Annotated in this window: 41 protein-coding genes; 7 read left to right on the top strand and 34 right to left on the bottom strand. The window is 56.3% G+C overall.

Annotated elements, in window-relative coordinates; all coding sequences use genetic code 11:
- A partial coding sequence (gene recA / locus VGC62_RS21460) for a recombinase RecA (protein ID WP_331189085.1) occupies positions 1–892 on the bottom strand: 892 nt, incomplete at its 3' end.
- Between the two features lie 85 nt (positions 893–977).
- A complete protein-coding gene (locus tag VGC62_RS21455) occupies positions 978–1,478 on the bottom strand; it encodes a CinA family protein (protein ID WP_331189084.1) in 501 nt (166 codons plus the stop codon).
- Between the two features lie 518 nt (positions 1,479–1,996).
- Between VGC62_RS21455 and mutS the strand changes: the two genes are divergently transcribed.
- Complete coding sequence (gene mutS, locus VGC62_RS21450) at positions 1,997–4,564, top strand: DNA mismatch repair protein MutS (RefSeq protein ID WP_331189087.1); 2,568 nt, start codon at positions 1,997–1,999, stop codon at positions 4,562–4,564.
- Positions 4,565–4,806: 242 nt separating this feature from the next.
- Complete coding sequence (gene fdxA / locus VGC62_RS21445; RefSeq protein ID WP_331189083.1) at positions 4,807–5,130, top strand: ferredoxin FdxA; 324 nt, start codon at positions 4,807–4,809, stop codon at positions 5,128–5,130.
- Between the two features lie 609 nt (positions 5,131–5,739).
- On the opposite strand, the gene rpoS is transcribed toward fdxA, so the two are convergent.
- From rpoS to VGC62_RS21405, 8 genes are all read right to left on the bottom strand, one after another.
- On the bottom strand, positions 5,740–6,744 hold the full coding sequence (rpoS, locus tag VGC62_RS21440) for an RNA polymerase sigma factor RpoS (RefSeq protein WP_331189082.1): 1,005 nt from the start codon (positions 6,742–6,744) through the stop codon (positions 5,740–5,742).
- 106 nt (positions 6,745–6,850) lie between these two features.
- Positions 6,851–7,723: a peptidoglycan DD-metalloendopeptidase family protein gene (locus tag VGC62_RS21435; RefSeq protein WP_331189081.1), complete on the bottom strand. Its 873-nt coding sequence runs from the start codon at positions 7,721–7,723 to the stop codon at positions 6,851–6,853.
- A gap of 190 nt (positions 7,724–7,913) precedes the next feature.
- Positions 7,914–8,549 (bottom strand): protein-L-isoaspartate(D-aspartate) O-methyltransferase, encoded by a 636-nt coding sequence (locus VGC62_RS21430; RefSeq protein ID WP_331189086.1) that lies wholly within the window; start codon positions 8,547–8,549, stop codon positions 7,914–7,916.
- Between the two features lie 41 nt (positions 8,550–8,590).
- The gene (surE, locus tag VGC62_RS21425) at positions 8,591–9,340 is read right to left on the bottom strand and encodes a 5'/3'-nucleotidase SurE (protein ID WP_331189080.1); all 750 of its coding nucleotides are present in this window, start codon (positions 9,338–9,340) and stop codon (positions 8,591–8,593) included.
- On the bottom strand, positions 9,328–10,386 hold the full coding sequence (truD, locus tag VGC62_RS21420; protein WP_331189079.1) for a tRNA pseudouridine(13) synthase TruD: 1,059 nt from the start codon (positions 10,384–10,386) through the stop codon (positions 9,328–9,330). Before truD ends, surE begins: the two co-directional genes overlap by 13 nt.
- Positions 10,383–10,856 (bottom strand): 2-C-methyl-D-erythritol 2,4-cyclodiphosphate synthase, encoded by a 474-nt coding sequence (gene ispF / locus VGC62_RS21415; protein ID WP_331189078.1) that lies wholly within the window; start codon positions 10,854–10,856, stop codon positions 10,383–10,385. The genes truD and ispF overlap by 4 nt, the downstream gene beginning before the upstream one ends.
- A gap of 52 nt (positions 10,857–10,908) precedes the next feature.
- Positions 10,909–11,754: an S-formylglutathione hydrolase gene (gene fghA / locus VGC62_RS21410; RefSeq protein ID WP_331189077.1), complete on the bottom strand. Its 846-nt coding sequence runs from the start codon at positions 11,752–11,754 to the stop codon at positions 10,909–10,911.
- Between the two features lie 110 nt (positions 11,755–11,864).
- Positions 11,865–12,977 carry an S-(hydroxymethyl)glutathione dehydrogenase/class III alcohol dehydrogenase gene (locus VGC62_RS21405; protein WP_331189076.1) on the bottom strand — a complete coding sequence of 371 codons (1,113 nt, stop codon included), beginning with the start codon at positions 12,975–12,977 and terminating at the stop codon, positions 11,865–11,867.
- Between the two features lie 105 nt (positions 12,978–13,082).
- Between VGC62_RS21405 and VGC62_RS21400 the strand changes: the two genes are divergently transcribed.
- Positions 13,083–13,976, top strand: a complete 894-nt coding sequence (locus VGC62_RS21400; RefSeq protein WP_331189075.1) for a LysR substrate-binding domain-containing protein — start codon at positions 13,083–13,085, stop codon at positions 13,974–13,976.
- A gap of 68 nt (positions 13,977–14,044) precedes the next feature.
- On the opposite strand, the gene ispD is transcribed toward VGC62_RS21400, so the two are convergent.
- The 23 genes from ispD to rpsB form a co-directional block, all read right to left on the bottom strand.
- Positions 14,045–14,755 (bottom strand): 2-C-methyl-D-erythritol 4-phosphate cytidylyltransferase, encoded by a 711-nt coding sequence (ispD, locus tag VGC62_RS21395; RefSeq protein ID WP_331189074.1) that lies wholly within the window; start codon positions 14,753–14,755, stop codon positions 14,045–14,047.
- 10 nt (positions 14,756–14,765) lie between these two features.
- Entirely contained in the window at positions 14,766–15,044 is a 279-nt protein-coding gene (gene ftsB, locus VGC62_RS21390; protein WP_331189073.1) for a cell division protein FtsB, read from the bottom strand.
- 157 nt (positions 15,045–15,201) lie between these two features.
- Positions 15,202–16,488, bottom strand: a complete 1,287-nt coding sequence (eno, locus tag VGC62_RS21385; protein WP_331189072.1) for a phosphopyruvate hydratase — start codon at positions 16,486–16,488, stop codon at positions 15,202–15,204.
- A gap of 169 nt (positions 16,489–16,657) precedes the next feature.
- Positions 16,658–17,503 (bottom strand): 3-deoxy-8-phosphooctulonate synthase, encoded by an 846-nt coding sequence (kdsA, locus tag VGC62_RS21380; RefSeq protein ID WP_331189071.1) that lies wholly within the window; start codon positions 17,501–17,503, stop codon positions 16,658–16,660.
- 15 nt (positions 17,504–17,518) lie between these two features.
- Positions 17,519–19,150, bottom strand: a complete 1,632-nt coding sequence (locus VGC62_RS21375) for a CTP synthase (protein ID WP_331189070.1) — start codon at positions 19,148–19,150, stop codon at positions 17,519–17,521.
- 266 nt (positions 19,151–19,416) lie between these two features.
- Positions 19,417–20,754, bottom strand: a complete 1,338-nt coding sequence (tilS, locus tag VGC62_RS21370; protein ID WP_331189069.1) for a tRNA lysidine(34) synthetase TilS — start codon at positions 20,752–20,754, stop codon at positions 19,417–19,419.
- A 54-nt stretch (positions 20,755–20,808) separates the two neighbouring features.
- Complete coding sequence (gene accA, locus VGC62_RS21365; RefSeq protein WP_331189068.1) at positions 20,809–21,756, bottom strand: acetyl-CoA carboxylase carboxyl transferase subunit alpha; 948 nt, start codon at positions 21,754–21,756, stop codon at positions 20,809–20,811.
- Positions 21,757–21,922: 166 nt separating this feature from the next.
- Complete coding sequence (gene dnaE, locus VGC62_RS21360; protein WP_331189067.1) at positions 21,923–25,444, bottom strand: DNA polymerase III subunit alpha; 3,522 nt, start codon at positions 25,442–25,444, stop codon at positions 21,923–21,925.
- A gap of 71 nt (positions 25,445–25,515) precedes the next feature.
- Entirely contained in the window at positions 25,516–26,157 is a 642-nt protein-coding gene (rnhB, locus tag VGC62_RS21355) for a ribonuclease HII (protein ID WP_331189066.1), read from the bottom strand.
- 14 nt (positions 26,158–26,171) lie between these two features.
- Positions 26,172–27,305 (bottom strand): lipid-A-disaccharide synthase, encoded by a 1,134-nt coding sequence (lpxB, locus tag VGC62_RS21350; RefSeq protein ID WP_331189065.1) that lies wholly within the window; start codon positions 27,303–27,305, stop codon positions 26,172–26,174.
- A gap of 2 nt (positions 27,306–27,307) precedes the next feature.
- Positions 27,308–28,084, bottom strand: a complete 777-nt coding sequence (lpxA, locus tag VGC62_RS21345; RefSeq protein ID WP_331189064.1) for an acyl-ACP--UDP-N-acetylglucosamine O-acyltransferase — start codon at positions 28,082–28,084, stop codon at positions 27,308–27,310.
- On the bottom strand, positions 28,081–28,521 hold the full coding sequence (gene fabZ, locus VGC62_RS21340; RefSeq protein WP_331189063.1) for a 3-hydroxyacyl-ACP dehydratase FabZ: 441 nt from the start codon (positions 28,519–28,521) through the stop codon (positions 28,081–28,083). Before fabZ ends, lpxA begins: the two co-directional genes overlap by 4 nt.
- Before the next feature lie 112 nt (positions 28,522–28,633).
- On the bottom strand, positions 28,634–29,689 hold the full coding sequence (gene lpxD / locus VGC62_RS21335; protein ID WP_331189062.1) for a UDP-3-O-(3-hydroxymyristoyl)glucosamine N-acyltransferase: 1,056 nt from the start codon (positions 29,687–29,689) through the stop codon (positions 28,634–28,636).
- A 4-nt stretch (positions 29,690–29,693) separates the two neighbouring features.
- The gene (locus VGC62_RS21330) at positions 29,694–30,197 is read right to left on the bottom strand and encodes an OmpH family outer membrane protein (protein WP_331189061.1); all 504 of its coding nucleotides are present in this window, start codon (positions 30,195–30,197) and stop codon (positions 29,694–29,696) included.
- A 45-nt stretch (positions 30,198–30,242) separates the two neighbouring features.
- Entirely contained in the window at positions 30,243–32,633 is a 2,391-nt protein-coding gene (gene bamA, locus VGC62_RS21325; protein WP_331189060.1) for an outer membrane protein assembly factor BamA, read from the bottom strand.
- A gap of 75 nt (positions 32,634–32,708) precedes the next feature.
- Positions 32,709–34,061, bottom strand: a complete 1,353-nt coding sequence (rseP, locus tag VGC62_RS21320; RefSeq protein ID WP_331189059.1) for a sigma E protease regulator RseP — start codon at positions 34,059–34,061, stop codon at positions 32,709–32,711.
- Between the two features lie 108 nt (positions 34,062–34,169).
- On the bottom strand, positions 34,170–35,360 hold the full coding sequence (gene ispC, locus VGC62_RS21315; RefSeq protein WP_331189058.1) for a 1-deoxy-D-xylulose-5-phosphate reductoisomerase: 1,191 nt from the start codon (positions 35,358–35,360) through the stop codon (positions 34,170–34,172).
- Positions 35,357–36,172 carry a phosphatidate cytidylyltransferase gene (locus VGC62_RS21310; RefSeq protein WP_331189057.1) on the bottom strand — a complete coding sequence of 272 codons (816 nt, stop codon included), beginning with the start codon at positions 36,170–36,172 and terminating at the stop codon, positions 35,357–35,359. Before VGC62_RS21310 ends, ispC begins: the two co-directional genes overlap by 4 nt.
- On the bottom strand, positions 36,172–36,927 hold the full coding sequence (gene uppS / locus VGC62_RS21305) for a polyprenyl diphosphate synthase (protein WP_331189056.1): 756 nt from the start codon (positions 36,925–36,927) through the stop codon (positions 36,172–36,174). The genes VGC62_RS21310 and uppS overlap by 1 nt, the downstream gene beginning before the upstream one ends.
- Positions 36,928–36,942: 15 nt before the next feature.
- A complete protein-coding gene (gene frr, locus VGC62_RS21300) occupies positions 36,943–37,500 on the bottom strand; it encodes a ribosome recycling factor (protein WP_331189055.1) in 558 nt (185 codons plus the stop codon).
- Positions 37,497–38,240 carry a UMP kinase gene (gene pyrH / locus VGC62_RS21295; protein WP_331189054.1) on the bottom strand — a complete coding sequence of 248 codons (744 nt, stop codon included), beginning with the start codon at positions 38,238–38,240 and terminating at the stop codon, positions 37,497–37,499. The genes frr and pyrH overlap by 4 nt, the downstream gene beginning before the upstream one ends.
- Positions 38,241–38,437: 197 nt before the next feature.
- Positions 38,438–39,307: a translation elongation factor Ts gene (gene tsf / locus VGC62_RS21290; protein WP_331189053.1), complete on the bottom strand. Its 870-nt coding sequence runs from the start codon at positions 39,305–39,307 to the stop codon at positions 38,438–38,440.
- Positions 39,308–39,496: 189 nt separating this feature from the next.
- Positions 39,497–40,237 carry a 30S ribosomal protein S2 gene (rpsB, locus tag VGC62_RS21285; protein ID WP_268799910.1) on the bottom strand — a complete coding sequence of 247 codons (741 nt, stop codon included), beginning with the start codon at positions 40,235–40,237 and terminating at the stop codon, positions 39,497–39,499.
- Positions 40,238–40,575: 338 nt separating this feature from the next.
- Between rpsB and map the strand changes: the two genes are divergently transcribed.
- The 4 genes from map to VGC62_RS21265 all read left to right on the top strand — a co-directional run bounded on the left by map (position 40,576) and on the right by VGC62_RS21265 (position 46,548).
- Entirely contained in the window at positions 40,576–41,358 is a 783-nt protein-coding gene (gene map / locus VGC62_RS21280; protein WP_331189052.1) for a type I methionyl aminopeptidase, read from the top strand.
- 56 nt (positions 41,359–41,414) lie between these two features.
- Positions 41,415–44,114 (top strand): [protein-PII] uridylyltransferase, encoded by a 2,700-nt coding sequence (locus VGC62_RS21275; protein WP_331189051.1) that lies wholly within the window; start codon positions 41,415–41,417, stop codon positions 44,112–44,114.
- Between the two features lie 84 nt (positions 44,115–44,198).
- Complete coding sequence (gene dapC / locus VGC62_RS21270; protein WP_331189050.1) at positions 44,199–45,395, top strand: succinyldiaminopimelate transaminase; 1,197 nt, start codon at positions 44,199–44,201, stop codon at positions 45,393–45,395.
- 316 nt (positions 45,396–45,711) lie between these two features.
- Positions 45,712–46,548, top strand: coding sequence for a matrixin family metalloprotease (locus VGC62_RS21265; RefSeq protein WP_331189049.1), 837 nt, complete (start codon positions 45,712–45,714; stop codon positions 46,546–46,548).
- 62 nt (positions 46,549–46,610) lie between these two features.
- Here the strand turns inward: VGC62_RS21265 and VGC62_RS21260 are convergent, their stop codons facing one another.
- Positions 46,611–48,248: a Na+/H+ antiporter gene (locus tag VGC62_RS21260; protein ID WP_331189048.1), complete on the bottom strand. Its 1,638-nt coding sequence runs from the start codon at positions 48,246–48,248 to the stop codon at positions 46,611–46,613.
- Positions 48,249–48,798: the final 550 nt, after the last annotated feature.

Here is a 48,798-nt window from a genome sequence, read left to right as displayed (position 1 = left end):
CGATCTTGCTGCCTTGGTAACTGTACCAGGCACCCGATTTCTCGATGAAGCCATGGAGAACGCCCAGATCAATGATCTCGCCGTTACGATAGATACCTTTGCCGTAGAGAATCTGAAACTCAGCCTGACGGAACGGCGGAGCCACTTTGTTCTTCACGACTTTAACGCGGGTTTCGCTACCCACGACCTCATCACCTTCTTTCACCGCGCCAGTGCGACGGATGTCCAGACGGACTGAAGCGTAGAACTTAAGCGCATTACCACCCGTCGTGGTTTCTGGGCTACCGAACATCACACCGATCTTCATACGGATCTGGTTGATGAAGATGACCAGGCAATTGGCGTTCTTGATGTTACCGGTGATCTTACGAAGAGCCTGAGACATCAGACGAGCTTGCAGACCAACGTGCATATCGCCCATTTCGCCTTCGATTTCAGCCTTTGGCACGAGCGCCGCCACGGAGTCGACGACAATGACGTCGATGGCATTGGAACGCACCAGCATATCGGTGATTTCCAGCGCTTGTTCGCCGGTATCCGGCTGGGAGACCAGCAGGTCGTCAACGTTGACGCCCAACTTGAGCGCGTATTCAGGATCGAGTGCGTGTTCCGCATCGACGAACGCACAAGTAGCACCCATTTTTTGGGCTTCTGCGATCACCGACAGGGTCAATGTGGTTTTACCGGAAGACTCAGGACCGTAGATTTCGACGATCCGGCCTTTTGGCAAGCCGCCAATACCCAGTGCGATATCGAGGCCCAGCGAACCGGTAGAGATAGAAGGAATAGCCTGGCGGTCATGGTCACCCATGCGCATTACGGCACCTTTGCCGAACTGACGCTCGATCTGACCCAAGGCCGCAGCCAAGGCTTTCTTCTTGTTGTCGTCCATTGAAGTCCTCACGTAATCAATTGGGCCTCACGGCCGATATACCTGTATAAGTAGACAGTATTATTCCACAGGGTTGAGCGCACGCCTACCCCCGATATGGTATTTCTCCAGAAGCAAGTTGTATCAACCCCTCTAAAGCAGCCTTCACCGTTTGTCGGCGAACAGCATCCCGGTCGCCGTCGAACTGCCAGCGCCTGGAAACCACTTGTTTGCCCGAACCCCAGCAAATCCATACGGTGCCGACGGGTTTGTCTTGCGAGCCACCATCAGGTCCGGCAACACCACTAACCGCCACCGCGAACTGTGCAGCACTTTTTTCCAATGCGCCAAGAACCATGGCTTCCACCACTTCCCGACTGACGGCACCCACCGCCGTAAACAAATCGCTCGGCACATTCAATTGGCGAGTCTTCTGAGCATTGGAGTAAGTCACGTAACCGGCTTCGAACCACGCAGAGCTGCCAGGAATCCGAGTAATCGCTTCGGCGATGCCACCGCCGGTACAGGACTCGGCGGTCGTCACTTGGGCGCCCGACCGCTGAAGGGATTTACCCAAGGCGGCCGCCAACTGAGTAATCTCATCCACAACGCTTCTCCCTTAAAGGCCAAACAAAAAACAATACCGTACACCAGGCAGATCCTCGTGCAAGATCAGGAGCGGCCGCCGAAGCAGCCGCTCGCCGAATACACACTTATGCTGGCTCCTTTTCGTCCATACGCGTTTTCTGATGGCACGGTTTTTTAACCGTTTCAATTGTCGTTTCACTGGGGCGACGCTTGGCCTCCTCAAGCGCAATGAAACGCCCGCTGACCGAATCCCTTCCACGCTTTCTCTTCATATATGAAATCCCTTTTCTGATATGAGCCGCACAATATTGGACGGCGACTTCGATAGCCTAGACAGCTCAGAGCGGAAAATATCGATTTGAAATGAAGCGTGACGATTGAGCCGACTCCACGGCTCCAGAGCGTGCGTGGTAACCTTGCGCCCATCGCAAAAGTAATCGGACATGTCGACGGCCCACGTAGGTGGTAGTGCGTCTATCGCTCCTTCTTTGCCCCAATCTCCTAACGAACTTGCCTAAATAACTGATGAATAAAGCAATTTCCGACCTCTCCGCGCACACCCCAATGATGCAACAGTACTGGAAGCTGAAAAACCAGCATCCAGACCAACTGATGTTCTATCGCATGGGGGACTTCTACGAAATCTTCTACGAGGATGCCAAAAAAGCCGCCAAGCTTCTGGACATCACCTTGACCGCCCGTGGCCAGTCGGCAGGCCAGAGCATTCCCATGTGTGGCATCCCGTATCACGCGGCGGAAGGCTATCTGGCTAAGCTGGTAAAGCTCGGCGAATCAGTGGTGATCTGCGAACAGATCGGCGATCCGGCGACCAGCAAAGGCCCGGTAGACCGGCAAGTGGTGCGAATCATCACGCCTGGTACAGTCAGTGACGAAGCCCTGCTCGACGAGCGTCGTGACAACCTCATTGCTGCGGTGCTGGGCGACGAGCGCCTGTTCGGGCTGGCTGTGCTGGACATCACCAGCGGCAACTTCAGCGTGATGGAGATCAAGGGTTGGGAGAACTTGCTGGCGGAGCTTGAGCGCGTCAATCCGGTGGAGCTGTTGATTCCGGATGATTGGCCGCAAGGATTGCCGGCAGAAAAGCGTCGCGGCTCGCGGCGGCGAGCGCCCTGGGACTTCGAGCGCGACTCGGCGCATAAAAGCCTGTGCCAACAGTTCTCGACTCAGGACCTGAAAGGCTTCGGTTGTGAAAATCTCACGTTGGCGATCGGCGCAGCAGGCTGTCTGTTGAGTTACGCCAAAGAAACCCAGCGCACCGCCCTGCCGCATTTGCGCAGTCTGCGCCACGAGCGTATTGACGATACCGTGGTGCTGGACGGCGCAAGCCGACGCAATCTGGAGCTGGACACCAACCTGTCTGGCGGTCGCGACAATACCTTGCAATCGGTCATGGATCGCTGCCAGACCGCCATGGGTACACGCCTGCTGACACGCTGGCTTAATCGTCCACTGCGCGATCTAGCTGTACTGCAGGCGCGCCAGCAATCCATCACCTGCTTGCTCGAACGTTATCGCTTTGAAAACCTGCAGCCACAGTTGAAGGAAATCGGCGACATCGAGCGAATTCTTGCGCGCATCGGCCTGCGTAACGCTCGCCCTCGCGACCTGGCACGCCTGCGCGATGCACTCAGTGCGCTGCCAGAATTGCAACTGGCCATGGCCGATCTTGATACACCACACCTGCAACGATTAGCACAAACTACCAGCACCTATCCCGAACTGGCCGACCTGCTGCAGCGGGCGATCAACGACAACCCGCCTGCCGTCATCCGCGACGGCGGCGTGTTGAAAACCGGCTATGACGCTGAACTCGACGAACTGCAATCGTTGAGCGAAAACGCCGGCCAGTTCCTGATCGATCTCGAAACCCGGGAGAAGGCCCGCACTGGCCTCACCCACCTCAAGGTCGGTTACAACCGCGTTCACGGCTACTTTATAGAGCTGCCGAGCAAGCAAGCCGAGCAGGCGCCAGCGGACTACATCCGACGGCAGACACTCAAGGGCGCCGAGCGCTTTATCACGCCGGAGCTAAAAGAGTTCGAAGACAAAGCGCTCTCGGCGAAGAGCCGTGCGCTGGCACGCGAGAAAATGCTCTACGAGGCACTGCTTGAAGACCTCATCGGGCATCTTGCTCCACTGCAAGACACCGCCGCTGCATTGGCAGAACTGGACGTGCTGAGCAACCTGGCAGAGCGCGCGCTCAACCTGGACCTCAATTGCCCACGCTTTGTCACTGAACCGTGCATGCGTATCGAGCAAGGTCGCCACCCAGTGGTTGAGCAAGTGCTTTCGTCCCCCTTCGTCGCCAACGATCTTGCGCTTGATGACAACACGCGCATGTTGATCATCACCGGCCCGAACATGGGCGGTAAATCGACCTACATGCGCCAGACAGCGCTGATTGTTTTGCTCGCGCACATCGGCAGTTATGTGCCTGCCGCCAGTTGCGAACTGTCGCTGGTCGACCGTATCTTCACCCGTATCGGCTCCAGTGACGACCTCGCGGGCGGGCGTTCGACGTTCATGGTAGAAATGAGCGAAACCGCGAACATCCTGCACAACGCGACCGACAAAAGCCTGGTGCTGATGGACGAGGTTGGCCGTGGCACCAGCACATTCGACGGCCTATCCCTGGCGTGGGCCGCAGCGGAGTGTCTGGCACAACTGCGTGCCTACACGCTTTTCGCGACACACTACTTTGAGTTGACAGTGCTGCCTGAAAGCGAGCCACTGGTCGCCAATGTGCATCTCAATGCAACCGAGCATAACGAGCGAATAGTGTTTCTCCATCGCGTCTTGCCCGGTCCGGCCAGCCAGAGTTATGGCCTTGCCGTGGCGCAGTTGGCGGGGGTTCCCGGCAATGTGATTAGCCGTGCCAAGGAGCATTTACAGCGCCTGGAGACCACCAGCCTGCCCCACGAGCAGCCTAAGGCCAAGCGGGGCAAGCCGCCGCTTCCAATGCAGAGCGACCTGTTCGCAAGTTTGCCGCATCCGGTTCTGGAAGAACTGTCAAAAGTAAAAGTCGATGACATGACGCCGCGCCAAGCGCTGGAGTTGTTGTACTCATTGCAAACACGACTCTAACGGGAAACGTAACAAGCTGTTAGAATCCCGCGCGGTTTGGGATGCTGTGAGCTTTTGCCTGACTTAACAGAAAATCCGAGCCGCGTTTAAACGCAGCGAACCAGGGTTGAGTAGCGCATGCGGGGTAAATCTACCAGCAGCGCTGCTCAGCAAAAGCTGAGTTTTAACAGCCGGGGGACTTCCCGAACCTAGCAGCCCCGTGTGTAGGGCTTTGCTGCCGCCGCCTGAGGAGAGAACTAGAAATGACCTTCGTCGTCACCGACAACTGCATCAAGTGCAAGTACACCGACTGCGTAGAAGTGTGTCCGGTGGACTGCTTTTACGAAGGCCCGAATTTCCTGGTGATTCACCCGGATGAGTGCATCGATTGTGCACTGTGCGAGCCTGAGTGCCCAGCCATCGCGATCTTCTCGGAAGACGAAGTACCTGCGGGCATGGAAAACTTTATCGAACTGAACGCTGAACTCGCGGACATCTGGCCGAACATCACCGAGCGGAAAAGTCCGCTTCCTGATGCTCAAGAGTGGGATGGTCAGACCGGCAAGATTGCCGAGCTGGAACGCTGATTGGGCGACGATACCCACAAAGGGTCTTCCAAGCAGGGCCCTTTGTGCTTTCAGCGGAATACTTTTCTGCAGACGAAAAAAGGGGCGGTATGACCCGCCCACATTTTTTCCTTAATCCCTTTATTCCTTTTCATCATCCTGATGAATCGCATCCTGCGATGTCCTTGAAATAGCCATCCTTGACTACTTGCGCCGATCCCTCGGCACAGTTCTGATATTAGAGATTTAAGCGCTGCAGGCAACTCCCCAAACCTTTCAAAAAAATACGTTACGGCAACATCCATCAAAAAAATAAACTTATAAATCAATTAGATAGGATTGTTCCTACGCAAGAATAGACTTAAGCTCGCCTGCCAATATCGCAATAACTTACAACACAAGTAAGAGATAACTTACAGGTTAGGTACGAACTCTTGCTATTGATGATCCATATGAGAAACGCAATCCAACACGCACGTCTTTAACACGGCTCTTCGCGGGTATAGAAACTCCACGTCAGCCGACTCATACGTCCAGGGGATGGGATGGCGCTACGCTTAATGCACCTGTAAAAAAACCCCGAAATCGGGGTTTAGTTAGTGACACAGTGTCACGGTCAACAGCCAGCACTCACTGGAACAACGACTCACTCGACAGTCCGTTCTTTTCAAGAATCTCTCGTAGACGCTTGAGGCCTTCGACTTGAATCTGTCTGACACGTTCGCGGGTTAGACCAATCTCCAGACCGACATCCTCCAGGGTGCTGCTTTCATGCCCTCTTAGCCCGAAACGGCGCACCACGACCTCACGCTGCTTATCAGTCAGTTCGGACAACCATTGATCGATGCTCTGAGAGAGGTCATCGTCCTGCAGCAACTCACACGGATCGGTTGGACGATCGTCTGTCAGGGTATCGAGGAGGGTTTTATCCGAATCAGGACCCAGGGAGACATCGACCGACGACACACGCTCGTTCAGACCTAGCATGCGCTTGACTTCACCAACGGGTTTTTCCAGCAGGTTGGCGATTTCTTCGGGAGAGGGTTCGTGATCAAGCTTTTGAGTCAACTCGCGCGCTGCACGCAAGTAGACATTAAGCTCTTTGACCACATGAATCGGCAACCGGATGGTCCGAGTCTGATTCATGATGGCGCGCTCAATGGTCTGACGAATCCACCACGTCGCGTAGGTTGAGAACCGAAAACCACGCTCAGGATCGAATTTTTCGACCGCTCGAATCAGACCAAGGTTGCCCTCTTCGATCAGATCCAGCAATGACAGACCACGATTGACGTAACGCCTGGCGATTTTCACCACCAGCCGTAGATTGCTTTCAATCATGCGTTTGCGCCCGGCCGGACATCCACTCTGCGACAATCGCGCAAAATGGACTTCTTCTTCCGGCGACAGCAAAGGGGAGAAACCTATTTCATTGAGATACAACTGCGTGGCGTCGAGCGCCCGCGTGTAGTCGATGTATTTGTGTTGTTTGAGCGCACTGGAGTGTTTGGTCTTTGCCCGGACAGAAGGTGTAGCTGGCTTCTCGTCCGATGCAGAATCCAGGACGATCCCGTGCTCCATAAGGAGAACTTCGTCGTCTATGTCAAACTCCGGCGCTTCTTTGCTGAGAGCCATTGTTATAGTCCTTTGGTGAGTTCGACCTCAAGCCCTAGCGACGCCTTTGCTTTCCTTGGCAACGCTTGAGCCTGTCCCTCTACGACAGGAACAGGCTGACAACTGATCAACGACGCGGCAAAAATTCCAGAGGATCTACAGGTTTACCCTGTCGGCGAATCTCAAAATGCAGTTTCACCCGGTCAGTACCCGTCGAACCCATCTCGGCAATTGTTTGCCCGACCTTGACCTGCTGCCCCTCCCGAACCAACAGCCTACGGTTGTGGCCGTAAGCACTGACGTAGGTATCGCTGTGTTTGATGATGACTAACTCGCCGTAGCCCCGCAAGCCACTCCCGGCGTACACCACCGATCCATCAGACGCAGCCAAAACAGGCTGTCCCAAATCTCCAGCGATATCAATTCCTTTATTCAAACTACCGTTTGAAGAAAATTTACCGATCAAAACGCCATTAGTCGGCCATGCCCAACCACTCGCCGAGCGCGCTCCAGCGATGACTGGCGTGGTTGCAGGTGTCGTTGCAACCGGAGGTATAACCACCGGAGTGACGCCGATCGGCCTAGAAATTACGGTGGTTTTCAGGGAGCCAGAGGGGGAGGTCGAACTGTTTGTGGTCGTCTGTTGGACTGCAACAGGCGACGAAACAATGCTGCCAGAGGAGCGCCCGTCAAAACGAATCGTCTGGCCGACGTGAATGGTATAGGGCTCAGGAATGCTGTTTCGGGCGGCCAGTGCCTTCCAGTCCCAACCGTAACGAAATGCGATAGAAAACAGTGTGTCGCCCCGTTTGACCACATATTGCCCAGTGGTCACCGGTTGGCGTTGCGGTGCCGCAGGTTTACCGCCATTACGATCAACAACACGAACACCCCCTGACGGAGTGCTGGAACAACCGACCAGGACACTGAGGGCAATACCAGTCACCAGCCGCTGAAAACCTGTGAAAAACGTACGCTGCCGAATGACTGTGAGACTCACCCGCCACTCCCTTTACTGGTGACTAATAGAAGCTGCCTATTGTGCCGTACTAACGACGCTGGCAGCTAAACGAAAACTGGTGCTGATACATGTTGTAGCCACTTCAAGCGCCGCCAACTCACGGCACGTCAAAATGCCAGCTATAGACAGACAGCCTCAGCGAGAATTCAGTGCTGCGCTGAAACGAACGCTACGCCAGAGGCCCATTGAGCAATGGCACGAATCGCACTGCGCCAAGAGTATGACGAGAGAAGCCGTTTTCCTCACGAATGATCAGCATCAACTGCTGGACCTCTCCGGAACCCACCGGAATGACCAAACGCCCCCCCGGCGCCAACTGATCAAGCAATGCCTGCGGAACATCGGTGGCTACCGCCGTGACGATAATGCCGTTATAAGGCGCCAGCGCTGGCCAACCTTCCCATCCGTCTCCCCAACGAAAAACCATGTTTCGCAGGTTCAACTCGACCAGACGTTCTTTCGCCCGGTCCTGGAGCACCTTGATCCGCTCGACCGAAAACACACGCTCGACCAACTGTGCCAGCACGGCGGTCTGATACCCCGACCCCGTACCAATCTCCAGCACCTTGTCCAGCGGACCGGCCGCCAACAGCAACTCGCTCATGCGCGCAACCATATAAGGCTGGGAAATGGTCTGGTTATGGCCAATCGGCAACGCCGTATCTTCATAAGCGCGATGTGCAAGCGCTTCGTCGACAAACAGATGCCGAGGAGTCTTGCGGATGACGTCCAGCACCTGCGTGTTGGACACACCTTCTTCATATAAACGTTGTATCAAACGCTCACGTGTACGCTGGGAAGTCATCCCCACGCCACGACGCAGCAGATCATCTTGTTCACGCGACATCAGGCCATTCCCTCCAGCCAAGCGTTCAGGCTGTTGAAACCGCTCTGATAGGTCCGATCCAGCTGCAGTGGTGTAATCGAAACGTAACCTTGGATGACCGCGTGAAAATCAGTGCCCGGGCCGCCGTCTTCTGCGTCACCCGCCGCTGCGATCCAATACCCGGCCTTGCCGCGCGGGTCGACTACACGGATGGGTGCTGCCGCGCGAGTACGATGCCCCAGACGAGTTAATTGAATACCGCGTATGTGTTCAAGCGGCAGATTCGGAATATTGACGTTCAACACGGTGCGCGGTGGCAGATCGAGTTGCTCATGCGCCTCGACCAACAATCGCGCGTAGTAAGCGGCGGTTGCAAGGTTATCGACCTGGCGCGACAAAAATGAAAAAGCAAATGAAGGCCGTTGTAGAAAACGTCCTTCCAGCGCAGCCGCGACAGTCCCCGAATACAGCACGTCGTCGCCCAGATTGGCGCCCAGGTTAATCCCGGAGACAACCATGTCCGGCTCGATCTCCAACAGACCATTAAGCCCCAGGTGGACGCAATCGGTGGGGGTGCCGTTGACGCTGATAAAGCCGTTATCCAGCGTATGGGGGTGCAGCGGGCGGTCGAGCGTCAGCGAACTGCTCGCGCCGCTTTTGTCTTGATCGGGAGCAATGACCACACACTCGGCATAATCAGCCAGCGCACCATGGAGCGCGGCGATACCGGGCGCAGTGACCCCATCGTCATTTGAAATCAGAATACGCATGAGCTATCCGTCTGTCCTACCGGCACCAGATCGACAAGTTCGCGCACTAAAACCGTGGCGAAGCATCCGGCCGGCAGAACGAATTCCAGTTGCAGAATATCAGGCTCGGGATAATGCCACGTCAACTGTCCAATGGGCAGTCGCAGGATGCGCCGTTCGTGCTCCATTGCAGCGTTTATCAGCCAGTCACGCAACGCAGCCTCTTTGCCAGCAATGCCGTTTTCAAGCTCGGCGGTAACACCTGACGCGGGCGATGGGCCTTTACCCCACTGGGGCCCGGTAGGGTGTAGATCAAGAATCGCCAAACGCGGATCGTTACACTCAGCTTCACCGGCGGGAAAAAAGCTTCGGCTGTCGGTAAACGCAAGCAGATCGCCCACTTGCGCACGCTGCCAACTGCCATCGCTAACGCGCACCGCTAACACCTGATTGAACAGGTAGCTACGCGCCGTCGACAGCAGTCGCGAACGCACGTTGCGTTGTTCGGGCAAGGCCTGGCGTTCGGCGTATTGACGCGCCTCACCGAGGTTGCCGCCTTCGTAACCGAAGCGCTGGGCCCCAAAGTAATTAGGAACACCGCGTTGCCTGATTGACTCAAGCCGGGCGTCCAGCGCCGTTTTGTCGGCCTGCAATTGGGTCAGGCGCAGCGTGAACCCATTGGCCGCATGGGCGCCACGCTGCAATTTACGTTTGTGTCGCATGCTTTTGAGGATCTTCAGCGTGTCGCTTTCAGCGCCAGACAGATCAGGGTCGGCCTTGCCCGGCAATTGAATGCTAAACCACTGACGGGTCAGCGCTTGGCGATCCTTCAATCCGGCATAACTGACCGTTCGCAATTGCACGCCAGCCGCCTTGGCCAATCGGCGAGCAGCCTCTTCGGTGTTCAGTCCACGTTTTTCGACCCACAGCCAAAGGTGTTCTCCATCACCGGACAGCGGGATATCCAGCACTTCATCGACTTGAAAGTCTTCAGCGATGGCTTTCAATACGGCGCTGCCCAAGGCGTCGCCATAGGCACGAGGACCTAACAATTGGAGTTCGGTCATGCGGCAATCAACAGCGCAACGGCATGAACCGCGATGCCTTCTTCACGGCCCGTAAAGCCGAGCTTTTCGGTAGTGGTAGCCTTGACGTTGACTTGATCGAGTTCGACCTGCAGGTCCGCCGCAATCAATGTGCGCATCGCCTCGATATGCGGGGCCATTTTTGGCGCCTGGGCAACAATTGTCGCGTCGACATTACCGACTTTCCAACCTTTGGCCTGCACTTGCTTCAGGACGTGACGCAACAACACACGACTGTCCGCGCCCTTGAACTGCGGGTCGGTGTCGGGGAAATGTTTGCCAATGTCTCCCAGCGCGGCCGCGCCCAGCAACGCGTCGCTCAAGGCATGCAGCAGCACGTCGCCATCGGAATGAGCAAGCAGACCGGACTTGTGCGCGATCCGCACCCCACCCAAGGTAATGAAATCGCCTTCAGCGAAACGGTGCACATCGTAGCCGTGGCCAATACGCATAAAAAAACGCCCTGAAAAAGTCAGGGCGTGATTCTACCTACTTTGTCGAGCATTAGCGCATCAAGGCGCGTGCATGATGTCGCAGATGATCCTCAATGAAGCTTGCGATGAAGAAATAACTGTGGTCATAACCCGGTTGCAGCCGCAGTTCGAGGGGATGATCGGCGGATTTCGCTGCCTGAACCAACGCTTCGGGTTTGAGCTGAGCGGCGAGAAAATCATCACGATCACCCTGATCCACAAGGAGCGGCAGCTTCTCGGTCGCTTCAGCAATCAGGGCGCAGCTGTCCCATTCACGCCAGCGCGAGCGGTCTTCACCCAGATAACGAGAGAAGGCCTTCTGCCCCCAAGGGCAATCCATCGGATTGGTGATCGGCGAAAAAGCCGACACTGATTTGTAACGCCCCGGATTGCGCAACGCACAGACCAGCGCCCCATGACCGCCCATTGAATGACCGCTGACACCCCGAAGATCCGACGCAGGAAAATGCGCCTCGACCAACGCCGGTAACTCGTTCACCACGTAATCATGCATGTGGTAATGCCGAGCCCAGGGTTGCTGGGTGGCGTTCAGGTAAAAACCGGCGCCCAGTCCGAAGTCCCAGGCATTATCTGGATCACCCGGAACGTCTGGCCCACGCGGGCTGGTGTCAGGCGCAACGATGATCAGTCCAAGCTCGGCGGCAACACGGTGCGCGCCAGCCTTCTGCATGAAGTTTTCGTCGGTACAGGTCAGGCCAGACAACCAATACACCACCGGCAATTTGCCGCCCTGCTCCGCTTGTGGCGGCAAATAAACAGCAAACGTCATGTCACAGCCGAGCACATCGGAATGATGCTTATAGCGTTTATGCCAGCCACCGAAGCTTTTCTGGCAGGAAATGTTTTCCAAAGTCATAGTCGTAGCCTCCCAGCTACAAGCCGCAAACTTCAAGCCTCAAGCAAAAGCAGATGAACGTCATACGCCTCTCCTCTTACAGCTTGAAACTTGCAGCTTGAGGCTGCGGTTTAGAAATGAATGACGGTACGAATGCTCTTGCCTTCATGCATCAAGTCGAACGCTTCATTGATGCCTTCCAGGCCCATGGTGTGGGTAATGAAGGTGTCCAGCGGGATCTCGCCGGTCTGCGATTTCTCCACGTAGCTTGGCAGTTCGGTGCGCCCTTTCACGCCACCGAATGCCGAGCCACGCCAAACGCGGCCGGTCACCAATTGGAACGGCCGAGTGGAAATTTCCTGCCCGGCAGCCGCCACACCGATGATCACCGATTCACCCCACCCTTTATGGCAGCATTCCAGCGCGGCGCGCATCAGCTGCACGTTGCCAATGCATTCAAAGCTGTAGTCCACGCCGCCATCGGTCAAATCGACGATAACGTCCTGAATAGGCTTGTCGTAGTCCTTCGGATTGATGAAGTCGGTCGCACCCAGTTCACGCGCCACGTCGAACTTGGACGGATTGATATCGATGGCGATGATGCGCGAGGCCTTGGCCATCTTCGCACCGATGATCGCTGCCAGACCGATGCCTCCCAGGCCGAAAACAGCGACGGTCGCGCCTTCTTCCACTTTGGCAGTGTTCAACACCGCGCCGATCCCCGTCGTGACGCCGCAACCGAGCAGGCAGACCTTCTCCAGCGGCGCCTCCTTGGGAATTTTTGCCAGGGAGATTTCCGGCAGTACGGTGTACTCGGAAAAAGTGGAACAGCCCATGTAATGGTAGATCGGCTGACCTTTATAGCTGAAACGGCTGGTGCCATCGGGCATCAGGCCTTTGCCTTGGGTTGCGCGCACTTTCTGACACAAGTTGGTTTTACCGGACAGACAGAATTTGCACTCGCGACATTCAGCGGTATAGAGCGGAATCACGTGGTCGCCTACGGCCAGGGAAGTCACGCCCTCGCCAACCGCCTCGACGATGCCGCCACCTTCGTGACCGAGGATGCAAGGAAATACGCCTTCGGAGTCCGCACCGGACAGCGTGTAGGCATCGGTATGGCACACGCCGGTGGCCACGATGCGTACCAGCACCTCACCTGCCTTCGGCGCCTCGACGTCTACTTCCACGATTTGCAAAGGTTTGTTGGGTTCAAAGGCAACGGCAGCACGTGACTTAATCATCAATCTTCTCCAGCGAAGTAAATACAAGCCACGGAGTGTAATACATGACTGATTGATGAATAATCCGACCAAAAGCAAAACATTAATGCTGCACAGGGATAATCGATGTACACCAATCGCTGGGAAGGGCTGGATGAGTTCGTTGCAGTCGCTGAGTGCGGCCAGTTCACAGCAGCCGCTGAGCGCCTGGGTGTTTCGTCATCGCACATCAGTCGGCAGATCGCCCGCCTGGAAGAGCGGCTACAAACGCGGCTGCTGTATCGCAGCACCCGGCGCGTCGCCTTAACTGAGGCTGGCCAGACGTTCCTGCATCACTGCCAACGCTTGCAGGACGGGCGCGAAGAAGCATTGCGCGCGGTAGGCGATCTCACCAGCGAACCCAAGGGCTTATTGCGCATGACTTGCGCTGTTGCTTACGGCGAACGGTTTATCGCGCCTCTGGTGACGCGCTTCATGGATGAATACCCGCAACTGCGAATTGACATCGAATTGACCAACAACACGCTGGACCTTGTACATGAAGGCATGGACCTGGCGATCAGGCTGGGCCGTTTGCAGGAGTCTCGCCTGGTGGCAACGCGCCTGGCGCCACGCAGGATGTACCTGTGCGCCGCGCCCTCTTACCTGGAGCGTTACGGCCGTCCTCATAGTGTGTCGGAGCTAAGCCGGCATAACTGCCTGATTGGCAGTTCCGACACTTGGCTGCTCCAGCAAAACGGTAAGGAATTTTCCCAGCGAGTTCATGGAAACTGGCGCTGCAACAGCGGACAGGCGGTGCTCGATGCAGCGCTGCACGGCGTCGGCCTCTGTCAGTTACCGGATTATTACGTGCTGGGCTATCTAAAAAGTGGCGCATTGGTCTCGCTACTTGAGGCGCATCAGCCGCCCAATACCGCCGTTTGGGGGCTCTATCCACAGCAACGACATTTGTCGCCGAAAGTGAGGAAGCTGGTGGATTATTTGAAAGAGGGACTGGCGATGCGGGAGGAGTATCTGTAGGAGCCAACTTGTTGGCGAGGCGGCTTCACAGTTAGAACCAGATCCATCCGCTCCAGGACACCGCTTCATTAGCGAGCGAAATCGCCGCGTCGCTGCCGCAGCCATTCTAGGTCCTCAGGTCGCGTCACTTTGATGTTGTCAGCGCGCCCTTCGATCAGACGTGGCGACTGGCCCGCCCATTCGATAGCCGATGCTTCGTCGGTGATCGCGACATTCGACACCAAACTGTCAGCCAACGCCCGGTGCAACGCGCCCAGACGAAACATCTGTGGCGTGTAGGCTTGCCAAATCAGGCTGCGGTCGACGGTTTCAGTCACCCGCCCATTGTTGTCAGCGCGCTTGAGCGTGTCTTTTGCTGGCACCGCGAGCAGCCCGCCGACAGGATCGTCAGCCAATTCACGGAGCAGGTTATCCAGATCGCTACGGGCGAGGTTCGGGCGCGCGGCATCGTGTACCAGCACCCAATCGTTATCGTCTGCGCCTTGCGCATGCAAATGCACAAGTGCATTGAGCACTGAATCCGAACGCTCCTTGCCACCGTCCACACGCTGAATTCTTGAATCCAGAGCGCAAGGCAATGTCGGCCAATAAGGGTCGTCCACCGCCAGACTAATCACCAACCCCTTGAGCCGGGGGTGATCGAGAAAACAAAGCAGGCTGTGTTCCAGAATGGTGAGACCGCCCAGTTGCAGATACTGCTTGGGACGATCCGCCGCCATGCGAGCACCCACACCCGCTGCGGGAATCACTGCCCAAAAGGCAGGAAGATAATGGTTCATTGCACCAACGTCATTGCGCCAACTGGTAGAGAGTCTCGCCGTCCTTGACCATGCCCAACTCATGACGGGCGCGCTCCTCGACAGTCTCCAGGCCTTTTTTCAGCTCCAGTACTTCGGCGTCGAGCACTCGGTTGCGCTCCAGCAACACGTCGTTTTCAGCATGCTGATCGGCGATTTGTTGAGTCAAGCTGGCCACCTGCGCCAAGCTACCGTTACCGACCCACAGACGGTATTGCAAGCCAGCGAGCAGCAAGAGCAGAACGAGGAACAACCAGTTAGGACTGCGCATTGGAAATATCAGTTACCCGGTGGAGAAAGACAGCAGAGCCGACCATTTGAAGCGAACTTGAGCCCGGGGTTTACCGGACTCAGGGTTCAGAACGTCAGGAAAAATCGTTTATAGCGAATTTTCCTACAGCGCCTGCTGCCTTTTTACCATCTCCGACTCAGCCGCGAAACTCACCGCGACCATTGTATTTCGCCTTGCTGCCCAATTGCTCTTCAATACGCAGCAGTTGGTTGTACTTGGCCATACGGTCGGAACGGCTCAAAGAACCGGTTTTGATCTGACCAGCGGCGGTACCCACGGCCAGATCGGCAATGGTGGAGTCTTCGGTTTCACCCGAACGGTGCGAAATGACTGCGGTATAGCCCGCGGCCTTGGCCATCTGGATAGCTTCCAGGGTTTCGGTCAGGGTACCGATCTGGTTGAACTTGATCAGGATCGAGTTAGCGATCTTCTTGTCGATACCTTCTTTCAGGATCTTGGTATTGGTCACGAACAGGTCATCGCCGACCAGTTGGATCTTGTCGCCGATCTTGTCGGTGAGAACTTTCCAGCCGGCCCAGTCGGACTCGTCCAGACCGTCTTCGATGGAGATGATCGGGTGCTTACTGACCAGTTCAGCCAGGTAGTCGGCGAAACCAGCAGAGTCGTACTCGCCTTCTTCGCTCAGCGTGTACTTGCCGTTCTTGTAGAACTCGCTAGCCGCACAGTCCAGGGCCAGGGTCACGTCTGTGCCCAGCTTGTAACCGGCATTGGCGACCGCTTCGGCAATCGCGTCCAGTGCGTCTGCGTTTGAATTGAGGTTCGGTGCGAAACCGCCTTCGTCACCCACAGCAGTGTTCAAGCCACGGGCTTTGAGCACAGCCTTAAGGTGATGGAAGATTTCAGTGCCCCAGCGCAGACCTTCAGAGAACGTTTTAGCGCCCACCGGCTGAATCATGAATTCCTGAATATCGATGTTGTTATCGGCATGCTCGCCACCGTTGATGATGTTCATCATCGGGACCGGCATCGAGTACACACCCGGAGTGCCATTCAGGTTAGCGATGTGCGCGTACAGCGGCAGATCCTGATCCTGAGCAGCCGCTTTGGCAGCAGCCAGAGACACAGCGAGGATTGCATTGGCGCCCAGGCTGGCTTTGTTTTCGGTGCCATCGAGCTTGATCATTGCCTGATCCAGCGCTTTTTGGTCGACCGGGTCTGTACCCAGCAGCAAGTCGCGAATCGGGCCATTGATGTTGGCCACAGCTTTGAGCACGCCTTTGCCCAGATAACGGCTCTTGTCGCCATCACGCAGCTCAAGTGCTTCACGCGAGCCGGTGGAAGCACCGGACGGCGCGCATGCACTGCCGATGATGCCGTTGTCGAGGAGCACATCTGCTTCCACGGTGGGATTGCCACGGGAGTCGAGAACTTCACGACCTTTGATGTCGACGATTCTTGCCATTGTTGTAAACACTCCAAGATTGACGAAAACGACGCAGCTGGAAAAACGACCTGGTATCTCAAGGCTCCGGGAAAGCGGGCAGGCCTTGAAACGACAAAATTCCCGACCCATCGGTCGGGAAAAGAACGAGCGCACTTTACCGGAGGGTGCCGTGCCGGAGAAGCATGTCTTACGCGGTTTCGACTGGCGGGAAGCTTTTGATCAGCTCATCCAGCGCCTTGAGCTGGGTCAGGAACGGCTCCAGCTTGTTCAGACGCAACGCGCAAGGACCGTCGCACTTGGCGTTGTCCGGATCGGGATGCGCCTCAAGGAACAGGCCCGCCAACCCCTGGCTCATGCCGGCCTTGGCCAGATCGGTAACCTGGGCTCGACGACCACCCGCCGAGTCGGAGCGACCGCCCGGCATTTGCAATGCATGGGTCACGTCAAAGAACACCGGGTATTCGAACGACTTCATGATGCCAAAGCCGAGCATGTCCACAACCAGGTTGTTGTAGCCGAAGCTGGAACCGCGCTCGCACAGAATCAGCTGATCATTACCTGCCTCTTCGCACTTGCTCAGGATGTGCTTCATTTCCTGGGGCGCGAGAAACTGGGCTTTCTTGATGTTGATCACTGCGCCAGTCTTGGCCATGGCGACCACAAGGTCAGTCTGACGCGACAAAAAGGCTGGCAACTGAATGATGTCGCAGACTTCAGCCACGGCAGCGGCCTGATACGGTTCATGCACATCGGTGATCACCGGCACATTAAAAGTGCTTTTGATCTCTTCGAAAATGCGCATGCCTGCTTCCAGGCCAGGACCGCGATAAGAGTTCACCGAAGACCGATTGGCCTTGTCAAAGCTCGCCTTGAACACGTATGGGATGCCAAGCTTCTCGGTAACCCGCACGTACTCTTCACAGACCTGCATGGCCATATCACGTGATTCCAGAACATTCATGCCACCGAACAAGACCATTGGTTTGTCGTTGGCAATGTCGATGGAACCGACGCGGATGGTTTTCTGTGCCATGTAATAAGTTCCCTATCAGGCCGTTTTCTGGTGTTGAACAAGCGCTGCCTTGACGAAACCGCTGAATAGCGGATGACCGTCGCGTGGCGTCGAGGTGAACTCGGGGTGGAACTGGCAAGCGACGAACCATGGATGATCCGGCGCTTCAACCACCTCAACCAACGCACCATCACCAGAACGGCCGGAAATCTTCAGGCCAGCGTCGATCAACTGAGGCAACAGGTTGTTGTTCACCTCATAACGATGACGGTGACGCTCGACAATCACGTCCTTGGCGTAGCAGTCATGCACCAGCGAACCGATTTCAAGTTGGCACTCCTGTGCGCCCAAACGCATGGTGCCGCCCAGATCGGAGGTTTCGGTACGGGTTTCGACCGCGCCGGTGGCATCTTCCCACTCGGTGATCAGGCCAACGACCGGGTGCGGACTGCTGCGATCGAACTCGGTGGAGTTAGCATCTTTCCAGCCCAGCACGTTGCGGGCGAATTCGATGACCGCCACTTGCATGCCCAGGCAAATCCCCAGATACGGCACTTTGTTTTCGCGAGCAAACTGAACCGCGGTGATCTTGCCTTCCACGCCGCGCAGACCGAAGCCACCGGGTACCAGAATCGCATCCACGCCTTCAAGCAGGCCGGTACCCTGGTTCTCGATGTCTTCGGAGTCGATATAGCGCAAATTGACTTTGGTGCGGTTGGTGATGCCAGCGTGACTCATCGCTTCGATCAGCGATTTGTAGGCGTCCAGCAGCTCCATGTACTTACCGACCATGGCGATGGTGACTTCATGCTCAGGATTGAGCTTGGCGTCGACCACAGCTTCCCATTCGGACAGATCGGCACTGGAGCATTCCAACCCGAAGCGCTCGACGACGAAGTCATCCAACCCTTGCGAATGCAGGATGCCCGGGATCTTGTAGATGGTGTCGGCGTCTTCGAGCGCAATGACCGCACGCTCTTCGACGTTGGTGAACTGAGCGATCTTGCGACGTGACGAGATGTCGATTGGGTGATCGGAACGGCAGACCAGTACGTCAGGCTGCAAGCCGATGGAGCGCAATTCCTTGACCGAGTGCTGAGTCGGTTTGGTCTTGGTTTCGCCAGCGGTAGCAATATAGGGCACCAGTGTCAGGTGCATCAGCATTGCGCGGCGGGCGCCGACTTCAAAGCGCAGTTGGCGGATCGCTTCAAGGAACGGTTGTGACTCGATATCACCCACGGTGCCGCCGATTTCGACCAGTGCGACATCGGCGTCACCCGCGCCCTTGATGATGCGGCGCTTGATTTCGTCGGTGATGTGCGGAATGACCTGAATGGTCGCGCCCAGATAATCACCACGGCGCTCCTTGCGCAGGACGTGTTCGTACACACGGCCCGTGGTGAAGTTGTTGTTCTGGGTCATGGTGGTGCGAATGAAGCGCTCGTAGTGACCCAGGTCCAGGTCGGTTTCGGCGCCGTCATGGGTAACGAACACTTCACCGTGCTGGAATGGGCTCATGGTGCCCGGATCGACGTTAATGTACGGATCCAGTTTAAGCATGGTGACCTTAAGTCCCCTCGCCTCCAGGATGGCCGCCAATGAAGCCGAGGCGATGCCTTTCCCCAATGAAGAAACAACACCGCCCGTGACGAAGATGTAGCGCGTCATGAAAAACCCTAGAAGTCTGCGTTAAAGCGGTCAGAGCCGCCGGGGAAAGCGAAGGAAGGCCGAAGCCCCCGATGACCTGCATATCTCACAGTGCGCTTCCGAAATTGTTGCGCCGGGACCATTGACCCAAAAAGGTCTGTCCATGGCTCGCCACATTTTGAGAATCGCCCAGTAAAGACTGGCTGGTAACCGGCAACTTTCGTCGATCCAAAAGCATCGACAGAAGTTGTATCAAGAAGGGAGCGTAGTCTACCGGAAACGGCCTTTCAGCTCAAACTTTGGTCATTCGTCGGTGGTTTCCAATGCAATCGCCAGTCGCCACGGGGGTCAGAGTCCAACCCAGGCAGGTTAGCGACGGCCAATAAGGTCTCTCCCTGGTACAGCAGCGGCAGTCGGCCACGCAAAAACACAGGTACACCGCGCTCATTAAGTAGCCTTTTGAGATCACGGCGCCCACGCTCGGGTAGATTCATCACCTCCCCCCCTTGCCGATAGTGCATGTGCAAGCCGCCTTTAGGGGCCCGGCCGACAAACTCCAGTTGCCCATTGCTCGGCAAGACCAACGGATCCTCAGGGATCGACCAGGCGTGGGAACCGCTGACATTGCGCATCCAGACACCTGCCAGCCACCATATCCGGCCCTCTGCACGATGTAGCTGTCCATCGGCCAGACGCCAGATCGGCCGTCCGTCGGGCCCTGCGTCTCGCAGGCTGTCCCAGCCCGCCCAATGATCGCTGTCGGGCAGGCGCGTTCGCGATCCGAGCCAATGCCGCAGTGCGTTGCGTTGCCGCGCCGGGGACAGCGCCTCAAGTGGCGCGAGTTCCAATGAAGGAATGTTCAGCCAGTCGAAGGGCGATGCCGTGGCCGCCTGAGCCAGATCTTGCTCAGCCATTTCGGTCAACAAGGTTTGCGCTTCAGCCAAATGACTGGCGGTGCGCGCCATACTGGCGACCGCTTGCGGCCAGCGCGAGACTAATAACGGCATGACCCGATGGCGCAAATAATTGCGCGAGAAACGGCCATTTTCATTGCTCGGGTCCTCCACCCAGCTCAACCCCTGCTGGCGCGCGTACGCCTCAAGCCGCTCACGCGACTCATCCAGCAAGGGCCGCAGTAATCGGCCCAGACCAAGCTCGCGCTCAAAGGGCATCGCCGCCAGCCCGCGAACACCCGCGCCACGCAAAAGACGAAACAGCAAGGTTTCGGCCTGATCATCCCGGTGCTGCGCCGTCAACAAGACCTCATCCTCTAACAGCACCTCGCTGAACGCCGCGTAACGCGCTTCACGGGCGGCTTGTTCAAGACTTGGCCCGGACTGGACCTGGACCGAAACGACCTGCAACGGAACATCCAGAATCTGACACACGCGGCGGCAATGCGCCGGCCAGTTCTGGGCCGCAACTTGAAGACCGTGATGGATATGCAGGGCGTACAGGGGCGGAAGAGACTCGTGCTGGGAGAGATCGGCGAGCAAATGCAGAAGGACAGTGGAGTCGAGACCGCCCGAAAAAGCAATTCGCCAACCGCTTGCCTCACGCCAAGGGGAAAGGCGCGAGAGCAAACGGGCACAAAGTTCTTTTTTGATGGAGTCCGGCTTGCTCATGCTGAAAAGACCCTGCGTAACGCTGGCCGGACGATAGAAGACAATGACGCTGGATTAAATGCCGTAGCTCATCAAACGATCATAGCGGCGAGCCAGCAGCTCGGTGGTATTAAAACCTTTGAGCATCGCAAGCTGACTGCTCAGTTCTTCACGGATCGAAGCCGCAGCACGCGCAGGATCACGGTGCGCGCCACCGAGTGGCTCACCGATGACTTTATCGACAATACCCAAGCCTTTCAGGCGATCAGCCGTGATACCCATGGCTTCGGCAGCCTCCGGTGCTTTTTCGGCAGTTTTCCACAAAATGGAAGCACAGCCTTCCGGCGAGATCACCGCGTAGGTGGAGTACTGCAGCATATTCAACTGATCGCATACGCCAATAGCCAACGCGCCACCCGAACCACCTTCACCAATGACGGTCGCGATGATCGGGGTTTTCAAACGGGCCATCACGCGCAGGTTCCAGGCGATTGCCTCACTCTGGTTGCGCTCTTCAGCGTCGATACCTGGGTAGGCCCCTGGCGTGTCGATAAAGGTCAGGATCGGCATTTTGAAGCGCTCGGCCATTTCCATCAAACGGCAAGCCTTGCGGTAGCCTTCAGGACGCGGCATGCCAAAGTTGCGACGAACCTTTTCGCGTACTTCGCGGCCCTTCTGGTGACCGATGACCATCACCGGCTGACCGTCCAGACGGGCTATACCGCCAACAATCGCTGCGTCGTCGGAGAAGTGCCGATCACCGTGCAGTTCATCGAACTCGGTGAAGATATGCCCGATGTAGTCCAGGGTGTATGGGCGACGCGGATGACGCGCCATGCGCGCGATCTGCCAACTGGTCAGGTTGCCGAAAATGCTTTCGGTGAGCGTATTGCTCTTCTCTTGCAGTCGAGAGATTTCGTCGCCAATGTTCAGCGAGTTGTCATTACCAACCAGACGCAGCTCTTCGATTTTGGCTTGCAGGTCAGCGATCGGCTGTTCGAAATCCAGAAAATTCGGGTTCATAGGCATCCGTCTTGGGTCGACGGCCAAGCGGCCGGCCGGTTGTTCCGTAAGCGCCATACCATAAGGGAGATGACGCATTCAGGTCGAGATTAAAAATTCAGGGCTGAGAATAGAGGCTGGATGCAACCTGCCTTGGCGGCAAGCTGTCGTACCAACCTCTATGCGTTCAACGATACTGCAGGAAGACGTTCTCTCGTCCGAACTGGTCACGCAGTGCTTGAATCAAGCTATCTGCGGGATCGATTCGCCACGCTTCGCCAAACTGCAATAACGCCTTGGCATCCAGCCCGGTGTAATCGAGTGTAATCGGGCATGCACCGCGATGCTTCTTGCACAATTCACCCAGCCAGCGCAACCGATCGCCTTTGAGCGCGTCGCTATGCACTGAAAGGCGCAAGCTTTCGGCCAATCCGGTGCGAGCCTCTTCCAGACTCATCACCCGCTTGGCTCGCAAGCGCAGGCCACCCGAGAAGTCGTCCGAGCTGACCTCCCCTTCCACCACCACCATCGCGTCGGTTTGCAACAACGACTGCGCCGAGTGAAACGCTTCAGCGAACAGCGACGCCTCGATACGTCCGGAGCGGTCATCAAGGGTGATGAAGCCCATTTTGTCGCCCTTTTTGTTCTTCATGACCCGCAGGTTGATGATCAAGCCGGCAACGGTCTGGGTGTCGCGTGCGGGTTTCAGATCGACGATGCGCTGACGAGCAAACCGCCTGATCTCGCCTTCGTATTCATCAATTGGGTGACCCGTCAGATAAAGCCCCAGCGTTTCTTTCTCACCACGAAGCCGCTCTTTAAGAGTGACCTCCTTGGCGTTGCGGTGGTTCGCATAGACATCGGCGTCAGCTTCAACGAACAGACCGCCAAACAAGTCGGCGTGGCCGCTGTCGTGGCTGCGCGCAGTTTGCTCAGCGGCTTGAATCGCTTCTTCCAACGCGGTCAGCAATACCGCACGGTTGCGGTCGATGTTGGCCTGATACGGCTTGGGTTCATCGTAGAAATACGGCCCCAGACGGTCCAGCGCACCGCTGCGAATCAATCCGTCGAGGGTGCGTTTGTTGACGCGTTTAAGGTCAACCCGTGCGCAGAAGTCAAACAGGTCCGAAAAAGGCCCGGCCATCCGCGCTTCAGTAATGGCCTCGACCGGCCCCTCGCCCACGCCTTTAATCGCACCCAGGCCATAAACGATGCGGCCTTCGTCATTCACCGTGAACTTGAATTCGGAGGTGTTCACGTCCGGCGCATCGAGACGCAGCTTCATCGTGCGCACTTCTTCGATCAAGGTCACGACCTTGTCGGTGTTGTGCATATCTGCCGACAACACTGCGGCCATGAACGGCGCGGGGTAATGCTTTTTCAGCCAGGCGGTCTGATACGACACCAATCCATAAGCAGCCGAGTGAGACTTGTTAAAGCCGTAACCGGCGAACTTTTCCACCAGATCGAAAATGTTACCTGCCAGGTCAGGGTCAATATTGTTGGTCTTGCAACCATCAATAAAGCCGCCACGCTGCTTGGCCATTTCCTCGGGTTTCTTTTTACCCATCGCGCGACGCAGCATGTCCGCACCACCGAGGGTATAACCCGCCATCACCTGTGCGATCTGCATCACCTGTTCCTGATACAGAATGATGCCGTAGGTCGGCGCGAGAACCGGTTTCAGGCCCTCGTATTGATAATCGACGTGAGGGTACGACAGCTCGGCGCGCCCGTGCTTACGATTGATGAAGTCATCCACCATGCCAGATTGCAGCGGCCCCGGACGAAACAACGCTACCAGTGCGATCAAGTCTTCCAGGCAGTCGGGCTTGAGCTTTTTGATCAGCTCTTTCATGCCGCGCGATTCAAGCTGGAACACGGCCGTGGTCTCGGCTTTTTGCAGCAGTTCGTAAGTCGGCGCGTCGTCCAGTGGAATGAAAGCGATGTCCAGCGGCGGCTCGTTGACCTTGGCGCGGTCGCGGTTAATGGTCTTAAGCGCCCAATCGATGATGGTCAACGTACGCAGACCAAGGAAGTCGAACTTCACCAAGCCAGCGGCTTCGACGTCATCCTTGTCGAACTGGGTAACCAGCCCACCGCCCTCTTCGTCGCAATAAATCGCCGAAAAGTCCGTCAGTTTGGTCGGCGCGATCACCACGCCACCGGCGTGCTTGCCGACGTTACGTACAACGCCCTCGAGCTTGCGCGCCATCTCCCAGATTTCCGCCGCTTCCTCGTCAACCTTGAGGAAGTCACGGAGGATTTCTTCCTGCTCGTAGGCTTTTTCCAGGGTCATGCCGACTTCGAACGGGATCATCTTGGACAAACGATCCGCCAGGCCGTAGGACTTGCCCTGCACCCGCGCCACGTCACGCACCACAGCCTTTGCCGCCATGGAACCAAAGGTGATGATCTGGCTTACTGCGTTGCGACCGTATTTTTCGGCCACGTAATCGATTACCCGATCACGACCGTCCATGCAAAAGTCGACGTCAAAGTCGGGCATGGAAACCCGCTCGGGGTTCAGGAAGCGTTCGAACAGCAGGTCGTATTGCAGCGGATCAAGGTCGGTGATCTTTTGCACATAGGCCACCAGAGATCCAGCACCTGACCCCCGGCCAGGCCCAACCGGGACGCCGTTGCTCTTGGCCCATTGGATAAAGTCCATCACGATCAGGAAGTAACCGGGGAAACCCATCTGAATGATGATATCCAGCTCGAAATTCAACCGGTCGATGTAAACCTGACGCTTGTCTTCATAGTTGGGAGTGGTCTCTCTGGGCCACAGCACCGCAAGACGCTCCTCAAGGCCCTCAAAGGAGACCTTGCGGAAATACTCATCAATGGTCATGCCATCGGGGATCGGGAAGTTGGGCAGAAAGTGCGTGCCCAGCTTTACATCGATGTTGCAGCGCTTGGCAATTTCGACGGTATTTTCAATCGCATCCGGCAGATCACTGAACAGCTCGGCCATTTGCGCGGCGCTTTTCAGGTACTGCTGATCGCTGTAGTTGTGCGACCGACGCGGATCGTCGAGGGCGCGGCCCTCGCCAATACACACGCGGGTTTCGTGGGCTTCGAAGTCTTCCTGCTTGATGAAGCGCACATCGTTGGTCGCCACCAGTGGCGCACCATGGCGCTCGGCCAGGGCCACAGCGGCGTGCAAATGCTCTTCATCGTTGATGCGGTTGGTGCGCTGTACTTCAATGTAAAAACGGTCCGGGAAAACGCTCATCCACTCTTTGAGCAGTTGATCGGCTTCGCCCGGATTGCCACCGAGCAATGCCATGCCAATCTCGCCTTCTTTGGCCGCAGACAGGGCGATCAGGCCCTCATTGGCCTCGGCTACCCACTCACGCTCGATAATCACCATGCCATTACGCTGACCGTCGATGAAACCTCGAGAAATCAACTCAGTGAGATTGCGATAGCCTTTGGGATTCATCACCAGCAGGCTGATACGGCTGAGCGGCGCATCCTTGTCTCTGCCCGCCAGCCACAGGTCGGCGCCGCAAATAGGCTTTATGCCGGCGCCCATCGCGGCCTTGTAGAACTTAACCAGCGAGCACATGTTGTTCTGATCGGTCACCGCCACCGCAGGCATGCTCATACCAGCCAAGGCCTTGACCAACGGCTTGACCCGGACCAGGCCATCAACAAGGGAGTATTCGGTGTGCAGGCGCAGATGAACGAAAGAAGCCGGCATGGGTGATCCTATAAAGCACAGAAAACGAAGGCCGGATTGTAACGGCCTCTTATGAAAACATCAGCACGCGATCAATTGAACGGTAGCGGCGTGAAGGACGTGGCGATCATCAGATCACGCGCTTCATAGGCCGCACGCACCGGGGCAAACGAACGCCGGTGAATCGGCGTTGGACCCAATCGAGCCAGGGCTTCAAGGTGAAATGGGGTAGGGTAACCTTTGTGTCCGCCAATCCCGTAGCCGGGGTAAATCAGCTCCATGGCCGCCATTTCACGGTCTCGGCTTACTTTTGCCAGGATCGACGCCGCAGCAATAGCCGGGACCAGTGCATCACCCTGAATCACCGGGGCGCTGGGCACCGACAATTGTGGGCAACGATTGCCGTCGATCAGCGCCAGTTTCGGCGTAATCAGCAAACCTTCCACAGCACGCTTCATCGCCAGCATCGTGGCATGGAGAATATTGAGTTCATCGATTTCTTCGACTTCGGCGCGACCAATATGCCAACACAGTGCTTTCTCGCAGATCTCATCGAACAACTTTTCGCGCTTGGCTTCGGTGAGCTTTTTCGAATCATTGAGCCCCAGAATGGGACGCTCCGGGTCAAGAATCACCGCAGCGGTCACGACGGCACCACACAGCGGTCCACGGCCCACTTCATCGACACCCGCGACCAGCGCCTCAACCAAATTGAAATCCAAACCCATTTGCATTGTTTGCGCACTCATCATGAAGGCGAATGCCCAATCAGACTCAACACCGCATCGGCGGCCTGATTGGAAGCATCGCGACGCAAGGTCCGGTGAATCTCGTCGAAACCAGCCGTCTGCGCTGCGCCGTTGTCCAGTAACGGCAGCAACGTCTGTGCCAGCGAGTCGGCGGTCGCCGCATCCTGCAACAGCTCAGGCACCAGCAAACGCTGCGCCAGCAGATTGGGCAGGGATATGTACGGACTTTTCACCAGACGCTTGAGTATCCAAAAGGTCAGCGGCGCCAGGCGATAGGCAACCACCATCGGTCGTTTATACAGCAGCGCTTCCAGCGTCGCGGTGCCTGACGCGATCAGCACCGCGTCACAGGCGGCCAACGCCAGGTGCGACTGACCATCAAGCAGTGTCAGCGGCAGGTCGCGCCCGTGAAGCAATTGTTCGATCTGCGCCCGCCGCTGCGAACTGGCGCAAGGAAGTACAAAACGTATGCCGGGACGCGCCGCCAGCAGTCGCTCGGCCGCATCGAAGAACAGCGCGCCCAACCGCCCGACTTCGCTGCCGCGGCTGCCGGGCATGAGCGCCACCACCGGACCGTCGCCGAAACCCAACTCAGTGCGCGCGGCGTAACGATCAGCTTGCAGTGGGATAGTGTCCGCCAGCGGATGGCCAACAAATCGCACCGGCACGCCTTTCTCTTCGTAGAACCGCGCCTCAAAAGGCAGCAGCGTCAGCATCAAATCGCAGCCTTCACGGATTTTCAAGACTCGCTTCTGTCGCCACGCCCACACCGACGGGCTGACGTAATGCACGGTCTTGATACCGGCCTGATGCAATTTGAGTTCGATATTGAGGGTGAAATCCGGCGCATCGATACCGATAAAGACATCTGGTTTCTCACCGATGAGCGTTTGAATCAGCGCTTTGCGACGGGCCAACAGCTCTTGCAGGCGACCCAGCACCTCCACCAGCCCCATGACCGACAAGCGCTCCATCGGGAAGTAGGAGATCAACCCTTCAGCTTCCATGAGCGGACCGCCAACGCCGATGAACTGGGCCTCTGGATGACGAGTTTTAATGGCGCGCATCAACCCCGAGCCCAGAATGTCACCGGAGGCTTCACCGGCAACCAGCGCGATACGCAAGGTAGCCATGGTTAACGTGTGATGCCGCGGGTCGAAGTCTGGATGGACTCAAGGAACAAAGCCACTTCAGGGAATTGTGCTGAGGCTTCGGCCAACTCAGCGACAGCCTGATCAACCGTCAGCCCTTTGCGGTATACAACCTTGTAGGCGTTGCGCAATGCATGGATCGTGTCTTCGCTGAAACCACGACGGCGCATGCCTTCGAAGTTCATGCTGCGCGCTTGGGCAGGGTTGCCAAACACGGTGACGAATGCCGGGACATCCTTGCCAATGGCGGTCCCCATGCCAGAAAAACTATGGGCGCCGATATGACAATACTGATGCACCAGGGTGAAGCCTGAGAGTATCGCCCAGTCGTCAACATGCACATGGCCGGCCAACGCCGTGTTGTTCACCAGGATGCAGTTATTACCGATGACGCTGTCATGGCCGATGTGAGCATAGGCCATGACCAGGTTGTGATCACCCAGGGTGGTTTCCGAGCGGTCCTGAATCGTACCGCGATGAATCGTCACACCCTCACGAATCACGTTGTGATCGCCGATGACCAGGCGGGTAGCCTCACCCTTGTACTTCAGGTCAGGCGTGTCCTCACCCACCGACGAAAACTGGTAGATGTGGTTGTGCTTACCGATTTTGGTCGGTCCCCGGAGGATCACATGTGGACCAATCACGGTACCCTCGCCAATTTCCACACCGGCCCCGACGATCGACCAAGGGCCGACCTCCACATTGTCGGCCAGAATGGCCGTCGGATCGATGATTGCGCGAGGGTCAATCAAACTCATAGTTTACGTTCCGCACAGATAATTTCTGCGGAGCATACAGGCTTGCCATCAACCGACGCCTGGCACTCGAACTTCCAGATCTGACGCTTGCAGCTGATGAACTTCGCTTCAAGGATCAGTTGATCGCCTGGCAGCACAGGCTGACGGAAACGCAGCTTGTCAGAGCCCACGAAATAATAAAGAGTGCCGTCGGCAGGTTTTACGTCAAGCATTTTGAAACCCAGGATGCCCGCAGCCTGAGCCATGGCCTCAATGATCAGCACGCCCGGCATGATTGGATGCTGTGGGAAGTGACCGTTGAAAAAGGGCTCATTGATGCTGACATTCTTATAGGCACGAATGCTTTTACTCTCAACATCCAGATCCACCACTCGATCCACCAACAGGAACGGGTAACGGTGTGGCAGATATTCGCGAATTTCGTTGATGTCCATCATTTCGAGAGCAAGCCTGTAGTAAAGATTGGGAGTGCGCGACGGTTGCGCAGCACGCCTCTAGCAAATCAAGGAGGCAGTTTATCGGCTGTGCACACTTGATAAGAAAAAGGTATCAGCCATCAGATGATGCTTTACCGCCTGAGGTCACTGCCTCGACAATCTTTTCCAGATGCTGAAGGCGTCGCGCCATTTCATCCAGGTGGCGCATCCGCGCGGCACTCTTGCGCCATTCTGCGGCCGGCTGCATCGCAGTACCCGATGAATAGGAGCCAGGCTCGGTAATCGAACGGGTGACCATGGTCATTCCCGTGATGAAAACCCCATCGCAAATCTCGATGTGCCCCACCAGACCGACGCCACCAGCAAGCATGCAATGCTTGCCAATTCTGGCACTGCCGGAAATCCCTACACAGGCGGCCATCGCGGTGTGATCACCCACCTGGACGTTGTGAGCGATCTGGATCTGGTTGTCCAGTTTCACGCCGTTACCGATCCGGGTGTCGTCCATGGCGCCGCGGTCGATAGCGGTATTCACGCCGATCTCCACGTCATCACCAACAGTGACACCGCCAATCTGCGCGATCTTTTGCCAGACACCTTTCTCGTTGGCGAAACCAAAGCCTTCACCCCCAAGTACAGCTCCCGACTGAATGACCACACGCTGCCCGATACGCACATCGTGATAAAGCGTAACTCGAGGGGCAAGCCAGCCGCCCTCACCGATGACGCTGCGCGCGCCGATGAAGCAATGAGCACCAACAGTCACCCCCGCACCAATCCGCGCAGCGCTTTCGATGACAGCAAAGGCACCGATACTGGCGGTAGGATCAATCAGGGCATCATCGGCAACCACGGCAGTCGGGTGGATACCTGCCGAAGCCTTGGGCTTGGGATCGAACAAGTGGGAAATTCGTGCATAAGCCAAATACGGATCGGCAATCAGCAGCGCATCCCCGGCAAAATGTTCGGCGTCTGTCGGCTTAAGCAGCACCGCAGAGGCGTGGGTCGTGGCGAGGAATTTACGATATTGTGGATTGGCCAGAAAGCTGACCTGCCCAGAACCGGCCTCTTGCAAAGTGGCCAGTCCGGTAATTTCCTTGTCCGCAGGACCACGCAGCGTGGCTCCGAGGAACTCGGCCAACTGACCGAGTTTGATGGTCGCGGTCATGAAATTACTTCAGCTGATTCATGCGCTCGATGACTTGGCGAGTGACGTCGTACTGAGGCTTGACGTCAATCACAGCACCGCGCTCGAACACCAGATCAAAAGCACCTTTCTTGATCACTTCTTCCACTGCCTGGTCCAGCTTTGGCTTCAACTGCTTGAGCATTTCGCGGTCAGCAACAGCCTTGGCTTCGTTCAGCTCTTTGGACTGGAACTGGAAATCACGGGCCTTTTGCTTGAATTCAAGCTCAAGACGCTCACGTTCAGGCTGAGCCATCTTGTCGCCACCAGCGACCAAACGGTCCTGAATGCCTTTGGCACTGCTTTCCAGTGTTTTCAGCTTGGCCAGTTGTGGACCAAATTTTTTCTCTGCATCAACGGCGTATTTCTTGGCTGCATCAGATTCCAGCAGCGCCATTTGATAGTTCAGTACCGCTATTTTCATGTCGGCAAATACTGGAGTGGCAATCAAAACCGTTGCCAGCAATGCCAATTGGGTCAACTTACGCACGATGTACTCCTACAGAATCCGTTGTCGTTATCGAAGGGCAGACGATTAGAAGGTCTGACCGAGAGAAAATTGGAAGATCTGGGTTTCGGTGCTGTCGTCCGGCTTCTTGATCGGCATAGCCAGAGCGAAGCTCAACGGGCCCAGCGCAGTGATCCAGGTCACCCCGACACCGACGGAGCTGGCCAGTCCGGAAAGGTCAGGACCGTTGCACTCGACCTTATCGCCATCATTCGTGAACTTGGTCGAACCACAGTTGGTGTTGAAGACGTTACCAACATCCCAGAACAGCGAGGTCCGCAGCGAGCGCTGATCCTTGATGAACGGTAGCGGGAACAGAATTTCCGCCCCCCCCGAAATCAAGACGTTGCCGCCGAACGGCAGTGCATCCTGATCCGGATCCAGCGTCGTTCCAGGCTTGCCGCCAGTGTTTCCCTCACCCTTACTAGGCGTGCTGCGTGGACCCAGGGTGCTGTCTTTGAAACCGCGCACGGAGTTGAAGCCACCTGCGTAATAGTTCTCATAGAACGGCAGGCCGGAGGTCGAACCGTAGCCGTCACCGTAACCCAGCTCCGAGTGCAAACGCAGGGTGTAGTTGGTGGTGATCGGGTGGAACAACTGGCCGCGATAATCGATTTTGTAGAACGACAGGTCACTGCCCGGCAGGGTGGTTTCCAGTGTCAGGCTCTGGGAAGAACCGCGGGTCGGCAAGGTGCCCTTGTTCAAAGTCGACTCAGACCAGCCGATGGAGCCTTTGAAGTTGGTGAAGTTGTCGCCTTCCTTCTCGATGAAGTCGAAGATTTCGTCGACGGTGTAGCGACCGGTGCTCAGTTCATCGTTCTGCACGGACAGGCCGAAGTTCAGACGCGACGTTTCATTGATCGGGTAGCCCATGTTGATACCGGCACCCAGGCTGTTCACCGAGTAGCTCGCCACGTCGACGTCGAGGTCATCGTAGTCGGTTTTACGGTAGAAGGCGCTGTAACCCAGGCTCACACCGTCCGGCGTAAAGTACGGATCAACATAGCTGAAGTTGTAGCGGGTCTGGTATTCACTGCGGGTCAAACCGATGCTGACCTTGTTACCCGTACCCAGGAAGTTGTTCTGGCTGATCGAGCCACCGAGGATCAGACCGGCGCTCTGCGCGAAACCAACACTGGCGGTGATCGAGCCGGATGCTTGCTCTTCTACGGCATAGTTCACATCGACCTGATCATCGGTGCCTGGCACCGGCGGGGTTTCGACGTTCACTTCCTTGAAGAAGCCCAGACGATCAAGACGGGTTTTGGATTGGTCGATCAGGTAGGTAGATGCCCAGCCGCCTTCCATCTGACGCATTTCACGGCGTAGTACTTCGTCGGCGGTCTTGGTGTTGCCACGGAAGTTGATACGGTTGACATAGGCACGTTTGCCCGGGTCTACCACAAAGGTGATATCGACCGTGTGATCTTCATCATGCGGGGTCGGCACGCCATTGACGTTGGCGAAGGTGTAGCCCTCGTTGCCGAGACGACGAGTAATCAGTTCAGACGTGGTAGTCATGACCTTGCGCGAGAAAACCTGACCCGGCTTGACCAGCAGCAATGATTTGACCTGATCTTCAGGAACCTTAAGGTCACCGCTCAGCTTGACCGACTTGACGCTGTATTTTTCACCTTCATTGATGTTGACGGTGATAAAGACGCTTTTCTTGTCAGGCGTGATGGAAACCTGAGTCGAGGCGATATCCATGTTGATATAGCCGCGATCGAGGTAGTACGAACGCAGACGTTCCAGGTCGCCAGAGAGCTTTTCCCGGGCGTACTTGTCGTCGTTCTTGAAGAAGGAGAGCCAATTGGTGGTTTTCAGCTCGAAAAGATCGATCAGGTCCTCATCAGGGAAAACGTTGTTACCCACCACATTGATGTGCTGAATGGCAGCAACGGCGCCTTCATTGATGTTGATCTTCAGACCCACACGGTTACGCGGCTGAGGTACGACCTCGGTCGCGACTTCGGCGGAATAACGACCCTGCGCAACGTACTGGCGCTGGAGTTCGTTACGTACGCCCTCAAGCGTCGCACGCTGGAAGATTTCGCCTTCGGCCAGGCCTGACTGCTTGAGGCCCTTCATCAGGTCCTCGGTGGTGATTGCCTTGTTGCCGTCGATTTCAATACTCGCAACAGAGGGGCGTTCGACGACAGTGATGACCAGGACGTCGCCGTCGCGGCCCAACTGAATATCCTGGAAGAATCCGGTCTTGAACAGCGCCCGAGTAGCGTCAACCAGACGCGCATCATCCGCCTGCTCACCCACGTTCAGCGGCAACGCACCAAAGACGCTGCCAGCGGACACGCGCTGCAGGCCGTTGACACGGATATCGGAGATAGTGAAGGACTCGGCGTGAACTTCGGCGATCATCAGTACGGCAAGAACCGCAGTTAGCAGCAGACGTTTCATGAAGTCCTTTCTTATTCCAACTGGCAATAAACAAACTGCCGCAAAATGCGGCAGATTCACAATTCGGTGTAGCTTTTACAGTCGTCCCAGATCGTTGACCAGTGCGAGCAACATCACTCCGACCACCAGACTGATACCGATCTGAACCCCCCAGCCCTGTACCTTTTCCGACAAGGGACGACCACGCGCCCACTCGATCAGATAAAACAGCAAATGCCCCCCGTCCAACACTGGAATGGGCAGCAAATTGAGAACTCCCAGGCTTATGCTCAGATAAGCAAGGAAATTCAAGAAGTCACCGACACCTGACTGGGCCGAAGCGCCCGCCACTTTAGCAATGGTTATCGGTCCGCTCAAGTTTTTTACGGACAGCTCGCCGAACAACATTTTCCTGAGCGAATCCAAGGTCAGGACACTCATGGTCCAAGTACGACGCGCACCCTCCGCAACGGCGGCCACGGGACCGTAACTCACCTCGCGAAGCATTTCGGGCGGCCAATCGACACCCTTGACCCCAGCCCCGAGATAACCGGTAGCAGATTTGCCTTCGCCACGTGTCGCCAAGGTCACGGGAACGTCAATTTGCGCACCGTCACGCTCGACACGCAATGAGATTTTGGTCTCAGGACGGACACGAACCCAGTCGACAACTTGTTGCCATTCGTTGAGCGGCTGACCATCAAGCGCCAGCAAGCGATCACCTGTTTTCAATCCAGCGGCCTGTGCGGGCCCTTTTGCGTCGAGTTCAGCGAGAATAGGCGGCAGCGCAGGACGCCATGGACGGATACCGAGCGAGCGAATCGGGTCAGGCTCGTCAGCGCCCTTGAGCCAGTCTCTCAGGGCCAATTGATGCGCAGACTCCGCAGCAGAGTCCTGATCACGCACATGCAGCGCAATCGTGCCGCTTTCACCGAGACGACGGACCAACTGAAGATTGACTGCGGCCCAGCCGGAAGTCGCTTCTCCATCGACCGAGACGATTTCCTGCCCCGACGTCAGACCTGCCTTTTCGGCGAGACTCCCCGCCTCGACCGCGCCGATGACCGGACGCACCTGCTGGCTGCCCAGCATTGCGAGGCCCCAGAAAAACACAATTGCCAACAAAAAGTTGGCAACCGGACCCGCGATGACAATAGCAATGCGCTGATAGACGGACTTGCGATTGAACGATTGATCGGCGAGTTCCGGCGGAACCTCGCCTTCACGCTCATCCAGCATTTTGACGTAGCCACCTAACGGAATAGCGGCAACTACAAACTCTGTACCCTTGCGGTCATGCCAGCGAAGCAGCGGCATACCGAAGCCGACCGAAAACCGCAAAACCTTGACGCCACAACGCCGAGCCACCCAAAAATGGCCAAACTCGTGAAAGGTCACCAGCACGCCCAGAGCTACCAGGGTGCCGACAATCATATATAGCGCGCTCATTGCTGTTCTCCAGGTACCGGTTTATCCACGCGTGCGAGCTGCAATATCATGCCAGCATTGACGATGTGCGCGCTCACCCGCTGACCTGTGTCTTGTGACATATTCCGTCTATCGTCCATTTCGACCGAGCCATTGCTCAGCCAACGTACGAGCCTTTGCGTCCACCGCGAACACGACGTCCAGCTCATCCATCGAGACGACAGGCTCCCGATTCAAAACCTCGTCGATCATACTCGCGATTTCTGGATAGCGAATACGCCTGTCCAGAAAAGCCGCCACAGCGACTTCGTTGACCGCATTGAGCATCGCTGGCGCACTGTCCCCCGTTTCCGCAGCTTGCCGCGCCAACCGTAGGCATGGGAAGCGCAGTTCGTCCGGTGCATGGAAGTCCAGACGTGCGACAGTAAACAAATCCAATGGGGCGACACCCGAATCGATGCGCTCAGGCCATGCCAACGCATGGGCGATTGGGGTACGCATGTCTGGATTGCCCAACTGCGCCAACACCGAACCGTCCACATAGTCCACCATTGAGTGGATAACGCTCTGCGGGTGAATAACGACTTCGATCTGCTCGGGCCGGGCATCAAACAGCCAACAGGCTTCGATCAACTCGAGCCCCTTATTCATCATGCTCGCCGAATCAACCGAGATCTTGCGGCCCATCGACCAGTTTGGATGCGCACATGCCTGCTCTGGCGACACACCAGCGAGGTCCGACAGCGGCGTTTCACGGAACGGACCGCCCGATGCCGTCAGCAGAATGCGCCGAACACCCACGCCTGCGAGTCCGTTGGCGTAATGGCCCGGCAGGCATTGAAAGATTGCGTTGTGTTCGCTGTCTATTGGCAGCAGCACTGAGCCACTATGACGCACCGCCTGCATGAACAGGGCGCCGGACATGACTAGCGCTTCTTTGTTGGCGAGCAGGACTTTTTTGCCGGCCTCGACCGCCGCCAAGGTCGGACGCAAACCCGCAGCGCCCACGATGGCCGCCAACACGGTGTCGACCTGAGGATGAGCCGACACTTCGCATAGGCCTCCCTCCCCTGCCAATACGCGAGTATCCAAACCTATAGCCTGCAGGTCAGCCTGCAAGGTACGAGCAATCTCCGTCGTTGGCACAACAGCAAATTGCGGCTTGTGACGAACACACAGCGCCAGTAATTCGGTCAAACGGCTGAAGCCAGTCAACGCAAAAACCTGGTAACGCTCGGGATGCCGTGCGATGACATCCAGCGTGCTCAAACCCACAGAGCCGGTAGCACCGAGAACAGTAATCTGCTGAAGATTGCTCACATCACGCCCCAGTCAGCGGCCCACAGCAGCAATGCGAATATTGGAATTGCGGCAGTCAGACTGTCTATGCGATCAAGCACGCCGCCGTGTCCGGGCAACAGGTTGCTACTGTCCTTGATGCCGGACTTGCGCTTGAACATACTTTCGGTCAAGTCACCCACGACGGAAATCAGCACCACGATTGCCGCGCCGATCAGAGCAAAGAAAAACTGCGAAGCAGACCAGCTGCGAAAAATGCCAACGACAGCGGTGATCAGCAAGCTCACAACCAGACCACCGTACAAGCCTTCCCAACTTTTACCGGGACTGACTTTTGGTGCCAATTTGCGCTTGCCAAATGCCTTGCCGGAAAAATAGGCGCCGATATCCGCCCCCCAGACCAGCACCATGACCGACAGGATCAGCCAGTTACCCAGTTGCCACTGCTTGATCAAAATCAAACCTTGCCACGCAGGTAATAGAATCAGCAGACCGATCACCAACTTACAGAGCACACTGGACCAGTGCTCGCTTGAGTCCGGATACGTCAGCACCAGCCAGGTCGCTACCAACCACCACAACAACGCCGCCACCAGCACCCAAGGTGCAAGCCCCGGAAGCAGATAAAGGAAAAACAGCAGAACGGCGACAAAAACCGAGTAAAGAATTCGCGCCGACTGCGCCTCGAAACCTGCCAGACGCGCCCACTCCCATGCTCCGAGTGTAACGACCACGCCAATGAACAACGCAAAACTGCCGTCCTCAAGGAGGAAAAAGCCACACAGGGCTATCGGCAGCAAAATCAGCGCAGTGATGATCCGTTGTTTCAGCATTAAGCTCGGGCTCCAGCTTCTACCTGCTCGCTGGTTTTCCCAAAGCGGCGTTGGCGCAAAGCAAAATCGGCCAGCGCTTTGCGCATGGCATCGTGTTTGAAGTCCGGCCAAAACAGGTCGGAGAAGTACAGCTCGGCGTATGCTAGCTGCCATAACAGGAAGTTGCTGACCCGGTGCTCGCCGCCTGTGCGGATACAAAGGTCCGGCAAGGGCAGATCACCCGTCGCCAGGCAGGTCTGCAATAGCTCGGGCGTGATGTCCTCGGGACGCAAATGCCCCGCTTGAACTTCACGCGCCAAACGTTGCGCGGCCTGGGCGATATCCCACTGCCCACCATAATTGGCGGCAATCTGCAGGACGAAGCGGCTATTGCCAGCCGTACGTGCTTCAGCCTCACGAATCGCGGCTTGCAGCTCAGGGTGAAAACGCGAGCGATCACCGATGATTCGCAAACTGATGCCATTGTCATTCAGCCGCCTCGTCTCACGACGCAATGCGGTGAAGAACAGCTCCATTAACGCTCCCACCTCCTCCGCGGGGCGCTGCCAGTTTTCACTGGAGAAGGCGAACAGCGTCAACACCTCGACCTTGGCTTCGGCACACACCTCAATAACCGCTCGAACGGCATCAACGCCTGCCTTGTGACCGGCAACACCCGGCAGCAGACGCTTTTTTGCCCAACGATTGTTTCCATCCATGATGATCGCGACATGACGCGGCACCGACGACGGCTCAGCCAGCTTTGTCTTTTCCATGAAAGCTTCCGGCCCTTATACGGCCATCAGGTCTGCTTCTTTTTGTTTCACAGCCACTTCTATCTCGGCCACGAACTTGTCGGTCAACTTCTGAATGTCATCAGCGGCACGACGTTCTTCGTCTTCGCTGACTTCCTTCTCCTTGACCAGATCCTTGAATTGGCTGAGGGCATCACGACGGATATTACGCACAGCGACGCGAGCGTCTTCCGCAGCATCACGCGCCTGCTTGGTAAAGCCTTTGCGGGTTTCTTCCGTCAATGCGGGCATGGAGATCAACAACAGCTCACCCAGGTTAGTCGGATTGAAGCCCAAGCCAGAACTCTGAATGGCTTTGTCTACCGCCGCCAACATGTTGCGCTCGAACGCCACGACTTGCAGGGTGCGCGAATCCTTCACGGTCACGTTGGCCACCTGGTTCAGCGGAGTATCAGAGCCGTAGTAAGGCACCATGACACCACCGAGAATACTCGGATGGGCCTGGCCGGTGCGGATGCGGCTGAATGCATGAGCCAGCGACTCCAGGGATTTTTGCATACGCACCTGAGCGTCTTTCTTGATTTCGTTGATCATTGTTGGCCTTCCTCGATCAGGGTTCCTTCAGCACCGCCATGCACGATATTCAGCAGGGCACCGGGCTTGTTCATATTAAATACACGCAGCGGCATCTTGTGGTCGCGACACAGGCAGATCGCCGTCAGGTCCATCACACCCAATTTGCGATCCAGCACTTCATCGTAGGTCAGATGATCGAACTTCTCGGCATGTGGGTCTTTGAACGGGTCCGCAGTGTACACGCCATCCACCTTGGTCGCCTTCAACACAACATCAGCATCGATTTCGATTGCTCGCAGGCAAGCAGCTGAGTCGGTGGTGAAGAACGGATTACCGGTACCTGCCGCGAAAATCACCACTTCCCTGGCGTTCAGATGACGCATGGCCTTGCGACGATCATAGTGATCGGTCACACCCACCATGGAGATGGCCGACATGACGATAGCCGGGATGTTGGCGCGCTCCAACGCATCACGCATCGCCAGTGCATTCATCACCGTGGCCAGCATGCCCATGTGATCGCCCGTGACCCGATCCATGCCCGCAGCGCTCAAGGCGGCGCCACGAAACAGGTTCCCGCCACCAATGACCAGACCGACCTGAACACCAATGCCAACCAATTGGCCGACTTCCAATGCCATGCGATCCAAGACTTTAGGGTCAATACCGAACTCTTCGGACCCCATCAGGGCCTCGCCGCTAAGCTTGAGTAGAATGCGTTTATAGCGAGCTTGATAACCACTGCCCTGCTGAGCCATTGCGAATCTCTCCTGCGGCGTTTAAAAAAAATCTATGTTGCGAGCTGGTTTCAGCTTGCGCTAACTCTAGGCTACAACGTCAGGGAAATGCAGCCTTGTCAGCCGCATCCTGAAAAACAAATTCCTCCCATCGCTTTGACAAAGAGGCTGCGCGCGTGAGCGGGCAGCCTCTTTGGGGCGACAGTTGGATAACCGTCTTACTTCTTGCTGGCAGCTACTTGAGCAGCGACTTCTTCAGCGAAGTTATCGACTGGCTTCTCGATGCCTTCGCCCACTTTGTAGTAAGTGAAGGATACGATTTCAGCGCCGGCTTTCTTGGCCAACTCACCGACCTTGATTTCAGGGTTCTTAACGAACGCTTGCTCAACCAGGCTGGCTTCGGCCAGAAACTTGGAGATACGACCGCCAACCATTTTTTCAACGATTTCGGCTGGCTTGCCTTTGATCTTGTCTTCGTTCAGTTGCAGGAAAACACCTTTTTCACGCTCAATCGCTTCGGCCGAAACTTCCGAAGGCAGCAGGAACTCAGGGTTGCTTGCAGCAACGTGCATCGCAATGTCTTTGGCCAGTTCAGCGTCGCCGCCTTTCAGAACCACGACCACACCGATCTTGTTGCCGTGCAGGTAAGCGTTGACCACGTCACCTTCAATGCTGGCCAGACGACGGATATTGACGTTCTCGCCAACCTTCGCAACCAGTGCAGTACGCTCGACTTCCAGCGCTTCAATCAGCGGAGCCACATCGGTGATTTTGTCAGCGAAGGCTTTTTCGAGGCCGCTAGTAACGAAGTTCTTGAAATCGTCCTGCAAAGCCAAAAAGTCGGTCTGCGAGTTGACTTCGAGGATGACCGCACGCTTGCCGTCTTCGCTTACCTTAACGCCGATAGCGCCTTCAGCAGCGATGTTGCCCGCTTTTTTGGCTGCCTTGATCGCGCCCGAAGCACGCATGTCATCAATGGCTTTTTCGATGTCGCCGCCAGCCTTGGTCAAGGCTTTCTTGCAGTCCATCATGCCTTCGCCGGTACGCTCGCGCAGTTCTTTGACCAACGCTGCAGTAATCTCTGCCATTTCAAAATCCTCTTTGGATAGGTCTTCAACCATTCCACCCGCCTGAACGGGCGTTCAAATTCTTGAAAATCCATGCTGACAGCTGCACATGACCATTCGACCGATGGCAACGCCAGAGGGTTTTCGAGGTGGCAAAAAGGGGGCAGAGCCCCCTTTTTGCGTACTGAGTAAACGCCAGGCGTTAGTTACTCAGCCTTCAACTGCCACTGCTGGAGCTTCTTCGACGAACACGTCGGTGCCACCAGCAACGTTGTTGCGACCACGGATTACAGCATCGGCCATCGAACCCATGTACAACTGGATAGCGCGGATTGCGTCATCGTTGCCTGGGATGATGTAGTCAACGCCTTCCGGGCTGCTATTGGTATCAACTACGCCGATAACCGGGATACCCAGTTTGTTGGCTTCGGTGATCGCAATACGCTCGTGATCAACGTCGATAACGAACAGTGCGTCTGGCAGACCGCCCATGTCCTTGATACCACCGAGGCTACGATCCAGCTTTTCCAGGTCGCGAGTGCGCATCAGCGCTTCTTTCTTGGTCAGCTTGGCGAAAGTACCGTCTTCTGACTGAATTTCAAGATCACGCAGACGCTTGATGGAAGCACGGATGGTTTTGAAGTTGGTGAGCATGCCGCCCAACCAGCGGTGATCGACGTACGGCGAGTTGCAACGTGCAGCTTCTTCAGCAACGATCTTGCCGGCGGAACGCTTGGTGCCGACGAACAGAATCTTGTTTTTGCCCTGGGCCAGGCGCTCTACGAAAGTCAAAGCTTCGTTGAACATAGGCAGGGTTTTTTCAAGGTTGATGATGTGAATCTTGTTACGCGCGCCGAAAATGTACTTACCCATTTTCGGGTTCCAGTAACGGGTTTGGTGACCGAAGTGCACACCGGCCTTCAGCATATCGCGCATGTTGACTTGGGACATGATAGTTCCTTGATAAGTCGGGTTAGGCCTCCACGTATCCCAATGACCAACCAACGGCTCGAGCCGAGGGCACCCAGGTCATCGTGTCGACACGTGTGTGGGTTTAAGCTTGCGGGACGTACCCCGGAAAGCGGCGCATTTTATATCACAAAAGACCTGATAACGAAACCCGTAATAAGATCCTGTTTCTTCGGGCGTTTTTACATCCTGCGCCAGCGGCGACTCCTGCCATTGCATCTTCTATTAGAGACAGCAACGATAACTGCCCTTCCTACGGTCTGGTAGAATCACGCTTTTCCGTGTTTAGCTGCGGCCCCGCCGCGCCCAGAGAGCCTTGTATGACCGTCACCATCAAAACCCCCGAAGACATCGAAAAGATGCGTATCGCTGGCCGCCTGGCCGCCGACGTACTGGAAATGATCGGTGCGTACGTCAAGCCCGGCGTCACCACTGAAGAGCTTGATCGCATCTGCCACGACTACATCGTCAATGAGCAAAAAGCCATTCCTGCGCCCCTCAATTACAAAGGCTTCCCGAAGTCGATCTGCACCTCGATCAATCATGTGGTCTGCCACGGTATTCCGAACGAAAAGGCCTTGAAAGAAGGCGATGTGCTGAACATCGACGTCACTGTCATCAAGGACGGCTACCACGGCGATACCAGCAAAATGTTCCATGTAGGCAAAGTGCCAGAATGGGCTGAACGCCTGTCCAGGATCACCCAGGAATGCCTGTATAAAGGCATCGAGGCGGTGAAACCAGGCGCTCACCTGGGCGATATCGGCGAAGTTATCCAGAAGCATGCAGAAAAAAACGGCTTCTCGGTGGTTCGCGAATACTGTGGCCATGGCATCGGCAAGGTATTTCACGAAGAGCCGCAGGTGCTGCACTACGGCAAGGCGGGTACTGGCATGGAACTCAAGGAAGGCATGACCTTCACCATCGAGCCAATGATCAATCAGGGCAAGGCCGAAACCCGCCTTCTGGGCGATGGCTGGACAGCAATCACCAAGGACCGCAAGCTGTCCGCTCAGTGGGAGCACACCCTACTCGTCACCGCCAGTGGCTATGAGATTTTCACCCTTCGCAGCGACGACACGATTGCCCGCACGTCGGCCTGATCCTGCGCCGACGTTGATGACATACGGCCCGATATAAATAGAAGGAAAGCAGTTCGATGCCGCAGGTGGATCCAGATTTGTTCGATCGCGGCCAGTTTCAGGCCGAACTGGCGCTGAAGGCGAGCCCGATCGCGGCCTTCAAGAAAGCCATTCGTCAGGCGCATGAAGTACTTGATGAGCGCTTCAAGTCAGGACGCGACATCCGTCGCCTGATCGAGGACCGCGCCTGGTTTGTCGATAACATCCTGCAACAGGCGTGGGAGCATTTCGATTGGAGCGAAGATGCCGATATCGCCTTGTTGGCGGTCGGTGGCTATGGCCGCGGCGAATTGCACCCGTACTCCGATATCGATCTGTTGATCCTGCTGGACAGCGCCGACCACGAAGTTTTTCGCGAACCCATCGAACGTTTTCTGACGCTGCTGTGGGACATCGGCCTGGAGGTCGGACAAAGCGTGCGCTCAGTGGACGAGTGCGCGGTCGAGGCACGTGCTGACCTGACAGTGATTACCAACCTGATGGAAAGCCGCACCATCGCCGGCCCCGAGCGGCTACGCAAGCGCATGCTGGAAGTCACCAGCCCCAAAGAGATGTGGCCGAGCAAAGAGTTTTTCCTGGCCAAGCGCGCCGAACAAAAAAACCGTCACCATAAGTACAACGACACCGAATATAACCTGGAGCCCAATGTGAAGGGTTCGCCGGGCGGCCTGCGCGACATCCAGACCATCCTGTGGGTGGCGCGTCGCCAGTACGGCACGTTGAATCTGCATGCGCTCGCTGGTGAGGGCTTTTTGCTCGAGAGCGAAAATAACCTGCTGGCTTCGTCCCAGGAATTCCTATGGAAAGTGCGCTATGCACTGCACATGCTGGCGGGCCGCTCCGAAGACAGGCTGTTGTTCGACCATCAAAACACCATCGCGCGCCTGCTGGGCTATCAGGACAGCGACGCAAAGCTGGCGATCGAACGTTTCATGCAGAAGTATTATCGGGTGGTCATGAGCATCGCGCAGTTGAGCGACCTGATCATTCAGCACTTCGAGGAAGTCATTCTCTCAGACGATCAGAATGCACTGACCGAATCAATCAACACACGCTTCCAACTGCACGACGGCTACATCGAAGCCACGCATCTGAACGTTTTCAAACGTACGCCGTTCGCGATGCTGGAGATTTTTGTGTTGATGGCTCAGCGGCCCGAAATCAAGGGCGTGCGCGCCGACACCATCCGCCTGCTGCGTGAGCACCGGCATCTGATCAACGACGACTTCCGTAACGATATTCGTAACACCAGCCTGTTCATTGAGCTGTTCAAGTGCGAGATCGGCATCCATCGCAACCTGCGCCGGATGAACCGCTACGGTATTCTCGGGCTGTATCTGCCGGAGTTCGGCCATATCGTGGGACAGATGCAGCACGATCTGTTTCACATCTATACAGTCGATGCTCACACGCTGAATCTGATCAAACATCTGCGTAAGCTGCAGTACACGCAGGTATCAGACAAATTCCCGCTGGCCAGCAAGATCATGGGCAAGCTGCCCAAACCAGAACTGATCTACCTGGCAGGCTTGTACCACGACATCGGCAAAGGCCGTGGTGGCGATCATTCCGAGCTGGGCGCACACGATGCCGAAGCGTTCAGTATTCGCCATCACTTGCCAACGTGGGACACGCACCTGATTGTCTGGCTGGTGCAGAACCACCTGGTGATGTCCACCACCGCACAGCGTAAAGATTTGTCCGATCCGCAAGTGATCCACGATTTCGCCCAATTCGTCGGCGATGAAGTGCATTTGGATTATCTGTACGTACTGACAGTTGCCGACATTAACGCGACCAATCCAACGCTGTGGAACTCCTGGCGTGCCAGCCTTTTGCGCCAGCTGTACACCGAAACCAAGCGTGCGCTGAAGCGCGGGCTGGAGAACCCGGTCGACCGCGAAGAGCAAATCCGCCGCACGCAAACCGCTGCGCTGGACATCCTCGTTCGCAATGGCACCGACCCTGATGATGTCGAGCAACTGTGGTCACAGTTGGGTGACGACTACTTCCTGCGTCATACCGCTGGCGACGTGGCCTGGCATAGCGATGCGATCCTGCAACAACCTGCCGACGGCGGGCCACTGGTGCTGATCAAGGAAACCACGCAGCGCGAATTCGAGGGCGGCACGCAGATCTTCATTTATGCCCCTGACCAACACGATTTCTTCGCAGTGACTGTGGCCGCGATGGACCAACTGAACCTGAACATCCACGACGCCCGAGTCATTACCTCGACCAGCCAGTTCACTCTCGACACCTATATAGTGCTCGACAGCGAAGGCGGCTCGATCGGCGACAATCCACAGCGTATCAAAGACATTCGCGATGGTTTGACCGAAGCACTGCGCAACCCCGACGACTACCCGACGATCATCAAACGCCGCGTACCGCGTCAGCTCAAACACTTTGCATTCGCGCCTCAGGTCACGATTTCCAATGATGCCCAGCGGCCAGTGACGGTGCTGGAGCTCAGCGCACCGGACCGTCCGGGACTGCTGGCACGGATCGGCAAGATTTTCCTGGAGTTCGACCTGTCGTTGCAGAACGCCAAGATCGCCACGCTGGGCGAGCGTGTGGAAGACGTGTTCTTCATTACCGATGAGCACAACCAGCCATTGTCCGACCCGCAACTGTGCAGCCGTTTGCAAGATGCCATCGTCGAACAGCTCAGCGTCAATCAAGAGCCCACCGGCGAATGGCGCATCAGCATTTGAATAGCCCGAACATTCGATTCAATAGCGTCCCGCCAACCCGGTTATCCAAGGCTGGGACGTCCTGCTCATTGAGACCGACACCCGATGAATAATGCCCTGCAACAGCTTCAACCATACCCGTTCGAAAAGCTCCGCGTTCTGCTCGGCAGCGTCAAACCGAATCCGGACAAGCGCCCTATTGCCTTGTCGATTGGTGAGCCCAAGCACAAATCGCCAGCATTCGTGGCGCAAGTGCTGGCGGCCAACCTCGATCAAATGGCGGTCTACCCAACGACTGCGGGTACCCCTGCGGTGCGTGAAGCCATCGCGAGTTGGTGCGAACGGCGCTTTGACGTGCCGAGCGGCTGGCTCGATCCAGCGAAACATGTGTTGCCGGTAAACGGCACCCGTGAGGCGCTGTTTGCATTCACCCAGACCGTGGTCAATCGCGACGACAACGGCTTGGTGGTCAGTCCAAACCCGTTCTATCAGATCTACGAAGGCGCAGCGCTTCTGGCCGGAGCCACGCCGCACTACCTGCCATGCTTGCAAGAGCACGGGTTCAACCCGGATTTCGACGCAGTACCCGACGACATCTGGAATCGCTGCCAGATTCTGTTCCTCTGCTCGCCAGGTAACCCGACTGGCGCGCTGATTCCGCTGGCAACCCTGAAAAAGCTGATCGCGCTGGCCGACAAACATGATTTTGTGATCGCAGCAGACGAGTGCTACAGCGAACTGTATTTCGACGAACAAACCCCGCCCGCCGGGCTGCTCAGCGCCTGCGTGGCATTGGGTCGCCAGGATTTCAAGCGTTGCGTGGTGTTCCACAGCCTGTCCAAACGCTCAAACCTGCCAGGCTTGCGTTCGGGTTTCGTCGCGGGTGATGCCGAGATTCTCAAGGCGTTCCTGCTGTATCGCACCTACCACGGTTGTGCGATGCCTATTCAAACCCAATTGGCGAGTGTCGCAGCCTGGAACGATGAGGAGCACGTGCGCGCCAACCGCACGCTGTATCGCGAAAAATTCGATGCCGTGCTGGAAATCCTTTCGCCTGTGCTGGACGTGCAACGCCCTGATGGCGGTTTCTATCTGTGGCCGAATGTGGGCACCGACGACACCGAGTTCTGTCGTGACCTGTTCGAGGCCGAGCACGTGACCGTGGTCCCGGGTTCGTACCTGTCCCGTGAAGTCGATGGTTTCAACCCCGGAGCGGGTCGTGTGCGCCTGGCGCTGGTTGCGCCTCTGGCGGAATGCATTGAAGCAGCAGAACGTATTCGCGACTTCATAAACCAACGATAAGCCCAAAGATGGATAGGTCTGGGGAAGTCTGCCAAACGGATGAATACCCGGCTATCTCCTTATGTATGTGGAGCGATCACTGACAGGCGGTCGCGCCACTACCCATTGCCCTATCAAATGGCGACGATTATTCGCCGCGGGGTGCTCTGTTGATCGAGACCGACAACCGGTCAACCACTTGCGACTCGGCTACGTTAAATCAAACTCAAGAAGTGCATATAAAACGCCGTCAGCAACCCTAAATAAATACCACCTGCGACCTGTGGCAAACCTGTTACCTCCAAACTTCATTTGTCATGACCTTGGAGGTCTCTTGATGTCAAACCCTCAACCATCCAATCCTACGTCCATGTCTCTGTGTATCCAGAAACACGCAGAGGATTATCAAGCCTCGTACGAAACCGCCATTCGAGAAGACCAAGCCAACGCCGCTATTACGCCTACCTATGAAAGCGAATACGGCACCGAGGCTCAAGGCGATCGTCAACCGAGGTTATTGGTAGCGTTCACCAAATATTGGGCACGCGGTCGAACACTCAAAATCGAGTTTTTGAACCATCTGCCAGACATTCTGAAACAACCATTCATCGATGCCGCAAATCAGTGGTTACCTCACATCAATCTGAAGTTTGATTTCGTATCCACAGGTCCCAGCGATATACGCATTGCAATGACAAACAGCATCCATAGCAGTGAAGTCGGCACCGATGCCTTGTTGGTTCCGCAGAATCAACCCACCATGACGTTCAACCTCTCGCACCTGCTCACTGGCGAAGTGGTCGATAACAAGCTGGTCACAAAACCTGATTTCGAGCGTACGGTGATACATGAATTTGGGCACATGCTGGGCGCCGTGCATGAGCACCAGCATCCAAAATCGAACATCCCCTGGGACCATGCGAAACTGCGGCAACTCCTGTATGCGGCCGGATACACCGAAGAACAGATACACGCCAACTTCCTTGATCGTTACGAGGCGGCCGATTATCACTACACCGACTACGACCCAGGTTCAGTGATGCACTTCGATGTACCCAATGCCCTGACCGTTGGAGATTTCCAAATCATCAACACTAACAAGACGCTCAGCCAGAAGGACATCGAGTTAATGAGCAGCATTTATCCGGCCAGAACCAACTCGCGGTTCGGATAGAAGTGACCACTTGCCTGGGGCTGTCTGCCGTTTCGTTGTGAGCCACAATCAAACGGCAGATCCTAGGGAGGCGATGCGAAATTGGCTTCGGTGATGTCCAGTTCGGCCAGGACCAACGCAAGCACGTCATCACCGATCTGGTGATGACGATGCAGTCTGTACAGCTCAAGCCGCTGCGCCCGCAAGGCACTGACGCGCATCTTGCGCTCCAATACGTCCATCTGAAACGCCAAGGCCTGAGCCTCGGCTGTGTCGTTGAAGATTTCCAGACGATGACGATATTCGGACATGATCCGTGCTTTCACTTCAGTCGCCAGCACCGCTTGTGCAGCATCGGGCGAGGTAGTGGCATCGGTCATTTCTTCGTTTTCCAGGGCGTGAATCGCCGCCTCGGCGGTGCGCTTCCAAGCCTCGCGAACCTCGCGTTTCATCTGCAAATCGGGTTGGTTTTTCACTCCACGCAACAACAGTGGCAACGCAATACTGGCGCAGACCAATGACAGCAGAATCACCCCCGCCGCGATGAAAATCAGCAAATCGCGCTCAGGGAACTCTACCTTGGCCGAGATCAGCATAGGCACCGATAACGTACCGGCAAGGGTCACCGCCCCGCGCACACCACCCACGGTCAACAGCAAGGAAGAACGCATGGTGGGCTCAAGCGAATGTCCACGCCAGCGCCTTAGCACAACCATCAAGCGCCAAGTGCTTTGCACCCAGATGTAACGCAAGACGACCAACACCAGAAAAATCGCTAACACATCCAGACAGCGCCATAACAGTGTCGGCCACAGCGTTGCCTCGTCGCGGGTGACGGCGCCGATGATGTCCGGCAACTGCAACCCAAGCAGGAGGAATATCAATCCGTTGAAAGCGAATTCGAGCAGCGTCCAGACACTGCGATTGAGCAGCCGAGTGCTGGTCTGGCGTGGCAGCAAGTCGACCCAACTCTGCATCATTCCCGCCGCGACGGCCGAGAGAATACCCGAAGCTCCCAACTGCTCCGCGAGCACGTAAGCGGCAAAGGGTAATAACAACATGAACACCACATGTGTGGCGGGATCATCCCAGCCACGGGCAATCATCCAACTGCGAAAACGCCCAACCAACCAACTCAACGCGACACCGACAGCCAAACCGCCACAGGCCACTAGCACGAAAATCAGACTGGCGTCGGCCAGCGAAAACACGCCGGTGATCGCTGCGACCAACGCGAATTTGAACGTCACCAAGCCCGTTGCATCATTCATCAGCGCCTCGCCCTGCAGCATGCGCATGATTGGCGCAGGCAGACGATCCTGAGCAATCGCAGAAACGGCAACGGCGTCTGTAGGCGAAAGCACCGCGGCCAGTGCGAAGGCTACCGGCAGCGATATGCCAGGCAAAATCCAATGGATAAAGTAGCCGGCGCCGATCACCGTGAAGATCACCAAGCCGACAGCCAGCGTCAGAATCGGCCCGCGATAACGCCAGAGATCACGCTTTGGCATGCGCCAACCGTCCGAAAACAACAACGGAGGCAGGAACAGAAACAGAAACAGCTCAGGATCCAGAGCCACATGCAGTCCGAGGGTCGGCCAGGCCAACAAGGCGCCAGCGGCGATCTGCACCAGCGGCAACGGCAGAGGAATCACCCGCGCAACCAATCGTGAAAGGCCTACCAGCGTCAGCAAAATAAGGACTGTATAGGCTGTTTGCATAGGTGCGCTTTCCTGATCGGGGAAGTTCTGACTGATACCTGGAGACTGACTCCGGTGCAGCTTCGAAGTGCCATCTTAGCGGGTTAAGCTGTCGCTTCGCCGCTACCCGTAGGTATAAACGGGTATTGCGTGCATAGCAGCTGGATAAACACATCAGCAGGCCAAGCCCAGTGCGCTTGTCCATGGCATAATCCGTCACCGTTTTTTTCCAACCATCTCATCGGGGGCAGGCTCATGGCTGATGAAATCAACACGTTGCACCTGTACGGTATCAAAGCCTGGGATACCCTACGACTCTCATAATTCACTATGCATATCAATAGTTTGAATCAAAACAAGGGCTAAAAACAGGCAAGGTATTTAATCGTTGCCGACCCAATGAAATCAAATGCTTGCGGTTTCATTTTGGGGAGCCAACAGACCGGAAATCCCCTCCTACCTCCCGGCATGCTGCCGACGATCACCTATCCAGCTTTGCACTTCCCTGTCCACAGATGATCGATTTTCGCCGTGAACCTTTGGCTCATCCAATCGTGCCGCATAGGGCATT

Origin of the sequence: Pseudomonas sp. (assembly GCF_036404235.1) — a bacterium.
Classification (GTDB): Bacteria; Pseudomonadota; Gammaproteobacteria; order Pseudomonadales; family Pseudomonadaceae; genus Aquipseudomonas.
The sequence above is the reverse complement of the archived record's forward strand: the minus strand, read 5'-3'. Positions and strand labels throughout refer to the sequence as shown.

Coding starts and splice junctions, on each gene's coding strand:
- VGC62_RS21400 (WP_331189075.1), top strand. CDS start 13,083: ATGTACACCAATCGCTGGGAAGGGCTGGATGAGTTCGTTGCAGTCGCT.
- ispD (WP_331189074.1), bottom strand. CDS start 14,755: ATGAACCATTATCTTCCTGCCTTTTGGGCAGTGATTCCCGCAGCGGGT.
- VGC62_RS21260 (WP_331189048.1), bottom strand. CDS start 48,248: ATGCAAACAGCCTATACAGTCCTTATTTTGCTGACGCTGGTAGGCCTT.
- tsf (WP_331189053.1), bottom strand. CDS start 39,307: ATGGCAGAGATTACTGCAGCGTTGGTCAAAGAACTGCGCGAGCGTACC.
- pyrH (WP_331189054.1), bottom strand. CDS start 38,240: ATGGCTCAGCAGGGCAGTGGTTATCAAGCTCGCTATAAACGCATTCTA.
- rseP (WP_331189059.1), bottom strand. CDS start 34,061: ATGAGCGCGCTATATATGATTGTCGGCACCCTGGTAGCTCTGGGCGTG.
- fghA (WP_331189077.1), bottom strand. CDS start 11,754: ATGACTTTGGAAAACATTTCCTGCCAGAAAAGCTTCGGTGGCTGGCAT.
- truD (WP_331189079.1), bottom strand. CDS start 10,386: ATGACCGAACTCCAATTGTTAGGTCCTCGTGCCTATGGCGACGCCTTG.
- kdsA (WP_331189071.1), bottom strand. CDS start 17,503: ATGGCACAGAAAACCATCCGCGTCGGTTCCATCGACATTGCCAACGAC.
- ftsB (WP_331189073.1), bottom strand. CDS start 15,044: ATGCGCAGTCCTAACTGGTTGTTCCTCGTTCTGCTCTTGCTGCTCGCT.
- accA (WP_331189068.1), bottom strand. CDS start 21,756: ATGAACCCGAATTTTCTGGATTTCGAACAGCCGATCGCTGACCTGCAA.
- rpsB (WP_268799910.1), bottom strand. CDS start 40,237: ATGTCCCAAGTCAACATGCGCGATATGCTGAAGGCCGGTGTGCACTTC.
- surE (WP_331189080.1), bottom strand. CDS start 9,340: ATGCGTATTCTGATTTCAAATGACGATGGGGTCACTGCGCCCGGTATC.
- dapC (WP_331189050.1), top strand. CDS start 44,199: ATGAATAATGCCCTGCAACAGCTTCAACCATACCCGTTCGAAAAGCTC.
- bamA (WP_331189060.1), bottom strand. CDS start 32,633: ATGAAACGTCTGCTGCTAACTGCGGTTCTTGCCGTACTGATGATCGCC.
- lpxD (WP_331189062.1), bottom strand. CDS start 29,689: ATGACCGCGACCATCAAACTCGGTCAGTTGGCCGAGTTCCTCGGAGCC.
- frr (WP_331189055.1), bottom strand. CDS start 37,500: ATGATCAACGAAATCAAGAAAGACGCTCAGGTGCGTATGCAAAAATCC.
- VGC62_RS21430 (WP_331189086.1), bottom strand. CDS start 8,549: ATGACTTCCCAGCGTACACGTGAGCGTTTGATACAACGTTTATATGAA.
- lpxB (WP_331189065.1), bottom strand. CDS start 27,305: ATGGCTACCTTGCGTATCGCGCTGGTTGCCGGTGAAGCCTCCGGTGAC.
- rnhB (WP_331189066.1), bottom strand. CDS start 26,157: ATGCAAATGGGTTTGGATTTCAATTTGGTTGAGGCGCTGGTCGCGGGT.
- uppS (WP_331189056.1), bottom strand. CDS start 36,927: ATGGAAAAGACAAAGCTGGCTGAGCCGTCGTCGGTGCCGCGTCATGTC.
- VGC62_RS21375 (WP_331189070.1), bottom strand. CDS start 19,150: ATGACGCGCTACATCTTCGTCACGGGCGGTGTTGTTTCTTCATTGGGG.
- rpoS (WP_331189082.1), bottom strand. CDS start 6,744: ATGGCTCTCAGCAAAGAAGCGCCGGAGTTTGACATAGACGACGAAGTT.
- dnaE (WP_331189067.1), bottom strand. CDS start 25,444: ATGCCGGCTTCTTTCGTTCATCTGCGCCTGCACACCGAATACTCCCTT.
- VGC62_RS21265 (WP_331189049.1), top strand. CDS start 45,712: ATGTCAAACCCTCAACCATCCAATCCTACGTCCATGTCTCTGTGTATC.
- VGC62_RS21275 (WP_331189051.1), top strand. CDS start 41,415: ATGCCGCAGGTGGATCCAGATTTGTTCGATCGCGGCCAGTTTCAGGCC.
- eno (WP_331189072.1), bottom strand. CDS start 16,488: ATGGCAAGAATCGTCGACATCAAAGGTCGTGAAGTTCTCGACTCCCGT.
- VGC62_RS21310 (WP_331189057.1), bottom strand. CDS start 36,172: ATGCTGAAACAACGGATCATCACTGCGCTGATTTTGCTGCCGATAGCC.
- map (WP_331189052.1), top strand. CDS start 40,576: ATGACCGTCACCATCAAAACCCCCGAAGACATCGAAAAGATGCGTATC.
- fdxA (WP_331189083.1), top strand. CDS start 4,807: ATGACCTTCGTCGTCACCGACAACTGCATCAAGTGCAAGTACACCGAC.
- ispF (WP_331189078.1), bottom strand. CDS start 10,856: ATGCGTATTGGCCACGGCTACGATGTGCACCGTTTCGCTGAAGGCGAT.
- VGC62_RS21405 (WP_331189076.1), bottom strand. CDS start 12,977: ATGATTAAGTCACGTGCTGCCGTTGCCTTTGAACCCAACAAACCTTTG.
- tilS (WP_331189069.1), bottom strand. CDS start 20,754: ATGAGCAAGCCGGACTCCATCAAAAAAGAACTTTGTGCCCGTTTGCTC.
- fabZ (WP_331189063.1), bottom strand. CDS start 28,521: ATGATGGACATCAACGAAATTCGCGAATATCTGCCACACCGTTACCCG.
- lpxA (WP_331189064.1), bottom strand. CDS start 28,084: ATGAGTTTGATTGACCCTCGCGCAATCATCGATCCGACGGCCATTCTG.